At 51.1% G+C, this 57,398-nt stretch carries 62 protein-coding genes (1 of these 62 running past the window's edge); 29 read left to right on the top strand and 33 right to left on the bottom strand.

The annotated features are described in order from the left end of the window. From FC75_RS04945 to FC75_RS04870, 15 genes are all read left to right on the top strand, one after another. Positions 1-528: the 3' end of a DUF6079 family protein gene (locus tag FC75_RS04945; RefSeq protein ID WP_056989286.1), read on the top strand. 3,162 nt of this gene lie to the left of the window's left edge; only the last 528 of its 3,690 coding nucleotides appear in the window; its start codon lies beyond the left edge, outside the window; its stop codon occupies positions 526-528. A gap of 4 nt (positions 529-532) precedes the next feature. Continuing rightward, complete coding sequence (locus FC75_RS04940) at positions 533-3,079, top strand: DNA methyltransferase (RefSeq protein ID WP_056989285.1); 2,547 nt, start codon at positions 533-535, stop codon at positions 3,077-3,079. A 35-nt stretch (positions 3,080-3,114) separates the two neighbouring features. Then, a complete protein-coding gene (locus FC75_RS04935; protein WP_054664882.1) occupies positions 3,115-5,790 on the top strand; it encodes a DEAD/DEAH box helicase in 2,676 nt (891 codons plus the stop codon). A gap of 2 nt (positions 5,791-5,792) precedes the next feature. Next, positions 5,793-7,268, top strand: a complete 1,476-nt coding sequence (locus tag FC75_RS04930; RefSeq protein WP_056989284.1) for a PglZ domain-containing protein — start codon at positions 5,793-5,795, stop codon at positions 7,266-7,268. Beyond that, positions 7,261-7,974: a hypothetical protein gene (locus FC75_RS04925; RefSeq protein ID WP_054664873.1), complete on the top strand. Its 714-nt coding sequence runs from the start codon at positions 7,261-7,263 to the stop codon at positions 7,972-7,974. Before FC75_RS04930 ends, FC75_RS04925 begins: the two co-directional genes overlap by 8 nt. 474 nt (positions 7,975-8,448) lie before the next feature. Continuing rightward, complete coding sequence (locus FC75_RS04920; RefSeq protein ID WP_056989283.1) at positions 8,449-9,432, top strand: hypothetical protein; 984 nt, start codon at positions 8,449-8,451, stop codon at positions 9,430-9,432. A gap of 243 nt (positions 9,433-9,675) precedes the next feature. Then, positions 9,676-10,284 (top strand): recombinase family protein, encoded by a 609-nt coding sequence (locus FC75_RS04910; RefSeq protein ID WP_054664864.1) that lies wholly within the window; start codon positions 9,676-9,678, stop codon positions 10,282-10,284. 490 nt (positions 10,285-10,774) lie between these two features. Next, positions 10,775-11,242, top strand: coding sequence for a JAB domain-containing protein (locus FC75_RS04905; RefSeq protein ID WP_054664861.1), 468 nt, complete (start codon positions 10,775-10,777; stop codon positions 11,240-11,242). A gap of 11 nt (positions 11,243-11,253) precedes the next feature. Continuing rightward, positions 11,254-11,469, top strand: a complete 216-nt coding sequence (locus FC75_RS04900; RefSeq protein WP_054664858.1) for a hypothetical protein — start codon at positions 11,254-11,256, stop codon at positions 11,467-11,469. A 12-nt stretch (positions 11,470-11,481) separates the two neighbouring features. After that, a complete protein-coding gene (locus FC75_RS04895; protein ID WP_056989282.1) occupies positions 11,482-11,877 on the top strand; it encodes a hypothetical protein in 396 nt (131 codons plus the stop codon). A gap of 6 nt (positions 11,878-11,883) precedes the next feature. Continuing rightward, the gene (locus FC75_RS04890) at positions 11,884-12,750 is read left to right on the top strand and encodes a hypothetical protein (RefSeq protein WP_056989281.1); all 867 of its coding nucleotides are present in this window, start codon (positions 11,884-11,886) and stop codon (positions 12,748-12,750) included. Between the two features lie 991 nt (positions 12,751-13,741). Then, positions 13,742-13,993: a hypothetical protein gene (locus tag FC75_RS04885; RefSeq protein WP_054663372.1), complete on the top strand. Its 252-nt coding sequence runs from the start codon at positions 13,742-13,744 to the stop codon at positions 13,991-13,993. A gap of 12 nt (positions 13,994-14,005) precedes the next feature. Further along, positions 14,006-14,356 (top strand): hypothetical protein, encoded by a 351-nt coding sequence (locus FC75_RS04880; RefSeq protein WP_054663369.1) that lies wholly within the window; start codon positions 14,006-14,008, stop codon positions 14,354-14,356. Between the two features lie 128 nt (positions 14,357-14,484). Beyond that, the gene (mazE, locus tag FC75_RS04875; RefSeq protein ID WP_054663376.1) at positions 14,485-14,709 is read left to right on the top strand and encodes a type II toxin-antitoxin system PemI/MazE family antitoxin; all 225 of its coding nucleotides are present in this window, start codon (positions 14,485-14,487) and stop codon (positions 14,707-14,709) included. Next, positions 14,696-15,082, top strand: coding sequence for a type II toxin-antitoxin system PemK/MazF family toxin (locus FC75_RS04870; protein ID WP_054663366.1), 387 nt, complete (start codon positions 14,696-14,698; stop codon positions 15,080-15,082). Before mazE ends, FC75_RS04870 begins: the two co-directional genes overlap by 14 nt. A gap of 184 nt (positions 15,083-15,266) precedes the next feature. On the opposite strand, the gene FC75_RS04865 is transcribed toward FC75_RS04870, so the two are convergent. The 25 genes from FC75_RS04865 to FC75_RS12410 all read right to left on the bottom strand — a co-directional run bounded on the left by FC75_RS04865 (position 15,267) and on the right by FC75_RS12410 (position 38,481). Beyond that, entirely contained in the window at positions 15,267-16,133 is an 867-nt protein-coding gene (locus FC75_RS04865) for a DNA/RNA non-specific endonuclease (RefSeq protein ID WP_056989280.1), read from the bottom strand. Between the two features lie 13 nt (positions 16,134-16,146). Continuing rightward, positions 16,147-18,594, bottom strand: a complete 2,448-nt coding sequence (locus tag FC75_RS04860; RefSeq protein WP_156403578.1) for a DUF3991 and TOPRIM domain-containing protein — start codon at positions 18,592-18,594, stop codon at positions 16,147-16,149. Positions 18,595-18,645: 51 nt separating this feature from the next. Continuing rightward, on the bottom strand, positions 18,646-19,902 hold the full coding sequence (gene mobP2, locus FC75_RS04855) for a MobP2 family relaxase (protein WP_156314339.1): 1,257 nt from the start codon (positions 19,900-19,902) through the stop codon (positions 18,646-18,648). Next, positions 19,895-20,338, bottom strand: a complete 444-nt coding sequence (locus FC75_RS04850; RefSeq protein WP_054663359.1) for a hypothetical protein — start codon at positions 20,336-20,338, stop codon at positions 19,895-19,897. Before FC75_RS04850 ends, mobP2 begins: the two co-directional genes overlap by 8 nt. Further along, complete coding sequence (locus FC75_RS04845) at positions 20,335-20,589, bottom strand: hypothetical protein (RefSeq protein WP_054663354.1); 255 nt, start codon at positions 20,587-20,589, stop codon at positions 20,335-20,337. The genes FC75_RS04850 and FC75_RS04845 overlap by 4 nt, the downstream gene beginning before the upstream one ends. A gap of 311 nt (positions 20,590-20,900) precedes the next feature. Continuing rightward, a complete protein-coding gene (locus tag FC75_RS04840) occupies positions 20,901-21,716 on the bottom strand; it encodes an ABC transporter ATP-binding protein (RefSeq protein ID WP_125706254.1) in 816 nt (271 codons plus the stop codon). 15 nt (positions 21,717-21,731) lie between these two features. Further along, the gene (locus FC75_RS04835; protein ID WP_054663346.1) at positions 21,732-22,352 is read right to left on the bottom strand and encodes a hypothetical protein; all 621 of its coding nucleotides are present in this window, start codon (positions 22,350-22,352) and stop codon (positions 21,732-21,734) included. Positions 22,353-22,366: 14 nt separating this feature from the next. Further along, complete coding sequence (locus FC75_RS12985; RefSeq protein WP_054663343.1) at positions 22,367-23,437, bottom strand: C40 family peptidase; 1,071 nt, start codon at positions 23,435-23,437, stop codon at positions 22,367-22,369. Positions 23,438-23,439: 2 nt separating this feature from the next. Continuing rightward, positions 23,440-25,347, bottom strand: coding sequence for a VirB4 family type IV secretion system protein (locus FC75_RS04825; protein ID WP_054663340.1), 1,908 nt, complete (start codon positions 25,345-25,347; stop codon positions 23,440-23,442). After that, positions 25,334-25,924 carry a hypothetical protein gene (locus FC75_RS04820; RefSeq protein ID WP_054663338.1) on the bottom strand — a complete coding sequence of 197 codons (591 nt, stop codon included), beginning with the start codon at positions 25,922-25,924 and terminating at the stop codon, positions 25,334-25,336. Before FC75_RS04820 ends, FC75_RS04825 begins: the two co-directional genes overlap by 14 nt. Next, on the bottom strand, positions 25,914-26,243 hold the full coding sequence (locus FC75_RS04815) for a hypothetical protein (protein ID WP_125706245.1): 330 nt from the start codon (positions 26,241-26,243) through the stop codon (positions 25,914-25,916). The genes FC75_RS04820 and FC75_RS04815 overlap by 11 nt, the downstream gene beginning before the upstream one ends. 6 nt (positions 26,244-26,249) lie before the next feature. Beyond that, positions 26,250-28,142, bottom strand: a complete 1,893-nt coding sequence (locus FC75_RS04810) for a pLS20_p028 family conjugation system transmembrane protein (protein ID WP_056989278.1) — start codon at positions 28,140-28,142, stop codon at positions 26,250-26,252. After that, complete coding sequence (locus FC75_RS04805; protein ID WP_235808702.1) at positions 28,135-30,393, bottom strand: VirD4-like conjugal transfer protein, CD1115 family; 2,259 nt, start codon at positions 30,391-30,393, stop codon at positions 28,135-28,137. Before FC75_RS04805 ends, FC75_RS04810 begins: the two co-directional genes overlap by 8 nt. Before the next feature lie 279 nt (positions 30,394-30,672). Then, the gene (locus FC75_RS04800; RefSeq protein WP_056989276.1) at positions 30,673-31,257 is read right to left on the bottom strand and encodes a hypothetical protein; all 585 of its coding nucleotides are present in this window, start codon (positions 31,255-31,257) and stop codon (positions 30,673-30,675) included. 11 nt (positions 31,258-31,268) lie between these two features. Then, positions 31,269-32,357: an ArdC-like ssDNA-binding domain-containing protein gene (locus FC75_RS04795; RefSeq protein ID WP_054663324.1), complete on the bottom strand. Its 1,089-nt coding sequence runs from the start codon at positions 32,355-32,357 to the stop codon at positions 31,269-31,271. Next, entirely contained in the window at positions 32,357-32,614 is a 258-nt protein-coding gene (locus tag FC75_RS04790) for a hypothetical protein (RefSeq protein WP_054663320.1), read from the bottom strand. Before FC75_RS04790 ends, FC75_RS04795 begins: the two co-directional genes overlap by 1 nt. Before the next feature lie 11 nt (positions 32,615-32,625). Beyond that, the gene (locus FC75_RS04785; protein WP_054663317.1) at positions 32,626-33,123 is read right to left on the bottom strand and encodes a single-stranded DNA-binding protein; all 498 of its coding nucleotides are present in this window, start codon (positions 33,121-33,123) and stop codon (positions 32,626-32,628) included. 2 nt (positions 33,124-33,125) lie between these two features. Next, a complete protein-coding gene (locus FC75_RS12635; protein WP_056989275.1) occupies positions 33,126-34,628 on the bottom strand; it encodes an immunoglobulin-like domain-containing protein in 1,503 nt (500 codons plus the stop codon). A gap of 5 nt (positions 34,629-34,633) precedes the next feature. Then, the gene (locus FC75_RS04775) at positions 34,634-35,938 is read right to left on the bottom strand and encodes a hypothetical protein (protein ID WP_056989274.1); all 1,305 of its coding nucleotides are present in this window, start codon (positions 35,936-35,938) and stop codon (positions 34,634-34,636) included. 24 nt (positions 35,939-35,962) lie between these two features. After that, the gene (locus FC75_RS04770) at positions 35,963-36,181 is read right to left on the bottom strand and encodes a hypothetical protein (protein ID WP_056989273.1); all 219 of its coding nucleotides are present in this window, start codon (positions 36,179-36,181) and stop codon (positions 35,963-35,965) included. Beyond that, a complete protein-coding gene (locus tag FC75_RS04765) occupies positions 36,174-36,377 on the bottom strand; it encodes a hypothetical protein (RefSeq protein WP_054663302.1) in 204 nt (67 codons plus the stop codon). The genes FC75_RS04770 and FC75_RS04765 overlap by 8 nt, the downstream gene beginning before the upstream one ends. A 14-nt stretch (positions 36,378-36,391) precedes the next feature. Further along, positions 36,392-36,622, bottom strand: coding sequence for a hypothetical protein (locus FC75_RS04760; protein ID WP_054663298.1), 231 nt, complete (start codon positions 36,620-36,622; stop codon positions 36,392-36,394). Continuing rightward, positions 36,622-36,945 carry a hypothetical protein gene (locus tag FC75_RS04755; RefSeq protein ID WP_054663295.1) on the bottom strand — a complete coding sequence of 108 codons (324 nt, stop codon included), beginning with the start codon at positions 36,943-36,945 and terminating at the stop codon, positions 36,622-36,624. The genes FC75_RS04760 and FC75_RS04755 overlap by 1 nt, the downstream gene beginning before the upstream one ends. Before the next feature lie 250 nt (positions 36,946-37,195). Then, entirely contained in the window at positions 37,196-37,423 is a 228-nt protein-coding gene (locus FC75_RS04750) for a type II toxin-antitoxin system RelB/DinJ family antitoxin (RefSeq protein WP_054663292.1), read from the bottom strand. Between the two features lie 258 nt (positions 37,424-37,681). Beyond that, a protein-coding gene (locus FC75_RS12410) for an IS5 family transposase (protein WP_088899809.1) occupies positions 37,682-38,481 on the bottom strand; the annotation gives its coding sequence in 2 pieces (ribosomal slippage) (positions 37,682-38,211 and positions 38,211-38,481; 801 coding nt in all). A gap of 273 nt (positions 38,482-38,754) precedes the next feature. Between FC75_RS12410 and FC75_RS04740 the strand changes: the two genes are divergently transcribed. Next, positions 38,755-39,024: a type II toxin-antitoxin system RelB/DinJ family antitoxin gene (locus FC75_RS04740; RefSeq protein ID WP_056989272.1), complete on the top strand. Its 270-nt coding sequence runs from the start codon at positions 38,755-38,757 to the stop codon at positions 39,022-39,024. Beyond that, positions 39,017-39,316, top strand: a complete 300-nt coding sequence (locus FC75_RS04735; protein ID WP_056989271.1) for a type II toxin-antitoxin system YafQ family toxin — start codon at positions 39,017-39,019, stop codon at positions 39,314-39,316. The genes FC75_RS04740 and FC75_RS04735 overlap by 8 nt, the downstream gene beginning before the upstream one ends. A 141-nt stretch (positions 39,317-39,457) precedes the next feature. Here the strand turns inward: FC75_RS04735 and FC75_RS04730 are convergent, their stop codons facing one another. The 8 genes from FC75_RS04730 to FC75_RS04700 form a co-directional block, all read right to left on the bottom strand. Next, positions 39,458-40,222 (bottom strand): sortase domain-containing protein, encoded by a 765-nt coding sequence (locus tag FC75_RS04730; protein ID WP_054663286.1) that lies wholly within the window; start codon positions 40,220-40,222, stop codon positions 39,458-39,460. Positions 40,223-40,225: 3 nt separating this feature from the next. Further along, entirely contained in the window at positions 40,226-43,198 is a 2,973-nt protein-coding gene (locus FC75_RS04725) for a VaFE repeat-containing surface-anchored protein (protein ID WP_235808703.1), read from the bottom strand. A 277-nt stretch (positions 43,199-43,475) separates the two neighbouring features. After that, positions 43,476-44,480, bottom strand: coding sequence for a hypothetical protein (locus tag FC75_RS04720; RefSeq protein ID WP_054663275.1), 1,005 nt, complete (start codon positions 44,478-44,480; stop codon positions 43,476-43,478). A gap of 63 nt (positions 44,481-44,543) precedes the next feature. Beyond that, positions 44,544-44,666 carry a hypothetical protein gene (locus FC75_RS13120; RefSeq protein ID WP_255533295.1) on the bottom strand — a complete coding sequence of 41 codons (123 nt, stop codon included), beginning with the start codon at positions 44,664-44,666 and terminating at the stop codon, positions 44,544-44,546. Positions 44,667-44,732: 66 nt separating this feature from the next. Further along, positions 44,733-44,939 carry a hypothetical protein gene (locus FC75_RS04715; RefSeq protein ID WP_054663272.1) on the bottom strand — a complete coding sequence of 69 codons (207 nt, stop codon included), beginning with the start codon at positions 44,937-44,939 and terminating at the stop codon, positions 44,733-44,735. A 123-nt stretch (positions 44,940-45,062) separates the two neighbouring features. Then, positions 45,063-45,320, bottom strand: coding sequence for a hypothetical protein (locus FC75_RS04710; RefSeq protein ID WP_054663269.1), 258 nt, complete (start codon positions 45,318-45,320; stop codon positions 45,063-45,065). A 558-nt stretch (positions 45,321-45,878) separates the two neighbouring features. Continuing rightward, the gene (locus tag FC75_RS04705) at positions 45,879-46,121 is read right to left on the bottom strand and encodes a hypothetical protein (RefSeq protein ID WP_056989269.1); all 243 of its coding nucleotides are present in this window, start codon (positions 46,119-46,121) and stop codon (positions 45,879-45,881) included. 504 nt (positions 46,122-46,625) lie between these two features. Further along, positions 46,626-47,870, bottom strand: a complete 1,245-nt coding sequence (locus FC75_RS04700) for a replication initiator protein A (RefSeq protein ID WP_054665579.1) — start codon at positions 47,868-47,870, stop codon at positions 46,626-46,628. A gap of 609 nt (positions 47,871-48,479) precedes the next feature. On the opposite strand from FC75_RS04700, the gene FC75_RS04695 reads away from it, so the two are divergent. The 12 genes from FC75_RS04695 to recA all read left to right on the top strand — a co-directional run bounded on the left by FC75_RS04695 (position 48,480) and on the right by recA (position 57,398). Beyond that, positions 48,480-49,256, top strand: coding sequence for a ParA family protein (locus tag FC75_RS04695; RefSeq protein ID WP_056989268.1), 777 nt, complete (start codon positions 48,480-48,482; stop codon positions 49,254-49,256). A 1-nt stretch (position 49,257) separates the two neighbouring features. Next, positions 49,258-49,629, top strand: coding sequence for a hypothetical protein (locus FC75_RS04690; protein ID WP_054665577.1), 372 nt, complete (start codon positions 49,258-49,260; stop codon positions 49,627-49,629). A gap of 825 nt (positions 49,630-50,454) precedes the next feature. Next, a complete protein-coding gene (locus FC75_RS04685; RefSeq protein WP_056989267.1) occupies positions 50,455-51,186 on the top strand; it encodes a hypothetical protein in 732 nt (243 codons plus the stop codon). Between the two features lie 20 nt (positions 51,187-51,206). Next, positions 51,207-51,866 carry a hypothetical protein gene (locus FC75_RS04680; protein WP_054665571.1) on the top strand — a complete coding sequence of 220 codons (660 nt, stop codon included), beginning with the start codon at positions 51,207-51,209 and terminating at the stop codon, positions 51,864-51,866. An 18-nt stretch (positions 51,867-51,884) separates the two neighbouring features. After that, positions 51,885-52,331, top strand: coding sequence for a hypothetical protein (locus tag FC75_RS04675; protein ID WP_054665568.1), 447 nt, complete (start codon positions 51,885-51,887; stop codon positions 52,329-52,331). Positions 52,332-52,687: 356 nt separating this feature from the next. Beyond that, complete coding sequence (locus FC75_RS04670; protein WP_156314453.1) at positions 52,688-53,149, top strand: hypothetical protein; 462 nt, start codon at positions 52,688-52,690, stop codon at positions 53,147-53,149. Next, positions 53,142-53,585 (top strand): hypothetical protein, encoded by a 444-nt coding sequence (locus FC75_RS04665; RefSeq protein WP_054665561.1) that lies wholly within the window; start codon positions 53,142-53,144, stop codon positions 53,583-53,585. Before FC75_RS04670 ends, FC75_RS04665 begins: the two co-directional genes overlap by 8 nt. Continuing rightward, entirely contained in the window at positions 53,586-54,119 is a 534-nt protein-coding gene (locus FC75_RS04660) for a hypothetical protein (protein WP_054665558.1), read from the top strand. 103 nt (positions 54,120-54,222) lie between these two features. Then, positions 54,223-54,603 carry an LSm family protein gene (locus FC75_RS04655; protein ID WP_056989266.1) on the top strand — a complete coding sequence of 127 codons (381 nt, stop codon included), beginning with the start codon at positions 54,223-54,225 and terminating at the stop codon, positions 54,601-54,603. Then, positions 54,600-55,883 (top strand): Y-family DNA polymerase, encoded by a 1,284-nt coding sequence (locus FC75_RS04650; protein WP_054665555.1) that lies wholly within the window; start codon positions 54,600-54,602, stop codon positions 55,881-55,883. Before FC75_RS04655 ends, FC75_RS04650 begins: the two co-directional genes overlap by 4 nt. Then, on the top strand, positions 55,876-56,265 hold the full coding sequence (locus FC75_RS04645) for a hypothetical protein (protein WP_054665552.1): 390 nt from the start codon (positions 55,876-55,878) through the stop codon (positions 56,263-56,265). The genes FC75_RS04650 and FC75_RS04645 overlap by 8 nt, the downstream gene beginning before the upstream one ends. An 11-nt stretch (positions 56,266-56,276) precedes the next feature. Continuing rightward, entirely contained in the window at positions 56,277-57,398 is a 1,122-nt protein-coding gene (recA, locus tag FC75_RS04640) for a recombinase RecA (protein WP_056989265.1), read from the top strand.

Here is a 57,398-nt window from a genome sequence, read left to right as displayed (position 1 = left end):
CTGCCCGGCGCGAAGCTATCTGACCTCGAGACCTCGATGGCGAACATTAAGGTCTGCTATGAGCTGACTCCGAACGAACTGAAAAAGAATCCGATCTGCCCGCATTGCCATTTCGATATGAGCAGCCATGAGAGAAATGTGCATGGACTGCTGGATCAGATCGACGACGGCATTGATGAGCTGACACAGGAATGGACGAAGAAGCTGCTGGAGACCATCACTGATCCGCTTGTGCTCGCACAAAAGCAGTACCTGAATAACGACCAGCAGAAAGTCATCGATGACTTTGTCGCCTCAAAGGAGCGGCCAAAACGCGTAGATGATTTCTTTGTGGAGAGTATCACCGCTCTGCTTAAGGGATTCGAGCCGGTAGTCATCGACGCGGAAACGCTGGTGGAAAAGCTCGAACAGCTGCAGCCGCTCAGCGAGGACAACTTCCGCAAGAAGCTGAATGACATCATCGCTTCTTATACAAAGGGCAAGGATGAAAGCAAGCTGCGTATCGTCGTAAAGCGTAAGGAGAATTAAAAACATGGAGAAGAGAAAACTAACCAAAGAGGACCTCGACAAGGTCCGCGATATAGAAGGCTTCCCAATCGGCTCGGATGAGGACATCATTGCCCTCTCCGATGCGCCGTATTACACAGCCTACCCAAATCCCTTCATAAAGGAGTTCATTGAAGAAAATGGGACTCCGTATGACGAGGAGACGGACGATTATCATTGCGAGCCGTATGCTGCGGATGTAAGTGAAGGGAAGAATGACGCTATTTATAACGCTCATACTTACCATACGAAAGTTCCTTATAAAGCTATTATGCGTTATATACTGCATTACACCAAGCCGAAGGATCTTGTGTTTGATGGCTTTTGCGGAACCGGAATGACGGGTGTTGCTGCAAATATGTGCGCACACCCAGAATCTCAATTTCAAGCAGTTTTGAACGCTGAAGACCCAGATATTGAATGGGGAGCTCGTATCCCTATCCTGCAAGACTTGTCCCCAATAGCAACTTGCATTGCACATAATTATAATGCAGATATTGATATTCAAAAGTTCACGTCTGAGGCCGAAAGAATACTGAGCGAAAGCTATAAGGAGTGTAAATGGATGTATGCTACAGAACCCGATCCGTCTGCAGCTGCATCGACACTTATCAGACAGAAGGGCAAAATCAATTATACGGTTTGGTCTGATGTGTTCGTATGCCCTCATTGCGGCTCGGAAGTGGTGTTCTATGATGCCGCAGCTGATCCTACTACCGGAAAGGTGAGCGATTCATTTGCTTGTCCCAAATGTAATGCTCAATTAAAGAAAAAAGAATGCAATAATTCGTTTGAATCTTTCTATGATTCCGCTTTGAAACAACCACATCAGATTGTTAAACAGAAGCCGGTCCTTATTAACTACCAATATGGTAGTAAGAGATATTTTAAGCGTCCGGATGCTGAGGATATTGCAACGATCAAAAAGATTGAAGAAATGGACATACCCTATTGGTATCCGACTTTACGTATGCGTGAAGGAAGAGAGAGTCGTCGTAACGATAAAATCGGCCTGACGCATGTTCATCATTATTTCTATAAGCGAACTTTGTATGCTTTGTCAAAACTGTATGACCTGATTCAGAAATCTGAATGCAAAGATTTGCTTCAAATTTGGTTCACAAGCCAGATTATTAACATAAGTAAAATGAACCGTTTCCGCCCGCAAGTATCGTTTCCTTACAATCCATTAAGCGGAACACTTTATGTTTCTTCAATGGTAAGTGAAGCAAATCCTTTCAATGCTTATGAAGGGAAAATTCGTAAATTTACAGAAGCACTTTCTAACAATAAAGGAAATACATATTGCATTTCCACTGCTTCAACAACAAAACTCGATGTACAGGAAAACAGTATTGACTATATTTTTACTGATCCACCTTTTGGTGCGAATTTGAATTATGCAGAATTGAGCTTCTTATGGGAATCTTGGCTGAAGGTTGTTACTAACAGCAAATACGAAGCTATTGTAAATCCTACAATGGGAAAAGCCTTGCCTGAATATCAGACGCTAATGACATCTTGTTTTCAGGAGTGTTATCGAATTCTTAAACCAAATCGGTGGATGACCGTTGAATTTCATAATTCTAAAAATGCTGTTTGGAATGCGATACAAGAAGCTTTACAAAGAGCTGGTTTTATTATTGCCGACGTAAGGACACTTGATAAGCAATCTGGAAGCTTCAAACAGGTCAATAATACCTCGGCTGTTAAACAAGATCTTGTCATATCGGCCTATAAACCAAAGAACGACCTTACACGGACCTTGCACGAAAGTGCTGGACAATCTGAAACCGCGTGGGCCTTTGTTCGTCAACACCTTGCGAACCTCCCGGTTATAGTCGATGCGGATCATGACGGCAAGATTGACATCATCTCCGAGCGACAGGCGTACCTGCTTTTTGACAGGATGGTTGCCTATCACATTATGAATGGAATTCCTGTGCCGATTGACGCGACGGATTTCTATAAGGGACTGGATGAGAAGTTCTTGAAGCGTGACGATATGTATTTCCTGCCGGATCAGGTTAACGAATACGACACGGCTCGCATCAAGATGGACGTCGAACCGATCCAGTTCGAGCTGTTTGTCTCGAACGAGAAGTCCGCTATCGCATGGTTGTATCAGCAGCTTGACACGCCACAGACCTACGCGGAGCTTCAACCGAAGTTCATGCAGGAAGTGAAGTCCGTGGACCGTTATGAGAATATGCCGGAGTTGTCTGTCATGCTGGACGAGAACTTCATTCAGGACGATAAAGGCCGCTGGTATATTCCGGACCGCACGAAGGAAGGCGACGTCGCTAAGCTCCGCGAGAAGAACCTCTGGAAGGAATTCGAGAGCTATATGAACAGCAAAGGCAAGCTGAAGCTGTTTCGCTCTGAGGCTATCCGTGTCGGCTTCTCGCGCCTTTGGAAAGACAAGAACTATCAGGCCATCGTTGATATGGCAGAGCGTCTGCCGGAGCAGACCATTCAGGAAGACGATAAGCTACTGATGTACTACGATATCAGCTTGAGCCGCGTGCAGTAAGGCTTTAAACTGCACATTTTTGGAGGTGGCAGCGCATGCTGAAGGCAGGTGAATTCGCCTTTGACAGGAATACAGGAAAAAGCGTACAGGTTCTTGAATGCCTCGAAGTGTGGGGATACGTATCCTATCGCGTCTTCGATCCGTCCGCAGGAAGTGTCTATAAGGTGATGGCGGACAGCTTGAGTGATTCGTCCGGCTCGAATACTTACGATGAGAACTATCTGCGCTATGTTACGCTGCTGTCAAAGATTAAAAACGAAACTGCGGGAGGACTCCTGACTTCTCTTGCCAGTGGTGTCATTCCGCTGCCACATCAGCTGCATGTTTTGAACCGCGTGATGTCTACGAACAATATCCGCTATATTCTGGCGGATGAGGTCGGCCTCGGGAAAACGATCGAGGCTGGCATGGTTATCAAGGAGCTGAAAGCAAGAGGACTGGTCAGGCGGACGCTTGTAGTCTGCCCGACTGGTCTTGTAACGCAGTGGTCTGCGGAAATGCAGGAGAAATTCCACGAGAAGTTTCAGGTGATTCTCCCGTCGGACTACGATACGATTCGCAGGCTAACGGACAGCGATGATGTCTATGGGCAATACGATCAAGTCATCTCGCCGATGGATTCGATCAAGCCGCTCGAAAAACATGCTGGGTGGACGGAGGAACGCGTAGAACAATATAACCAGGAGCGCATTTATTCCATCATTAACAGCGGATGGGATCTAATCATCATTGATGAAGCACACCGCGTTGCTGGTTCTTCCGGTGAAGTGGCAAGATATAAGCTCGGGTATCTACTTTCACAGGCAAGCCCATATCTGCTGCTCCTGACAGCCACGCCGCACAACGGCAAGACCGAACCTTTCCTACGTTTGGTCCGCCTGCTTGACGAGGATGCCTTTCCGAACGCAAAATCCGTAGTCAAGGAACAGGTTGCTTCGTTCCTGATCCGTACAGAAAAGCGCGAGGCTATAGACACTAACGGAAATCTGCTGTTTAAGAACCGTGTCACACATCTGGTCGAGCTGACCTGGGACGAACGGCATACCTATCAAAGACAGCTCTATGAGATGGTCACGTCCTATGTTTCGAAGACCTATAACAAGGCACTCCGGAACCGCAAGAAAAATATGTGCCTGATTTTCCTGCTTATCATTATGCAGCGCATGGTGACAAGCAGCACAGCAGCAATCCGCCAGAGCCTCGAACGGCGGCTTGAAATTTTGAAAACCCAGAATACCAAGATTGGCTCTCTTACCGAAGAAAATCTGGCGGAGCTAGATATTGAAGATGACGTCGAGGATGCACTTCAAGCCATGTCTCTCGATATGGAAGAAGAAATCAGCGAGCTGGAGAATATTATCGCGGTTGCCAAGCAGGCGGAGTTCCAGCACCCGGATGTAAAAATCGAAACGCTGGAGAATACGATAGACGCTCTCCTAAACGCAGATAGAAACCAGAAAATTATCATCTTTACGGAATTTGTGGCTACGCAGGAATATCTCCAGCGACTGCTAACGACTATGGGATATTCTGTGACAATCCTGAATGGACGGATGAGTATCGAAGAGCGTAACGAGGCACTTCGGGAATTCCACGACAATACGAACGTTTTTATTTCTACCGATGCCGGTGGTGAAGGCCTGAACTTACAGTTCTCGAATATCATCATCAACTACGATCTGCCGTGGAATCCGATGAAAATCGAGCAGCGCTGCGGTCGTGTAGATCGTATCGGGCAAAAGCGAGATGTGCAGATTTTCAATTTCATCGTAACAGATACGATTGAAAACCGTGTACGGGAAGTGCTGGAAGAAAAGCTCTCTGTGATCCTCAAAGAAATGGGCGTCGATAAGTATTCTGATGTCCTTGATAGCGAAGTTGCAGAAGTTGATTTTACCGATGTCTATATGCGTTCGATCAGCAGGCCGCATAGAAAATCCGATGAGAATCTGTATCCGGTAGAGTCTGAGCTACGGCAGGAGCTGAAAAACGCACAGAAATACAAGAGCCTGCTTCATGAAGACAAAGACCTGACGAAGCTCGTCGGGAAGAAATCGAACTTTGATGTGGATACCGCTCTGCACCAGATGCTCACCTGTTATGATGCATGGCAGGGATTGGACCCGCGGCTCATTATGGATATTAGTATCAATGACGATAGCATTACGCGGCATCTCAATGCAGACGTGATTCAGGATCGATTCTCTCCGATATTGTCGGTTTCGATTCAGGATTTTCCGAACGAGGAAGGTTACTTCATGCTTTGGAATCTGTCTGCAACCGATGATGAAATGGGCCAGAGAATACTCCCTGTATTTGTCAATAAAGATTTTGTGCTGCGACCAATGGCTGGGAAGCGGATTATGGATGTGTTCCTTGATGGAACGTCACAACTTTCTGTCCATTCCGTACCGAACTTAACTGGAGACGAGTATCAGCAGCTTGAAAAGCTGAGCAAAGAATTTGCGTACGATTCGTTTCTTGAATTAAAGGATCAGCAGTTAAAAAGAAATAAGGAAAGCTATGACAAGTACATGTATGCTCTGAAACTTCGGACAGAAGCTACGGAGCATGTGGGCATAGATAACATCAGAAAATCCCGGTTGAAGCGACTGGAAAAAGAAAAAGCAGCCGTAGAGGAGCAATATAGAAAAGGACAAGAGGTCTATCCGGAATTTAAGTTGTGCCTACTTGTCAGATTGGAGGCGTGATAATGTTCGGAAAATATATATATGAAAAAACTTATGCTTCCAACACTTCACGCATGCTATTCATTGATGAGGACGGCCTTGACGAACAGACGCACTATACAGATGAGTTTGAGCACAGAGGTTTTCAGATCCTTCACTACAAAGATGATCTGAGCTTCAGGATTGAGTGGGAAGATAAATTCAAAAGTGGTCAGGATAAGTATCTGATTCTCGCAGAGCCAAAGGTCTACATACCATATGATGTTCTGAAGGCTTGTGGTTCTTACAAATTTCATATTTCTTTGATGAATCTCTTCCCGCATCTGCAGATACAGTGCATACGGGAGAAGGCAGACCTGAATTTTGATCTTCTCTGCATGGCGTATAAAAGCCTCTACGACGATTGCCGAACGTACGATAAGACGAAAGACTTCATAGATGATGTCGTCTACGGCAAAGACAATGTTCGCGAATATGTGAACCAGCGCATCAAAGATGTTTCTGTTCTGGCAGAAAAGACGCAGAACTATAAGAATTGGATCAAGGTAGCAGAGGCAAAATCTGAAATTGATGTCTTCTGCGCAGCTTATGAGATCGACGCGGATGCCGAGTTCGTGCAGGAACCGTTCTTGAGATTCATACTTGAGAGCTTCGGCAAGCTTTCAGGAAAGATTACTTCAGATCGGGAAACGCCTGTGCTCGTCAAGGGCGCGATGGATTACATGTATAATCACAGCGATAAATTCGTGATTATCGTCATGGACGGAATGTCGGAATTTGACTGGACAATATTGTCTCGAAGCTTCGGAGACATAAAGTACGAACGATCTGCGGCTTTTGCCATGATTCCGACGATCACATCACTCTCTCGACAGAGCCTTGTTTCCGGCAAATATCCACGGCAGCTTTTTAGCCCGTGGAGTACCAGCAAGGAAGGTAAGGAATTCACCGATTGTGCGATGAGCTTTGGCCTGCGCAAAGAGCAGGTTGAATATCATCGAGGATACGATGCCGACTTTGGACCGACGATTCGTTGTGGTTGCGTCATCATTAATGACATAGATGATATGGTTCATGGTCAGCAGCAGGGACGATCCGGCATGTATCGTGATGTGGAATACCTGTCTAGTATGGGTAAGCTCGCGACGCTTGTGCGAAATCTACTCAGTAAGGGCTTTGATGTCTATATTTCGGCTGATCACGGTAATACTCCATGCATCGGTCAGGGAAAACTGATGAAGCTCGGCGTTGAAACAGAAACAAAGAGCCATCGCATGTTGGTTCTGGAGAAGTTTGCAGACAAAGAGAAAATGAAGAAACAATATGACATGATCGAGTATCCGAAGTACTTTCTTGACAAGCAGTACGATTACTTGATCTGCAACATTGGAAAATCCTTTGACGCGAAAGGTGACAAGGTGATGACACACGGAGGCATAACAGTGGACGAAGTGATCGTGCCATTTATTAAAATAAAGGCGGTGGATAACAATGGGTAAGATGGTCGGACTTTCGAGAAATTTGAAGATGACATGGCTTAACAAGGCCGTCGAGCTATTATCCGAGAATCTGCCAGAACAAGATTATAAGGATAGGCTGAATGAATACCTCAGCTTTGAAATCAAGAGTCCTACAAACCTGCGTAAAACCAGAGAGATTCTGATGAACTTATGGTATTACGAGAATCCGGAGACGGAATCTCTGCGAACACAGGCACGGGTTCTTATCGAAAACGATTCTGATAATTCGCTTGCGGCCCACTGGTGTATCATCCTCGTCACATACCCGATATTTGTAGATGTGTCGAGGATCGTCGGTAAGCTCTCCGAATTTGAAGAGGAGTTTACGATCCAGCAACTAAAGCAGAAGATCTTTGATGAATGGGGTGAACGCGCCACATTGTTCCACTCCATCGACAAGATCATCGCAACAATGAAGGCGATAGGCGCTTTGAAAGCTGAGAAATCGGGTCGCTACACTATCATAAAGCATGAAGTGCGAGACGATAAAGTAAATGCACTTCTGGTAAGTGCCGGTATGACCGTCGAGGATAAAGGAAACTTTACCCTTCAGGACTTACGCGAAATGAGCTACATGTTCCCATTCAAATATCAGATTGAGAGGGAAATGCTTATGATGAATGACACGTTTACCATCACGAACATCGGTGGCGAAATGATGGTGAGCCTGACCGCAAGCTTATGATGACCTGGAAACAATTCTACGATGGTTATCTTTGCTGGTCTGACAGCACCATCTCTTCCAGACTTTCACAGATATACGACCTACAAAATGCGGATACAGCCGAGATTGTAGATTGCTGCCAATGCACTGATGAGGCTCTTGCCTGCCGCCTTCTTCGCAAGGCAGAGAAGGCACAGCTATCCTTCAGTAAGAGGTCGTTAAACGGGCGTATATGAAAAAGTGGCGCAACCCTCTAACATAAGGATTGCGCCACTGCTGTACTCGAATTATTTAGGCCACCAGGGTATACCCTGGTGGGACATTTTCGGAACCCGTCAAATTAACGTTTATCGTGTCCCACCAGGGTGTATTATCAAAGAAAAAGAAATTTCCACGGTTCGGTACATGTGTATGTACTTATCGGAGAACCCCATCTATAATAGAAGTAAATAGTCGGAATCGCTTAATCAGAACACAACGACGGGAGTGAAGGCATTGGCGAAAACAATCAGTAAGCAGCAGAAATGGAACGCAGCTCACCGAGAAGCGACCCGGATTGCTAGCGATCGAAGTGCAACCAAGCGCTTCATCCAACGATACGCCACGGCTGACGATCTCGTTGCAGTTGAGAAAATGGTACAAAGCCAGCGCGCAGCATTGAAGGAACGTGAGGCAGAGGCGATCCGGCCGTTGGATCTGTATGCCGGGGTTATCGGGCACTCATCAGATGATCAGCCTCCGCGAGGCTTTGATGTGATTGAGTCGGCGGACGTTATCACGGCCTCCTTTGAAGGCAAGTTCCTCGTCAAAACACCAGACCGAAGCAAGCTGGATCCGTTTAGCTTTGATTGGCACCAACGCGAAACGCTTGCAAGTGACCACCTGGACGCCTGGTGGCAATGGGAATCAAAGCTGCCGAGGCTGCATACGGAGAGCCGCATATTCCGCGCCTATCCGGTGGAGAAACGCGCTGAAATCGAAGCGGAGCTGGAGAAGCAGTTTGGCTATCAGCCAAGGTTCAAGGTTTGTTACAGTGCTGCGGCACTGACACGACGGGAAAATGAGTTCTTCAGCCCGTTCTCTGAAGAACCTATTATTAGATGGGAAGGCGCTGGCCGGGGGTACTGGCCAACCCAGCAGACCGAAGTGGTGAGCGGTAATCTTTCTCTGGTTGAAGATCAGCCCTGGGAGGAAGGACACCCGCCATTGCTGGAAACAGAAGTGCTGCGTCCAGCCTATGAGGCGCTAAGCAAAGAAGACAAACCTGTGTATGTACCAACAGACCAGGCCCCGGTGCTGAAGCCCAGAAAGTACCAGGCAATCAAGGTCACGCGACGCACGCAAAAGGATGGTACTGAACGAGAATACCGCAAACCCGCTGGCCAATATCGCGGTCTCAACCGCACGGAAGCGTACAAGGCTTATCGTAAAGATCACCCGCACGCGAACCTAGACAACATCGAGCTTGAGGAGATTTAGACAAAGTGGGCCAACTCGGCCCAAAGTTGTGCTGAAAGGTGGGGTAACTTTGGCAATCAAGGCAACGAATACACAGATTAAGGTCACAATGACGCCTGAGCAGCGCTTAGTGCTAGACCAGGTCAAAAGCACAAGTGGCGAACGAACTTCGGAACTTATCAATCGGCTACTCGCGACCGAGCTAGCCTTGCAGCAGGCCGGCCTCAACCACGACTTGCACGCTAAGCAGAGAGGTGGACACTAATGGCCAAAGTTGGTTATGCGCGAGTCAGCACGACAGATCAAAATTTGGCGCGTCAATTTGCCGCCTTTGACCAGGCGGGCGTCACGAAGGTATTTGCCGACAAGCTAAGCGGCAAGAACCTGGAGCGGCCGCAGCTCAGGGCGATGCTTGATTACATCCATGAAGGCGACGAGGTGGCGGTGCTTAGCGTAGATCGCCTGGGTCGCAATAACGCTGAGCTGAGCCAGGTCATCGGGATCATCAACAGCAAAGGCGCTATGCTGAACATCTTGAGTTTGCCTACTTTTAGCGAGATCAAGGAACCTAACTTGCGCCGCCTGATCATCAACATTTTCCTGGAGCTGAACAAATACCAGGCCGAGGAAGAGCGCAGAAAGATTCTGGAGCGGCAACAAGAAGGCATCGCCGAAGCTAAGAAACGCGGCGCGTATAAAGGTGGCCGAATCTTGTACTCCGCCGACGTTCAGAACGCCAAGAATCGTTTGGCCTACGAGCAGCTGGTGAAGCTTGTTGGCGAAGGCGTGCCCACAAAGGAAGTTGCGCGAAGAATCGGCGTCGCGCGCAGTACTGTCTACCGAATCATCAAGAGAGATCACCTCAAGGACTGATTACAGAAACGAGAACCGGTGCCCAGGTTGAGAAGACCAGGATGGTGGTTCTCTTTTTTTGATCCTTCAAGCCAGGCCACAGCCTGCACTCACAAACCGAGTGTAGGCTGTTCAACGTTATGTGGCGGCGCGCCCAGGGGGCCCTTGCGCACGCCACGGTTACTTTAGTCTCCTACTGCTGTTTTGCGGTCTTGCAAGAATCCAGAAGGAGTGATCAGTGCTTGCCCTGCTTCGCAGTGCCTGGCGTACCGCCAGAAGCCCGCCGCGCTTTTCTTCATCTCTCGCGCTACGCCTAACGCCGCTTCGCGGCTACACCGGAACCCTTCCACCGGCAAGGGGCGAAAAACTTTTGCAAACCCGGCAAAACTTTTTGCGCTCAGCCCACCCTTGCCGGTTCCAGGAACCCGGTGTTACGGCTACGACGTCGAGAGATGAAGAAAAGCGCAAATGCGCAGTAGAAGGTCGGGCCGGAAGCCCAGGAGGTAATCTGATGAAGACGACAATCAAAGTAACTCAAAATGCGGTTATGGTAACATCTGTGAAACTGGTGCAAACGAAAATACCGCTGTCATGGGCCGGGGTTCCTATCCTTGGCGAGCTCACGGCAACATACGTGGCCCAACAAATCATCGGCGACGATGCCAGCGAGAGTCTGTTGGCAATGTTCCTAGATACTAAGAACCAAGTCATCGCCGCCCAACGCGTGTTCATTGGCACAGTCAACAAGGCCCTTGCCGCACCACGCGAAATCTTACAATCAGCGCTGTTGTGCAACGCCGTGAGCTTCATCATGGCTCACAACCACCCCAGCGGTGATTGCACCCCATCGGACGCAGACCGCCAGCAGATGCAAGCAATGGAGCTAGCCGGGAACGTTGTGGGTATCAAAATGTTAGATAGTCTGGTCGTATCGCCGGAAGACGCGTACTCAATCAAGAGCAACGCCCACATGGCCTAGGAGGGATAATCATGAAATCATATATCATCTATTGCGGGTATCAAATTCTGGGAGAGCAGGCCGACTGGTCGGAACACGTCAGCGCACGCAATGAGCTAGAGGCTCTTAAAGCGGGCAAGCAGAGCATTCTTGCACAAGCCGTTCGACGGCCAGACGAGTACGGTGTGAACGTTGCACTGGCCGACAACCCAGAGCACGTAATCATCGGCATGGACTACATCGGATAGGAGGCGGACAGTATGAAGACGGTATACGAGGACGTTGTGAAGCAACCAGCAGACAAGCTGGCCCAGACCATGCAGGACATGACGTACTGCTGGAATGAAACCGTGGTACCCAAAAAACACTACAAGAAGCTCCTCACCAAACAGCTAGAGGAGGTTGTCGCGGACAGCGTTAGCGTCAGCATGGTTAATGCCTATTACAAGACGCTGGCGGAGTTCAACAAGGGAAACCGTGAATGGTACGTATCGGCCTTGTTGTGCATTGAGCTGGGCATCAACCCTAGTAAGGCCAGCCAGCAAGAGCTGGAGGCCGTCAATCGGGCCACGCTAGCGGCGCTGGCCGGGCCCGACGGCGGACTTTTGGCCCCCGACCTGAAAGCGGTATTTGACCAAGCAATGTTAGGAGCGTGAGCAAAAATGCCATTGAAATCAAGCATTCTAAGTTACCAAGACCGGGGCCGGTGGGGCAAGAGCAGTTACCGAGGTAACGTATCAGGCCACGTCATCAAAGACTTACTAGAGACGTATCGGCCGAAGAAATTTGTGGAGGTCTTTAGCGGTGGCGGCACGGGCAAGGACGTAGCTACCGACCTTGGCCTCACTGACAGTGTTCACCTAGACCTATTGACCGGCTGGGACGCGCTCAAGGACGACACGCCGGTGCAGTCAGACTTTGTGTTCTCGCACCCGCCGTACTGGGACATCATCGACTACGCGACCCAACGCGGCGCCTACGACCCGGACGACCTATCAAATGCCATGCCCTACGCGGACTTCATCAAGGAGCTAGACATTATCAACGAGAAGATATACGACAGTCTGGTCAAGGGCGGACGACATGCTTTCCTAGTCGGAGACGTTCGCAAGAAAGGCCACTACTACTCGATTATTAAGGACATGACTTGGTACGGCGACCTAGAGTGTCACCTCATCAAGGAGCAGTTCAACACTGTTAGCGGGCGGAAGAGCTACGGCGGGACGTTTGTCCCTATCGCGCACGAGCACTTGTTGGTATTCAAAAAGGGCGAAATCTGGCAGGTCAACATCAAGTACACCAAAGACTTCACCCGAACAATGGCCGACATGCCACACGCAACTTGGCGGGACCTCATCTATTCTATTGTCAGGGGACGCGGCGTTACGAAGCTGGCCGACCTATACGACGCCTTGGCCAAGACTGCCAAGGCGCAAGGAAACCCTAACTGGCAAGCAAAGGCCCGACAGGTGGTGCAGGACGAACGCTATTTTGAACGTGTCACACGCGGCGTGTATCAAGTGGCGTAAGAGGCCCAGCGGGAGCTGGCCCGTTTCCTTCACATTGAGACCATGTTATAATATAGACAAGCGAAAAGGCACCCCACAAGGAGTGCCCTTCCACAGCAGAAGCCGTTTAAAGAACGGTGGTACAAAAGTCACAAACTAAAGCCGCGACCTCTCGCCAAAGTTGAAGCGGCTTTTAGTTTGCTCATTTTTTCCGGCCGAAGCCGGTTGCTTTCATCAGCTTGCGCACTGCATTGACCAATCGCGTTACCGCGAGGACAAGCAGAGCTAGCGCACTGACAAAGGCCGTGATTGTCGCCAAAGCGCCAATCAAAAGCAGACCCGTACCTCCTTCCGTTGGAATTAAAGGTTATGAACCTTACGCCCATAAGCCTCACCTTCTCCCGAATATGAAGATACCACCGCTCATTAACTTTTCTGCTTCCTATATTATATCACAGATGCCGTCAAATGCTTAGAGCCACAAGCGTTTGACGGTATTTGATTGCCATCTCGCCGGGTAGCCGCCGCGCGGCCGAGGGAGCAGTGCGGCGGCCGTCCCGGCTGGGAGGGCGGGGGCCACGCCCCCTCACGCCCTCCGGGCAACACAGATCACGAAGCGAACGATCAAAAGGATGCAGCATAGTAAACGGTACGGCAAAACCCAGCCGCACTCGTTTGTCGCCTCCAGAAGCTCCCTCGGCCGCGCGGCGGCCTGAAACTACCAAGAACGGGTAGTTTCAAAGGCTTGCGCTGCTGTGCAGCGCCTGGCGATCTGCCAGCAAGACCTGGCGCCTTTCATTGGTTCTCACGCTCCGCCTACCGCCGCTGCGCGGCTACACCGGAACCCTTCCGCCAGCAAGGGGCGAAAAACTTTTGCAAGCCCGGCAAAACTTTTTGCGCTCAGCCCACCCTTGCTTGCTCCAGGAACCCGGTGTTACGGCTACGACGTTGAGAGTCAACGAAAGGCGCAAATGCGCAGTAGAAGGTCGGGCAAAAGCCAAGGAGGGCAAACATGAGAACACTAGCAGATTTTTACAGCGTGATGGCCACAGCGGATTATGGTGAGGAAGGCGAGACGTTCGGCGGCGATGGATGCGGGCTATACGTGTTCGGACTGGTGGCCGTCAGCACCGTTGAAAAAGAAGACAGCGTTCAGGTCACGGTCACATCACCTTATTCCTCAAGAATCTATGAGCAATCAACTAAATCTGATTACACCCAAATCCTTGACGCAATCGAAGATGCTCACGTTTCGACATTTTAGGAGGCAACCAAAATGGAAATCGCAACCTTTGCAAAGCTGGTAGAAGCGTATAACGGCGAAGATGAAAGTTTAGGGAATCTGCTTGATGCTGAGTTCTACAACATCGTCGTTGACCAGGGCCTAACCTCAACTGAAGAGGTCATCTTCAATGGTATTGTTCAAGACTTGTCGTTTACTTCAGCCACTGAGTCTACCGACCCCGGCGCTAATCAGGCGACTGCACAGTGGCAAGCAGAGATGGTGGCGGACGAAGGCCGGGAAATCAAACGAATCTTGCGAAAGGCCGCTTCAGAGTGGGACGCACTCAACGAGGTTGAGAGAGACGAGTACCTGCCAGCCAACTTTTTCTGGGAAGCACAATAATAGGATGCCGCCGTTGAGGCGGCTTTTTTCTATGCGCTAATGACGATTGAACGTGTTCCCCGAAGGATATAATGGACAGAAAACCCGCCGAGGTGTATACTACGTGTATACGAGAGGGGCGATTCAGAATGACAGTCAAAGCCAGATCAGTTGGAAACTCTGTGACGCTGACAGTACCAAAGGAACTTCGCGTCGAAGAAGGACAGGAATTTGACGTGCAACGTAAAGCCGACGGAGCCATCGTTTTTACCCCAAAGCACCGCAACCCATTTGAAGGTGAATGGTTCAAAGCAGACCTCAAGCAAAACGACGTACTGGGTGACCAGGAGGTGCTGGATAGTGAGTGGGACTGAGTACATTCCACACAAAGGCGACATCGTGAGTGCCAGTTTTGACCCCAGTGCTGGCAAGGAGATTCAGAAGCGCCGACCAGCCCTAGTCGTCAGCAATGCCCAGTACGCAAAATTAACGGGCCTTGCGGTCGTGTGCCCGATTACTCATGCAGACAGCAACCGATTCAGAGACACCGGACTGCTCATTCCACTTCACCAGAAGAAAACGGAAGGGTACATCAACCCGCTTCAATTTCATACGTTTGATTTCCGTCGTCGGCGATTTGAGCGGATCGAGACCGTTGCAACCGACACGCTGGCGCAAGCGTTACAAACAATCAACGACGTAATCAATGCTACTGAACCCCGGAAGCGTGGCTCAGTCAAAGGCTGACTAATATCAGCCTTTTTTGGTGTCGTCAGAGGCGATTCTGACGCGTTTTTGTGCGAGACGGCGAACAACTATGCGGCAACGGCCTCAAAATAGGGCAAAAAAATAGCCCCGCCGCCCGCGTCGGCGACGGAACTAATGCAATTTTGAAGCATAATCATTCACCATGCGTAAACAGGTGTCGTCATCATTTTAGGCTGAATTGCCCAGTCTTATAGTTGATTTTAACGCCCGCCTGCTGGTTAAAGACCCAGAGGTTCAGGCGCAGACCGTTCGGATTTTTGAGGGACTGCACAATCACGTGTACGCCACGCGGTACCAACTCCGATCCACTATATATGGGTATGGCCTGGTATGCGACCGCTTCGTCCTGGTGCGCTTGCAGGTAATTTCGTGTGAGAGTCTCAGGATAAGCCATGCCGCCAGGGTTACGCATGTCGTTGGTGCCCACATTTTGCGCCCGCGTGCCAAGAATCACGTTGTGGGTTTGCATGTCTCCATTGAGTGACCAGGCGACCAGGTGCGACTTGTTGTACAAGTATCCCCGGTACCCCGTGAGTTGCACAATGCGGTTGTTATTGATGCCGCCATGCCACCCCTTCTCTACTGAGTCTTTCGTTGCCGTGTATTTGGCATGCAAATACTCGCCAGAAACTCGCGTTTCTTCTGGGAAGGCGGGCCGGCTGACAACACTACTGTTGTGAAACATCATCGACTGATAGGTAACGATTGCCGTCACGCCCTGGGTTCTCCCGGCGCGATCAAGAGTCGAGTAATCAGTCGTCGCTGTGATATAGCTAGGCTCCTTCAAGTCACGGCTAACAGTACGCGCGAACACGCCCTCAAACTCCGGTTTGTTGTCCTTCACCACCATGTAGTTCTGCGGATACTTTTTAATGCTGAAGGGTGTCTTGATTAAAGCGTTGTCGGCCTTACTGTTCTCCACCGTTGCTCCTGGGAGGAGGCTTGATATTCCATCCACCGCCTTACAGCCACTGAGTGCGACCAGGGCCGCACCCAAGGTCAAGAGGCGGCCCAAATACTTCGTCTTCATTGTTTCCGGCCCCCTATCGTCCGGCTGCTTGTGCGGCGGCCTGTGCGGGCTGCTGAGCTAATGCCGGAGCTTGCTTTTGCAATGCCTCTGCCTTGACGCCTGGTGCTTGCTGGTACTTTCGCTCGTCTTCTTTATCAACGGCGCTATAACCATAGGTCTTGATCAGGTAGGCCATCTCCTGCGGTGAGTCAGCCTCAAACAGACCCTTATTGAGCTGATTCGCCTGTACCGCTTTTAAGCGATTGTCACCATCTTGGTTCCGTTCTTGAATCACCTTCAGTGCGTTCTCTTCGTCCTTCTTGGCATAAATCCGGTCGATTACGCGGGTGGGAAACCCGCTCTCGTTTTGCACCTGCTTCAGTCGGTCGTTCCAATCTTTGATCTCATACCTTACCGGTTTCACGCCCAGCCTTTCGTACTGCCCAGCATATGACTTTATCTTGGTGATCACTGCATGTTGCATGGTTGGATCGAGGGCCGGATCCAGGCGCTTGACCAGCGCCTGATAATCCAGACCATTTTGGCCGGTCAGGTCGTGCATGAGACCGGCCAGCTGGCCAGTACGCTCTTCATATGCTTCACCGGCCGCCATTCCGTCGCTGTGAGTGAAACCGCCTTTCAGGCCAAACCAGTTGTTGACCTCCTTGTCGTCATGAAAGTTGGTTTCTACTTTATCCAGTGCGGCGAGCGGCTCCCATGGAACACCAGCGGTGGCGGCCTGCTGTTGCAGAACCTTTAGGCGTTCCTGTGGAATTGCCAGGTTATCAACCATGAAGTGCCCGTATGGAAGGGTCTCCCCGGTTTTGACGTTCACAAAAGCGTGTTTGTTGATCATCTCATCAAAGAAGCGGTGCCCGGCTGGGTCATTGTCTACACCAAAGCCGACCCGTTCGGGAACGGCGCCAGTGCGGGAATGAAAGTATGCCATTGCTTTTGTGACGGTCTGCGGCTTTAGTCCATCCATCGCAAAGAACATCGTGTCCTTTGTTTGCGGGTGCAGACTCAAGTACGATAACGCGTCGATTGGCGACTCAAAGACGTACAGTTGTTTCGGCCGACCGATGGAGAAGTTGAAACCGTAGTCCTGCTCTGAGTTCTTAGCAATCTGCTTGAAGGTACCGCGTGGGCCGTTGCGTTTCTTGTCGATCGTCGTTCCCTGAATCGAAGCGCCAACGCGCTCACCATCATGTGCCCAGACAAACACCGCGTTGCCCTTGCTGTCCTGTTGAATGAAGCCGCGCTGGTGAAGCTGATCCACAATCGAGGGATTTAGACCGCGTGCCAGCGTTAGGTAATCGCGAGCCTTGGTGAAATCTTGAGAGTTTTGAATGTCGTACTTAAACGGTTGCCGGTCTTCAGCAGCCACTTTGGTGGTGGAGAGACTGTCGTCGTTTAATGCGGTCACTGCCTTTTGGAAGTTATCGACGCCGACAACCTTCATCATGAAGTCGATGGTTGACCCCCCTACCTGGCGGCTGTTCCAAATGAATTGGTTCTTTCGGGCATTCACTTTCAGTGAATCGTGCTGATCCCAAGACCAATAATCACCTCCGTCATGTACCAAGTTCACGCCATTCTTGGCGGCAACATCAAGGATGGAAACTGCCTTGGCATGCAAGATCATCTTCTCCGTGATGCCCTTGTTAGCGGACTTTGGTTTTGCTTTTTCTACCGTCTGTTCTTCCCAGCTAGCCAGGTAGTGCGTGTCCGGCGAGGAATGCGGCAACTCACTCAGCAACGGGTTGTTTTCCCATTCCTTCAGCGTGTTTTGGCTAAATTCCAGGTGGCTCTGTGGCCCGCCGTCCTTAGCAAAACTGGTCAGTTGTAAATCTACATCTGGGCGGCTACTCTTCGTCAGTGTTGCATACAATCGCTCTTCACCATTAGCGTCTACCTGGGTAATCTTGAGTGCTTGCCCGGCGTGTTCGCGAAGCTGTTTGAACCACCATGCGCTGGCCTGATCAGATTTAATCATGATTTCATCCAGGTTCCCTGTCGCCGCGTGTGGTACCTCCGGTACGATTGATGCCGGGTCTCTTTGTTCTGAATGTTGAGGCTGCGACTGATTGGATGCTGGTGCAAGGGTGACGGCTGGCGTAGCCGCCACCACTTCATAACTGCCATCACGTACGACCTTCCGCTGCGCTGCGGTCAGATCCTGGCCTTCCATGACCAGTGCCTTTCCAGACTCAGCGACCAGGCGTACAACGCCCGTCGCGGCATGAACCTGGCCCCATGGTTCAACGTGCCCGTCGGTTACATCCAGCCCTGGGAAAAGGCCGAGAAGGTCGTTGTGATCGACGCCACGGGTTCCCATTTCATATTGACCACTGATGATACTGCCGTTGCGCAAAACAAAGATGCCTTCACGCGGGTTAGTCGTCAGTTCATCGCCAATATCGGCCAAGTATTTGAGAATTTGATCATCAGTGACCGGTGCAATCGTTGCTTCTGTTGCCATCTGTCATTCCTCCTTTTGAGCACAAAAAAATCGCAACCTGATTGGCTGCGATCATCGTTCAGGGCCATAGCCCTGATTCTGCTGACGCTGGCGGTCAGCTTCTTTTTCATCCTGCATTCGTTCATAGTCGCGCTGTGCTTTCGCACGCGCCTTCATGTCGCCGGAAAGCGCCCGGCGGATAGACGACAAGGCTTGGAAGATGCCCTGGTTAGGCTGGCCTCGCTGGGCCTTGTGGTTGGAGAGCCCGTTCGGATGCTCCTTCCTATAAACCGCGTCGTCTGTCTTTCTCATCTCGCTCAGGATCGAGTTGCCCATCCTGGCGTACAATTCATCATACTTACCGTGTTCGTAGTCTTTGGCCCGACCAGCTTCCTTACCTTCTTGACCAGAACCATACAGTGCCTCGCGAAAATCTGTCTCGGCCTTCAGCGCTTGATCAAACTCTTGCAACTCATTTGCGTGATACCGCTGCATGAATTTGGAGCTAAACGCGTCGAGCAGCGGTCGCGCTTCTTGAAGCGCGTTCATGTTGTACTTCCACTTCCGCTTATCGTCAGGAAGCGCTTTGTAGATCTGTTGGTACAACCGCAGCAAGTCAAAGTTCGGGAGCTTCCCCCAGTCATAGTCATGCTGCGGAAGCTCATTACGTATCAGGATGGAAAGTCGAGCAAGCGACTGATCCCGGTTGATTAACTCATTTGCGATTGAGGACTTAAAGGCGGAAATAGTCGAGCGTTTTATCATACCGTTTGCTGCCTCTTTCACCTGGCCTTCGGAATCATGAATCAGGATACTCTGGCGCGTTGGTTCAGGTTCTACAAACGCAATATGCACGTGAATGTTGTCAGTATTGAGGTGAATTGATGCTGACCACACCGCCGTGTTGGCTAAACCTTCATTGATTAGAAGACCACTCATGCCATTACGAATTGTCTGTTGTATTTTCTCCTGGTCGAGCTGCTTGCTTTGCAGATTATAAAGCCCGTGGTCTGCGAGAAACCGGTTATCGAAACTCACCACGGTTTGCCACATTAGCGAGCCGTTTTTCTGTGCGAGCGCAAACTGTCGTTTCAGCTCGGTGCGTTCCTCCTGCGTTAAAGAATCCTTACCTGCCGTGAACAACCCTTTACTCTTTTCTGGGTTATTCATGTAATAGTTGTAGCCGTCGAAACGGTTAACGTTCCATTCCTTGAAGTGATCACCGCGCATTGCGTCCGGCCTATCCATATAGTTCACGTAACCGCTGAACTTCTTGTCGGGTGCTGGGACAAATTTCATTACGGTCACGATGCCAGGTGACTTACTCATCACCATCACCCCGCGTCGATCTCGTTAGCTTATCCTTGCGTGCGACCTGGTAAGCATGGATTTGATCTGCGACCTGCTTCTGTGTTGCGGTAATAGATTCCGCCATAACATCGGTCACCGGAATTGCGTCTTCCATGCCACTGATAATCAAATACGAGTTGAGTAAATTAGTGAGCACACGCACGTTCTTGTCTACATAGCCCGTCCGAATACGAATCGGATCGAGCTGAGGTTTAACCTCCTTGGCGATTGCTTTTGCAAGGTTCTCTTGGTCAGCGACCTGCCGTTGCAGTTGCCGATATTCTACAAAGAGATGTTGCAGCCCATCACCAAGCGTACGGATGCCATTTTCCTTCATGTAGTCGGCTAGCCACTCCCAAGACAACCCATTCTTGGAGGTGTCCTCAAGCATGATGTGCTTACGAACTTTTGTCATAGTCCCTCCTGTTTGTTGCCAAGAACAGCGACGAAACTGTTAATGGCTTTTGTCGATTCCGCAATCACCGTTTCGGCTTTGCGCAACGTTTCCTCCAGGCTTTCCTTGTCGTGATCGCTGAAATATTGCGACGCCGAGGTGTGGATCAGTTGTCTCAGGAATTGCTCTCTTGAGACTCCTTTTTTTGACGCAGCGTCGTCGATGACCGCTAGATCTGCACTACGAATGTTGCGAATGATTGTAGTTGCCACGTTGCCTCCTCCTTCCATATAAGGGTGCACTGCTTTCTACTGCCGCTTGCGGCGGGGCGGTTCAAAGGTCTGGCTGGGGCGAAAAGCCCAAGCCATTTGAAAGAGCATAATAGAAATCTGCTATCACATTGTGATAGAACCCGCAGTGCGGGTTGATTCTGGGTGATAGCGGAATTAGGCCCTAAAACCCACGTTATAGCCCGCTACGCCCACGGACCCAAAACACCTAAACCCACGATTCAAGGGCCTATGCCCACGCATTTTCAGCAAGGCCCACGATAACCCATGAAAAACCCACGGGGATTTTCATGCTATTCCAACTGCTTCTGGTACTTTTCGCGCGCAATGCGTGCAGATTTAATTGATTTTTGTGCAGATGCCCGTTCGGTTTTCTGCGTCTTTAGCGAGGTTTCGGTGTCCGAAATCTTCTGTTTTGTTGCGGCCTTTTGCGATCCGGTTTGAACGGAAAGCGACGCTTTCTGCTTCTTCAAAGTAGCCTTGAGCGTTGCGATATTGGCGTCAGCGTCCTTCACTTTCTGACGGTAGGTAGTGATGCGCTTGCCGTAGAAATGAACCATGTAGGTGAAGTATTCCTGCTCCAATGCGCGACTCGATGGTGTCGAACTATGATCAGAAAGAGTCACCTTTTGGATACTGATTGGCTGAGAAGATGACATGGAAAGGCCGCCGTTCAGTTGCTTGTTTGTGCCAATGGCAACGTACAGACTCGTCTGCTTATCAGGTACATTCTTCACGACCAAGGCGTAGAAATCTTCGCTTACCTGAACCAGTTTTGCTGGTAGCTTTTCGCCATTACCAGCACTACGAGTGCGCACGTTTGCGGTGATTGGTTGCAGCGGATCAATCTGGTTATCCTTCACATAGAGGTTCAACTGATACGTCGTTTTGTTGGCGTAGCGTGACGCCCCAGCGAAAGTGAATTGGTTGTCGCCTTGGGTAAAAGACTGATCTGGTTTTACGCCACTTGCTGTGCTGCTTTTGGGAAATAAAAAAGCCACTGCAAAGGCAGTGGCGACAACGACGATGATTCCTGCGAGGAGATAGATGAACTTTTTCTCGGCCCGATTCTGTGGCCTCATCGTGATTGTTGAACTAAAAGCACTCAACACTTCTCCTCCCTTCTACTGTTGGTTCATAGACACGCCAGGCTCCATTTCTGCGTAAACATACTCACTCCACTCGGTAATTTTCTCGTCCTTAAAAGTGAGGCGATAGAGGATGTCCTGCTTCTGTGGATTCGTGTTCCCGGCTCCGCTCAAATCGAATACCACCCGGACAGTTGCCTGGCGTTCATTGCCGTTTTCCGGCTGAATCTGCACGTCTCGGTTGTACCAGGTCGTGCTCCAACGGAAGTTGTCAGCGGCCATGCCGCCGGTCGGAACGACCACGAGGTCGTCGGCAATCTTCTTCGTTGAGATGGCCTCAATATCGTCGTGTTGCTTACGTGCATTCTCATAGAATTGTGTGTGCAATGTGACGAAAGCCTTCGCGCGTTTGGTGATTGTGTCGTTGCTTGCCTTCAAAGAGGCAAGCTCTTTTGCGTCCGCTTTTTCAGCTTGCGAGGTGCCGGAATCCTGCGGCGTTGACGTCGTGGTCGTCGTCTTGCCAGCGCCTTTATTCACCACAACATTGGTGCGCGGTTTTAAGGCTTCCTGATGAACCTGGTACCATCCGAACCCGGCTGCGCCGGTGGCTAGTACTGCCCAGGTTGCTAACCCAAATACGATTTTCCCATTTGCCATTTCCTAACTCCTCCTTATTTGACTCTGCCAAAGCCGGCAAAGTGTGCTTGCCAGTATGACGATGTGTAGGTAGCAATATTAACATTACTGCCCGCTGCGTTGATCATTTGCGTACTTGAAAGCACGATACCAACGTGGGTGATACGCGGCCCAGAATACGTGTGCTCAAAGAATATCAGATCACCGGCCTTCACCTCACTCTTGCTTAACCGCTTGGTGGCATCGTACTGATCCTGAGCGGTACGAGGCAAGGAAATTCCGGCCTTCCGTAGCGCCCATTGTACCAGGCCACTACAATCAAATCCGGTCGGGTTTGCGCCGGAGACGTTCGCGCCAAAGACGTAAGGCTTGCCGAGCTGTGCGCTTGCTGCGGCGTAAGCTTGATCAAAGTAGCTCATCTTGTCTCCCATAATCTTGACGTTAGCGTTGCTCGCTCCCTTGCCGGTGAGCAGCGCATCTGCGTCCGCCGGGGTCATGAATTGTTTAATGATAGAGGTCACGGCCGATAACCAGCCGGAGTTCAGATTTCCGGGATCGTTGCCAGCCCCAACTGGTGCATAGGCTTGTTGGAGAGCAGTCAGAGTGCTCAGCCCACGCACAACGACCAGGTTGTGAAGCGTGGCTGCGGTGCCGTCGATACCCGCCTCAATGCTGCTAAAGTGAATCACCTGGTTACCACTCATCTGACCACTGGGATTGTTGTCTACGCGGACAGCACGGCTGGTGCCCCAGCCAGACTCGTTAGCCATGATGGCGGCAAAAAGCGCCGGATTGACGCCTGCATTTTGCGCTGCGGCAATAGTGTACTGTTCCTGGTTAGCCAGCACGCCATGCCCGAACCCTTTATCCCAGGCAGCATGAAATACCGCCGCGTCGAAAGCCATGTTGGTCAGCAAGCCGCCGCTCCCAGCGTCAGCAGCCACATCTTCAGCTTCTCGACCCATATACGCATCGACACTGGCGAGAATGCCAATCATCAGCGACAGCCCCAGGAGAAGAACCGCCGCACCCAGGCCGAGTGGCACCAGCCACTTACGCCAACGCCACCCGGCCCAGACGCGCCGCATAGTCGTGGATTGCTTCATAATCAAGCACCCCCTGCAAATACCCGCAGTTCATCATCTGTGACCTGGAACTGCATGTGCAGCTTGCTTGGCCCGGTCAGCAGATAGCATTCCCCTTTATCAAAATTTGGAATCGTCGCGAAGTCTTGCTCGGTCATAATGCCACCGAACAGACGGCGTAGAATCCCAGGATTCTTTGCAGTCTGAATGGTGGAAACGTCGTGCTTCAAAAGTACCTTGTATTGGCATAGGGAATAGATCTGATTGAGGGAGTTGACCGCCTTGACCATATCCCGATCAGAGACATTGCTGCCGTTTGGAAACATACGCTCAAGACGCTGCGTTGCTAGCACAATCGCGCCGAACATCTTGCGGTCTTCAGACATCAGCTTAACGAAGAAGTCGGCCGCAAATGCCTTATCAGTGTTCAAGATCGTGTGGCATTCATCGACGATAATCAGCCAGTGCTGAACGTCCTCCAGTGTCTTTTCGCGGTGATCGTAGGCCTTCTTCTCGCGGCGGCCCACTGCCATACAGTTGTTGTACGAGTCCATGATGGCGTTGTAGATAGCCAGGTCTTGGATTCCTTCTTCCATCTGGTCAATCGTATCCAGCTGATACGAGACCAGCTGGACATCTTGCAGGGGCGGCAGCGACGAATACCCATCAAAGAGCTGGCCATACATCGTCGCCAGGCGGCGAAGCGTCAATAGAATGGTGTTGTAATACTTAGACATTTGATCGTCTGGCTCATCACGGCGGCGCTCCTCAATGTAGGCGACAATATCGCTCAACGTCGGATAGTCCTCGCTGGCTAAGCTAGTAATCGGCTTAGCCCCTTTATCCAGGTACCCGTTGGACTTGTAGTATTGATCGCACAGTGTACCAAACACGCTTGCTGTTCGCGCGTCCGCATCACTGTCAACCAGTCGGTACTTGATTGAGAGGTTGCCAATATGGGCCCGGTAGGAAGCCGTCACGTCCACGTCAGCGGTCTTTTCATCAACAGCGGTAGGATAAACCTGAAACATGTTGATTCTGCCCTGGCTCCCGTCCAGGTTGATCACAGTACCACGGAAGCGGTGAACCAGGTCAGCAAACTCACCAGAGCGGTCAAAGACACGCACCATATCCCCGCGGATTGCCCGCTCCCAAAGCATCTTTTTGATCGACGTCGATTTGCCTGAGCCCAAGTCGCCACTCAGGAACGTGTTGTAGTACGTCCGCTGCTGGCTGACTCGGAACATATCCCAGTACACGGTGCCGCCAGTAGGCGTATAGCCAAAGTACGACCCATACGGATCGTCCAGGCTAGTTTGGTTGTGGGCAAACCCTAACCCCATTACCTGGCCGCTCAATGGGAGCCCTTCGCGGCGACTGGGGAGCTGACGCTGCGCCGTCATCGGCAGAAACATCGACTGGTACTCGTCCGCATTCTCGTCCAAAAAAACAGCGCCCTGATAGGCGCTGCTGTCGAGTCGCCCGATCACTCGGTTGACCTTGGTATTCAATTCTTCAAGACTGCTAGCGTAGACGTAGACCCTAATATGCACCTGCTTGATCACCTCACCTTGCTTGTTGAGCGCAATGCTCAGGTCACGCAATGGGTCTAGCTCCTGGTCAATCAAGTCGCGTTCCGTTGTCGTATTGGCATGGGAGCGCTGCACCTCAAGCTCAGTTACTGAACCCTCAATGCGCTTCTTGTAGTTGAGGTTTTGATTGGTGAAATAGTCCACCGTGATGGTAACCCCGGCAATGCTGGTAATCTCCTTCAGCCAAAAGTCAGTGAACGTGTCGGGGATTTCATACACGTGTACGCAGGCCAGGTAGACGTTTCCTAGACGCGTGTAGTATTCATTGCGGGTGTCTATGCCCCCTTGCGGCTGAATGCGGTAAACAAACGAGTCATCCAGTCCTTTATTCTTCTTCATGTGCAATCACCCCCGGATTATTCATTAAGTGCAGCATGGTCTGCTTCTCTACCGTGGTTGTCGGTTCAAAACCGTAGATGCTGCTGTACTGCAAGGCTGATTCAATGTGTCGCTCAAGTTCTGGCACGGTATCACCAAATACCCAGATCCAGCTTGAGAGCTTGCGATAGTGACTTTCGAGATACTGCATGTTGAGCAATTCTCTTTGCAGCATCTCCAAGCGGAACGGGTCTCGCGTGGTCTCAATCAGATGCCGAAAGTAATGCTGCTGAGTCTTGTTGGATTCCGGGAAGTTGAGGAAGACCTCTTTCACCGAAGCAGAATATTGGCGCATAAACTCCCAGGATCCGGCCTCAATCTGATCAGCCTCTTCAAGCGTCACGCGATCTAGGTCATATTTCTTAGGCTTGAACACCTCCGCATAATAGTCTGAAATACCGGCGTGTAGGGTGAGATACCCTTTCTCCGTAATACCGGTAACGGGGAATATCGCCGTCACCTTCGTCTTTTTATCTGCAATCGCAGCTGACTGTTTGTCTTGCTTTTGCTTGCGAACAGATACAGCATCAAAGGCCATGTTTCTCCCCCTCTCTAAATAGTAGACGCCACCGCGGGTTATCAATACTGTGGTAGACCCGGCGCGGCTTACGCAATACCTGCCAGATGACCTGGTAGGTTTTCTTCTCTGGAATCCCTGACGGCGAAACTAGGATATACGAGATTCCCGCCCCTAACACCGCCGGAAGTAGCTGAAGCACCGCAGGAAAGAGATGCGAGAAGGCCAGCCATGGAACCCCAGCCGCAGCAAGAATCACGAAGAAGTCGGTAATTGTGAGGTGGCTGCTGTACTGGTTCTTAATGTTGATCTTCTTTGAGAACTGAACTTGATGGTACATACACATTTACTCCCTTTCTTCCATATTTGGCTGGTGCGGTGCGTCATCCAACGCATGACCAACTGGGTGACGTTTGACCTCTTGGTTCGCTTCACGGATCAGCGCGCCTTGGTTTTCGCCTTGGCGATAGACCCGGTGCATGGTTTGCACCGTTGGCGACGTCATCAGCTTTGCTTGAGCACGCTGGCCAAGCGTTTGCTGCGTCGCAGCTTGCGGTTGATCACGCTGCAAGGCCGCCATCGCGCCTCGCGCTTGAGCCCCAGTCACGCCAGGCATCGAAGAAGCGATCACTTTTGGCACCTGGTGTTTAGTGCTACTCTCCGGTAAAGCGGGGGCCTTGCCAGCACCACTCTTTTGCGCTTGTAGGCGTTGCTGCGCAATCCCTGTCGGCAGCCCCGTCTTAGTCGAAATCCTCTTACCGTTGGCCAACGGCGGGTGGAACGGTACTGCTCCTAACTGCTTTCCATTCGGAACAGCTGCGGGTTGAGTGCCAGGTGCTCCCCCGCCTTCTGAAAGATTAGGCGCGCTCTCTGTGTCGCCCGCAGGCATTCCAGGTACTTCACCGGTCACTTCTGGCCCCGACGCTTTGCCGGTACCAGGTGCAGCCGCAAGTGGTGAGGCCGGTAGATTAGGCTTGGATAGCAGCCCCATACCCGCGCCAGCAAGACCGGCACCGGCCACCAAACCGCCCTTGGCGACGTTTCCAGCCGTCTTGGCGACACCTTTAGCAAGATGCCCAGCACCGCGTCCCAACGTACCCAGGCCACGACTCGCGAACATCACGTTGGTCATGGTCTGTGCCATCGACGCAACGCCCGCGTCGATGCCAAAGATTGCCTGAATGATGTTCGGCCCGTCGATAATGAACAGCGCGGCCCCAATCATGGCTAAAATCTTGGTTCCCGGCGTTAGACCCGCTTGATTGATATACCCCAGAAACAGTCCGTAGAACTGAATTAGGACGTCTAGCAGGAACAGTACGACGAAACTGTCACGCAGCTTCGTGATTAACTGCCGATTGCGCTTGCCAGAGTCTATGTCAGTCAGGGCGATTCCTTGAGTGAGTAAGCCAATGAAGCCTATCTCCATCTCAATCTTGACGACTTTGAAAATAGTAATGATGGTCACCAGCAGCACGCAGATAATGCTGAAGAATAAGTACCACGGCGACCAGGAGTAGCGGTAGTAATGATCATCGAGCTTAAACATGCCGGTCATGTTGTGCAGCTCCCAGGTTCCATCTGAGTTCTTCGAGACCTGGTGAGTCAGGATGCTGTTCCCGTCAGAGCTGACCTGAGAACCGCCGTACCAGTGCCCGGTATCAACCTTTTCGTTGATGTTTAGGAGCTTCACATCGCCCATATCACTAATGGCGTTACGCTTCGCAACGCTAGGCAACGTCGCTGTCGTACCGGAATGCTTCCACCCCGCCTTGTCCAGTGAGTACACATCGGTAATGTAGCTTTTGTACAGTGATACCACCACCGGCGAGTCAACGGAGTTTCCAGCAATCCCGCTGTTGACTAGCCCTGTGGCCTGAGTCATAAAAAAGGTCGTTCCAAAGAACAGGAGAACCGCAACCAGAAAATTGTTGCCTTTTTCTTGGTAGTCAACGCGCTTATTGTGAATGAACATGAGGCCTGCCCAGGCGATTGCCACCGCGGCGAGCGCCCAGATTGCTGCATTGTAGGTTTTAAGAAAATTCTTGACCCCGCTGTACTCCCAGAAGTTGAGCAGCTTGTACATTTGGCGAAAACTGCTGCTAACTACATTTGTCAAAGTGGCGAGTCCCAGAATGATCACATTGCCAATGTACCGCAGGCCGTCACTGACCATGTTGGAGACATGCAAATAGTCACTGTATGCCCGTAGAATCTGAATGATTTGTTGATCACCCATGAGCTCCCTCCTTCTTCTCAAACTGCGCCAACTTGAACATCATCCGCAGCGCCTTATACAACTCAGGCTTATCCTCGCGGTGGCCAGCCAGATACGCCTGTGCCTGGCTCATGGTATTGCCACGCCAGAACGCCGCATTCTCATCGCTGTCGAGCCACTGCTCAGTCTGGTCATGAACCATTTTTAATTGGGCCTCTGTCAAGGCCACTTCGATAAATCTGCTATCCTCACTCACGAAGTCGCTAACGTTCTGTGTCAGCGGCTTGTCGTCCTCGTGGAGATCAGCAACAGGATCTTCCTTTTCCTTCTGACGTGTCTCAGCCGCTGCTTTAGCAGCCTCGGTACGACTCTCAGTGACTGTGACGTTCCCACTGCTGTCTTTCTGATAGGACGAATGAACGTTGTCGCTGCTGTGCACCTCAAACTGATCTGGCTCGTTCTTTAAGCGCTCCGCTTGGTCTAAAGTCGTGGTTGCGGTCTCTGCAAATTCATTCTGCGAGATGGTCAACCCATCGAGTTTGGTGCCCGCATGTGATGCCAGCTTGTCACCGTTGAGTTCTTCAAAGGTCTGCGGGTGATCAAAATCCTTCAGGTACTGATACTGAAAGAGCATGTGATCCTGGTCAGCCTGATTGGCGTAGATTGGCTTTGCGCTAATCTGCGTACCATCAAGGGCCCGCCGCTGCTTCCCACGGATCAACACCCACTCCCCTTCTTTGAGCTGGCTCAGCTCCTCAGGGGTCATCAAATCGCGAGCCTGTTCAGACTCGCTGTATGACTTATCCATGCTCATGGGATCGCCAGCCCGATTAGGTACGATAATGGTCTTTTTACCAAGCAACCGCGAGAAGTATTCTGCGTCTTCTTTCCCATCGGCCAGGATGTCGTACTTATTCCCGCACGCCGACAACAGCGCCTCGGCACCGCGATCACCGTACTTATCCTTGAGCTGCGCGATAGATTGGAAGACCAGGTAGTAAATGAGACCACGTTGCAGGCCAACGTTCATATAGCGGCTCAGCCCTTCTATCGTCGGGATATTAGCCACTTCTTCTAGGACAAACTTGACGCGCCGCTTCAAACTAGACGTCTCAGACAGCGTGGCAGCCTTTGACAAGACGTAGGAAATCTGGCTGATCAGCGTTGAAATCAGTGAGTAGTTGGAATCGTCATAGTCAGGATAGACAATGAACAACGCGACCGGCTTGTTGCCGTTGGCAATATCCGCGAGATGAAGATCATTGGTCGCGGTCAACTTGCCGATTGCACTAAACGTATAGTTTTTGAGCTTGGCCATGGTTCCGGTGTAAATCCCGGCCCGTGTGATACCTTGCGAAAAGGTGATCGTCCCGTATTGCAGCTTTGCGGGGTCATTGACTTCCAGCTGGCTGAAGAACATATCCATCTTCGTGTCGCCGTTCTCGTCAGGGTTTGACCCTAACTCGTTTAGCATGACTGACACGGTGTACATCGTGACGCGCTCCGGTGTGTTCTTGATCTTGCAGACTCTGCACACTGCCAGGATCAATGCGTTGGTGAGCGCGATAGATGCCTCCTCCCACATTGGATCCTTAGCATTAGGATTGTGAAACAGGGAATAGCTCAGCGTATTACACAGAAGCTGAGCCTCATCATAATCACCCTTGTCGTAGGCTTCCCAAATCAGCGCCAACGGATTGTAGCCAATGGAGTACTCGGGCGTAACCAGGTTGAACACGCGAACATCATAGCCGTGCTGCTCAAAGGCAGCCTTCGTATTCTTGACCATATCGCCTTTCAGGTCGGTGACAATGACCGAATCTTGCTTTGCTGCGCGCATAATCAAGTCCAGCACCGGGTATGTAAAGGTCTGGGTCTTACCTGACTGGGTACCCGCGACAACGGCCGCGTTAGTCTTGTTCGTGTCAATCAGGTCATATCCGTTCTTCGGGACGGGCCCGATTGTGCGTCGCCCTTGCCTCTTCTCTCGTCTAGCAACAACCGCATCGAACGCTTTCTTCTGGCGAGGGCCACGGGAAGAGGTGACATGCAGGTTGAGTTTTTCGGCAGCCTCCGGCGTCACGTGCACTTGCGGCACGCCGGAGTACCCATCATAGATGGAGCCGTCGAGCGGTACCGCCACACTCTGCTCCACAAGATCAGATAACGGTGTAAAGGCAGCGGTGCCCATTGAGCCAAGGTTAAGATCACGGTAGGCAATACGCATTTGGTAAAGCAGCTTTGGCACCTTCACCAGCCACACAAACAGCACAACAACCGTAACGAGCCAGAATAGACCGCTTGTTGACGGTAGGAACCAATTCAACGGTGCAAACACGGCGCCGATTCCTGACGCGCTTGTGATCGTTTTACCCTGGTTGAAACTTGCCAGAGTGGCTTGAAAACTACTAAATAGGTACTCAAGCAAGTGGCTTGCCAAGCACCCCAGACACCATGAGATTAGAAGCAGAAAAGCCCCTGTACCGGTGATTACATCACGCCGCGACAAAAGGCTTTTCCATTGTTTATAGTCAATATTCATTTCGTCGTTTCACCCCCTTCGATCGACCGCGACGTGCTGCCACCAGAGCTGGATTCTGTCAAATATTGGCTTTCCGCCGATGGCTACTGCGGAGACACAAGTGACCGCAAGAACCAGTGACCAGGCGGCGGGAACAGTAGAAAGCACATAGCCAACCAGCAGTTTGTAAGCCACCACCACCGCTAGCGTAAAGGCCCCAAGCCCTCGCATGGAGAGGCCCAGTGCCGCATTGAGCAACTCAATTAGGGTCATGCCAGCAGCCAACAACCCAAAGATGATTAGTACAGCGACTTGGATCTGCGGAGTGACCAACAGCTTCAGTGCAAGCCAACTTGTTGCGCCTAGAAGCAGGAGATCAACGACTAGGTTGAACCAAGTGGCTAGCTTGCTGTGGGTCATCTCATACCGCAGCTGTCGCTGCTCTTCAGACAAATTGTCCTCAAACAGGATGGTGCCTTGCTTAATCCACACCCCCTGGTTGGTCTGAATCCCAACGACCGGCATTCCAGCGCGCTCCAGATCAAGAATGCTGTCGTTTAAGCGCCGCTGGAACGCCTCATTCGATAGTGCCGCGATTGTTTTGACTGCCTTCATGTCCTCAACTCCTAACTTCGTGCTAATTGCTTCGGCTTAGCAATTTGCTTGCCTGCGTCCTTGGCCTGCTGCGGTGCCAGCCCATCCTGGATAGACTCAATCAAGTCTTTTGAAACGCGCTGCACGTCGCCCATGATGGCGGCTTGCTGCTGCTCCTCGTTCCCTTCTATCGTCTTTAGGTTCTCTGTCCAGGAGGCAATGTAGGGCATCGCTTCTTCACTTGTGTCAATGCCCAGCGACTTGCTCACAACATAGCTGGTCATTTCGGCCTGGAACTCCATAATGTCGCGGTACTTATTTGACTTGGTATCCTTTAACGCCCAGAACTTTGATGCTCCCGCATGATCTGCATTGTGCATCTTTGCGTGAGCCAGCTCGTGGATTAAAGTGGCCGCATATTCGGGATCACCGAGATTGTTCTTCATCACAATCTCTTTGGCTTTGCCATCGACGTTGATTGTTGCCCCTTTGGCAGCCCCTAACTGGTAGGACGGAAACTCCGTCGTCTCGGGACTAGTCACCCGGATTCCTTCCTGCATGGCGACCACTTTGAGTGTTTCGACCGCCTTCTTGGTCCCTTCGGGGTTCGGATTATCAAGATCAAATGGCCGGTTCGGGTACAGGTCAGGGTAATCTTCTGGCTGTGCGTTGGTCTGCAACACATCAAAGACGTTCCCCAGGTTGTAAAACCGGCTCGTTATGGTCTTGAGTGCATCAGGGTCAGTCTTCACCCGCGCCTGTAATTCTTTGCTTAGCTTCGTAAAGCTCAAATACTGCTTGGAACTAGGATCGCGGTAGAGCTTCAAGTCGTGCGGCACCAGAATTTTGAGCGCGTGTTCGCCCTTCTGCACTGAAAAACCTTTATCCTTCCAGAACTTGAAGGAACCGACCAGCCCGGCCTGTTGAAACTGGGATCGAATCAGCGCCACGTTTCGAGGTGAATAGTGATACCCGGTGGCCATGAAATCCAAAAACGCCTTGCGCTCTTCCGGGCTACTTGACTGCAACTTGATCTTCGGCAAGGCGTCTTTTACGACTTTGGCAACTTCTGCTTTGATCTGTTCCGGGGTCTTTGGCGTATATGCCCGTTTAGCGGCCATTACTCGACCACCTCCGTCATAAAGCCTTCTCTCGTCAGGTAGGCGGGGCTTTCTGGTTCTACCGAATCGGATTGCACCTCGCGGCCAACCTCCCGGTAATCAATGCCCTCCTCGGTGCCCGCTTCGGCCATGATCGCCTTTAAGACTTCGGCCCGCTCTGGCGTCACAGTAATCGTCAAAGGCTCACCGGTGGCAACATCCTCACCAACCACCTTCTGCCCATCTACCGAAACCAACATGATTAAATCGTTATTCATAGCAGCCTCCTCTACCAACCCTGGTACGGCGACTGTGCTTGTGGCGTCGGTTGCTGAGTTGGGGCCGCTGACGGTTCTGGTTGCGGCGCTACGGGCTTAGGCTGCGGCTGTGGTGCTGGCTGGGCCGGAGCCTCAGGTGCGCGTTCAAATTCCGGCTGGATGGCCTGCTGCAGCGGCTTAGCGACCTCGCCTGGCTGGTAGACCCGGTAGAAGTCATAGCCCCTTAGGCGGTAGGAAACCGCCTGGCTGCCATCATCGCGCTTGAACTCACTGCTTTGGAAATAGCCATTAACCACAATCACGGCACCTGGCTCTACTTCGTCAAGGAAGCGGGTGGCCGCCTCACCAGAAAGGGTGAATGGAACTTTGTTCGTCTCGCTACGCCCAGTGTCAAAACTGCGTTCATTGGAGAGGTACCCGTTCACGTAGGTACGGCCGTTGCTATCATTACTTCGCGTCTCCGGCATTACACGACCCATAACGGTCATGTCATTCATCATCTTAGTCATTGCTATTCCTCCTCGGTTACATCCGCGCTGTCATCAGCTGCCACAGTAACCGTGACTTCTTTAGTTGTGGTCTGTCCAAACTTGTCAGTCGCTGTGTAGGTCAACTTGTAGTCACCTGCCACAGCCGTATCAACGGAACCATCAACGGTAACCCTTGCCTCACCGTAAGGGCTGGTTGTGGTTACGTTAACCAGGGCATCAAACTGATCACCGACCTTGAGCGTCGTTTGCACCTTAGCAACATCCAAGCTCGGCTTGTCGGCCGTGACGTTAATCGTCACAGTCTTGGTCGTCGTCTGCCCGAACTTATCGGTCGCCGTGTAGGTCAGCTTATTTTCGCCAGGCTTGCTGGTATCGACGCTTCCGTCTACCTTGAGGTCAGATTCGCCATACTTGCTGGTTGCTTTGACACCCTGAAGGGCATCGAAGTTAGTGTTGATTGCGATGCTCGTGTTCTGGTCGGTAGTGTCAATGACTGGCTTGTCAGCGTAAACCGTGACTGTGCGTTGCTTGGTGACCGTCTGCCCGTCACTATCGGTAACAAAATAGGTCAGTTCATACTGACCAGGAGTCGTTGTATCAACCTTACCTTCAGCAGTAACCTTGCCCGTCACATCGCCGTCTTGGAAGTCGGCAGCGTGAACGTCTTTCAAGGCGTCGAAGGTTGTACCCACCTCAACCGGATTGTCATTCAGAAACACGATAGAAGGCTTGTCGTTGATTACTGTAATCTCACGCGTCACTGATACGGTGTGCCCCTCGCTATCCGTTACTGAGTAGGTAACGGTATAGGTGCCTGGCGTGTTCTTATCAAGCGTGGTTGTATAGCCAATCGCGTTTGTCAGATCGCCATCTTCTGGGTCACTTGCCGTCACGCCGAGCCGGAAATTGACTGATTCCTGACCCTTGTGCACCGTCATCGTCGCCGGTGCGCTGATGGATGGTGCCTGGTCAGGTGTGGTTACACCAGAATCTGAGCCTCCACCATCAGTGCCCCCGCCGGTCTGTCCGCCATCACCAGGAAGTGTCCCAGGCTGATTGCCAGACGTGCCGCTGTCTCCACCAGGAAGCACCTCCGGTGTTGCTGGCTCAATCGGTTCTGGTGTTGGCTTGGTGGCATCCGTTGCCAGTGCCACAAGGCCCTTGGTCTGATCAGAGTTGAGGTTGTCTGCTAGCTTCTGCACGCCATTGTCGAGCAGGACTCCGGCCACGCCATTGCCCTCATCGTTCTCCAAGAGTGTCGGGAACGCGTCCTGGATAACAGACTTGGCGCTATCGTCCTTGTTGCTTTGCGAGTCGCTGCCAGCGGCCTCCTTGATCACTGACTTCACGGTATCCTGCTTCTTCTTTGTTGCAGGCTTCGCTGTCTTTTCGGTCTGCTGCGCTGGCCCCGCCACCGCCTGATAGATACCGTAGCCACCACCACCAAGCACGGCGGCTGAAATTAAAACAGCCGCAAGAATCTTGCGGCTGCCCTTCTTCTCTTGTTCTGGTTCCTGTGCCATTCTTGTCACTCTCCTAAAGTTTCGAGTTGATGTTGAAATGAAGCAGCGCTAGCTTTTGCCTGCGCTCTTTCAGCAGCACTCTTGGTTTTATCATTTGCAATAGATTGATAGTGCTCAACCGCCTTTTGGTAGGTTTCCCCGGTTTGGATGGCCTGGTCTATGGTCTTGTTCTTCAACTCAGCATTGATTTGCTTCGCTTGATCGAACTTTCCAGTCTGGATGTAGCCTATCGCAATCAGACTTTGCAAGTCCTGGTCATTCAGATCCTGGTTAAGAATCTCCGCCTGCTCATACTGTTTGGTCTTTATATAGGCCACGGCCAACTTAGACTTACGAACCCTGGTCATCGCTGCTTCCTGGCTAGCAGTGATCACTACCAGGTACTTTTGCTGTGCGTAGGCTAGGTCAAACTTACCGTTTGCGCTGGGGTACTTCGCCTGAAACTTCGCTAATTGTGCCGTCGTCCCATCAGTGACCACCACGGCTTCAATATTGCTGCGCTTTTCCGGGTACACCTGAGCTGCTTGGATATACTTCTCGCCACGCACCAGCGATTGGTAACTGGGTTGTGGCGCCGCCTTGGATGAGAAAAAGAACCGGTACGACCCAAACACACACAGCAGCGCCAATAGCGCAGCCGCCAGTCCAATCAACAGCCGTTTGTGTTTACGAATGATGTCTCCTTGCGCGAGGCGGCGCCTGGCGCGCCGTTCCCGTTCTACCTTCGGTTCAGGTTGCCCGGGTTCACGGCGAGGCGGTTCTTCTACTGGCTCTGGTTCGGCATTGGAATCATCCTCCAACGTAGCGTCAGGTTCAGCCTCCGGCGATGGGTGGGCTGCTTCACGCTGCTCTGGTGCGCCTTCAGAACGACCCGTCTCTGATTGAGGGGATTTTTTGTCGGCTGATTCAGGCTTTTCCTCTGACGCTGCACCAGGATCCCAATCGGATTCTGGATTAGGCCCCGGCGTTGTCTCCGCGACCAAAGCTGCCTGAAGCATCGCTATGAATCGCTGGGCATCGTCCGAAGAGACATTATCTAGCACTTCTTTAAAGGTATGCTGAACCAGTGCCAACAGGTTGCTCATATACGGCGCATCCGTTCCAAGCTCTAGTGCATCACGGAAAAGCAGGTCACCGTTTGGCTGGTCATGAATGCTAATCACGACAACCAGCTTTTTGTGGCTATCCAGACAAGCGCGATTTGTCTCTCGGATGGTCTTCTCCGCCTCATGCAGTGAGTAACGGCGGGTCTTGGAGAGCTTGGAAAAGAAAGGCCAGGCAAAGCGGCTGCGCTTCAGCAACACATACATCGCTACTCACCTCCTTCAGCGTGATTAAATGGTTTTCAGCCAAGTCACGATGGCGGTAGCCGACAAGGCAATGAATAACCCAATTGCGGTGTTAGTCATACCATCTCTGGCCTCTTCAATTTTTTGGCGATTCTTCGTCATGTGAGCGAGCCCGTATAATCCTAATTTCACGGCTGCGTATGCACCTGAGACTGTCCCGATTGCCGTCACAAAGAATTGTAATGCCTGCAAGATTTTATCCATTTTCACGATCCTCCTGAGTTAGTTCCCGCGTAGGCTGGCTCTTCTGCGCCGTCATCGACTTAATCAATAGCGATGTGTTCTCCGTAATGATTTCCTGATACTTGTCGTTGAGCCAGTCTTCCATCTTGATTCCCTTGGCTGCCAAAATAGCGGTAGCAAGGCGTTTGTTTTGGTTCTGTTCAGCACGATTTGCCATGTTCTCAATCCTTTCTAGTTCACAATCAGTAGTTCAACCTTGCGGAGGCTAACAGGACGCGTTTCTTGCACCTCGCCCAGATCCAGCAGTTCGGGATCCGCCCACCAACCGGTCTTCAGCACAGCGTGATAACCCGCTTCGATATGCTGTCCGAAGCCAGAGTTATAAATTGTGACTCTGATCCAATTAGCCCCACAATCAACAACGGATGCCGTGCTTGGATCTAATTTCAAGACTTTAGCCATTACACAAACTCCCTTCGATAATGCGTGTCTCGGTAGCCTTCAATCAGCCAGTCCCCATCTGGCGCTTTACTGATGCGGTGTACCTCAAGCGCTGCTAGGTAGCCGAGCTTTTGGTAGAATCCAGCCGGTCGTGCAATTTGCGGGGCTACGTGCCCAATCGCGAGCAGAATACCCGGTACCATCAACTTCTTGGCTTCCGGGTTTGCGCTGAAGAAGCTCTTTTTCACACGTACAAACAGAATCTCGTTCCCCTCTTTGTCCTTGCCGCTGGTGCCAATCTCACGCGCCAAAAAGCGTTCATCAACATACACTCCTTTCTCCATGTGCGTTCCTCCTTTCTATCAAATGACTGCGGCCCATCGGGCCGACGCTGCCCCAGGGAGTTGAACCCTGGATTAGACCACCGACGACAGCAAAAAGCCCCTTCGGGCAGAAGGGGCCGGGTAGAGAACTAAAATTTTGGGGGATTAGGCAAAGTCAGCGTCAGGCCAGACTTTGCCTAAGCTGTACTAAGGAGTCGAAGCTTAGTTTTCCGAGTACAGCAAAGGCCCTCGATTGAGGGCCTTGGTAGTCTTACTTCTTCTGTTTCTTCTTCCTGCCTTTGTTGTCTAAACCAATCTTAGCCAGGTAGCCGGTATCTGGCGTGAAGGGAAATTTCTTATCCCTTGCAACTTGACGCAGAAAGATTGTGATAGCAGCGCTCACTGAGAAGCCCATTTCTGATAAGGCTTCTTCTGCGGCTGCTTTGGTAGCGACATCAACACGCGCAAAGACTCTGGCAGTCTCATCTTGCAGCTTCACGTTCTCACCCTACTTTCGTTTTCCATATACAGCATTTTATACTATCGGTGTTGCTTTATCAGCCGATTAGCAACTTATACTGCCCCAGGGAGTTGAACCCTGACCTTACTCTAGGAATGGGTAAGCCGGTGGCAGCAACGCACTCCTACTTTGTTCTCTGGGGGAGAGGTAGGAGTACAAAAGGGAATAGAATGAAAAATCGTTGGTGCATGGTAGGCAACGGGGCTGCTGCCTACCAAGGTCATCCTAAGAACGTGTTTAGAATCTTTTCAAGAGTATTCGCAGGAAGGCTAAGCTAATCATCATCTTACTGGTGTTCAGCTTTCGCTCACAATTGCGCCAGAGGCGCCGATATTTTCCTAGCCAGCTAAAACTGCGTTCGATAACCCAGCGTTGCGGGGTCACTTGACCGTGCCTAAGGTCACTCTGTTTAGCAATAATGACTTCAGCGTTAATCATTGCCTGAACTGATTGAGCAAAGTTGTTACCAGTATAACCACCATCGGCCATTACTCGTTGAACCAGGTCAAACTGTGATTTGTTTAACGCCAGTAGCGCATTGGCGCCATCACGCTCAGAAACATTGGCGGTTGTCACATGGACTGCCATCGGCAGCCCATTGATATCTACAGCAAGATGGCGCTTAATCCCACTCACCTTTTTACCACCATCGTAGCCGCTACTTTCAGCAGGATCGGTATTCTTGACACTTTGAGCATCTAGAATGATGAACGATGTATAAACTGAACGCTTCTGAGCCAACCGATGTTGGCTGACAATTTTTTTAAAACCTTATCCAGAGGAGTGATACCAGCAGGAGATGGCGTTTTAGTCCAAAGTAACCAGTAATAATAGACGGTTTCCCATTTAGGAAAATCGCTGGGTAAATCGCGCCAAACGCACCCATTTTTCAAGGTATAAAGCAGGGCGCAAAAGATATCATATAAATCAACCTTTCTTGGCTTAGTCCGCTTACGTATGCCTTCTAGATCTGTCCGGATTAGTTCAAATTGTTCACGAGAGATGTCGCTACTATAATGGTGTGCAAAGCTTTTCATGGATTAAAAACTCCTGTTTTTGATCTAATTTAACTAAAATCAAATCGAATGTCAAAGTATCCAAACACGTTCTAAGGAGTCGAACCTTAGCTCGCCGCGATGACGTCGATAGTCCCACAGATGACAGCAGAATCAACAAGATTCCGTAGTTCAGATTACCAGTTACCGTACAATTTGCTAGTTGATAGTCAACCCTTGATCAGTTCTTGTGTTCCGAACGGTTCCCCTTGTGCGCCAATGGTGTTACAATGGTCTCAACAAGGAGGGGATTTGATGGACACCAAAAAACCAGAGGCACGGCTCAATATTCGGCTAGACCCACAGTTGAAGGCGAAGGCGACCGCGGTAGCAGAAGACATGGGAATTGACCTCAGTACGGTAGTTAGACTGACGCTAACCCAGATGGTTAAAGACCGGCAACTTCCGTTCATGCCAACGGCGCTGCCAGCAGACACACTCGAAGCACTAGACGATGCCGACCACCCGGAGCGGCTTAACCAATATGCTAGCGCCGAAGACATGTGGAGGAAGCTCGGTGTTTAGCCTAAAGACAACTAACGCATTCGACCGCGATGTTAAGCGACTCGGCAAGAAACATTATCCAATGAAAGAACTCAAGCAGGTGGTTGCCCTCATTTTAGAGGGTGTCAACAAGGAATCGTTGGCGACCCGATATGCCGACCATGCGTTATCAGGAAATCTGCAAGGAAACCGCGAACTACACGTGGTCAAAGGCGCCCGTGGGAATTGGCTATTGATGTACAGGCTCGATCAGGATAACCTGACCGCGACTATGCTGCGAACAGGCTCCCATGACGAACTATACGGTAAGTGAAAAGCCCTGAAAGGGGCTCTTTTTTGTGATTTTTCCATCAGTGACTACCTCCTCAAAAATCTTGGTGCAAGACCGCCCCAGAGAGTCGAACCCTGGCAGCGTCAGCAGGCGCTAACGCTATCCCGGTGGCGGTAGTGGTAATTAATCACTTGTCAACGTGCCCACGCGATACGCGGTTGGATCAGATGCCGTTAGAGACGTATCAAGGTGCTTTTGGAGGCCAAGTTTAGTTGGTGTTACCTTGATTAAGTGACCTTGGACAACGTATCGAAATGGCGGGTGTTTGTGCCCGGTGCGAGGACAAGTGAAAAGGTGAATCTGCTTTGCCGAGCCTGCTTGTGGATCACTCAGAATCGACGCGTCATCTCCATTGACGGTATAAGCAACATCGGCTTGATACGTATAGGTGCCTAACTTTGTGTACACCTGAATCAGTCCGCCTGCCCCTTTCCCGCCCTGATAGTCCGATGGCCGGTAAGCAGCCCCAGCCCGACGCTCATAGCCCCGGCTGGTGGTCAGCTGGAAGAGATTTGCGAACAACACACCGTGAAGATAACTAGAGTGCCCGGCTAGGACATAGTTGTTATCGCCTGGCGCGGTGTCCGCCTTTACCCCTGAAAGCTCCGCATATGCGCCATACGCAAGCCCTGCGGTCGTTTTGTAGACTGCCAGGTCAATCCCAACGGATGGAATTGAAAGCGCTGTGTCGGCCCGTATGTGCGTTCTCTGGGGCGTTGTCTTAATTTCTACCGACTGGCCCTTCTTTAGTGCCTTGATGAGCTGTTTGCCCTCAGTGCTTGCACGGCGTCCCTTGTTGACTTCGTGCAGCGGCTGCCACGCAATGAGGCCGATACCGACCACCAAAAACAGCAGTAGAAAGCCAACCAGCCAGCGCCGCTTGTGCATTGACTAGGCCCGCTTACGCAGCAGGTAGAAGGCAATACCCGCAGCACTGATCAGAGCAACCACAACCAAGGCCAGCAGTGCACCGTTCAGGGAGTCGTCAGTCTGGGTCAGCTTAGGTGCTGGTGCGATGTGAACCGTTTGGCCCGCGTCGTTGATGTCAGCGTGGCTAGCAATCAGCTTGCCATCGTGGTAAAGGTCTTCAAAAGCAACCACGTCATGGCCGCCCAGGGAGCTGCCATCGAACGTAAAGGTCATAGTCACCTTCATGTCCTTAGCGGTTGCCTTGAAGGTCTTTTCAGCAGTGACTTTCTTGCCGTTGATCAGAACCGGCTTGCCAGTGGCCTTGTCCATCAGGTAGCCCTTAACGGTGTAGGTCTTACCAACCACGAGGTCATTAAACTCAACAACGTCGTTAATGGTCATGTTCTGGCTAGCAGTCACCGTCTTCTTGCCGTTAGAGGTCGCCGTCGTGTGCAGCTCAATCTTCGGGAAGTGAACGGTTTGGTCTTTGTCGTTGATGTCTTCGTGCGAAGCAATCAACTTGTTGTTGTGGTAGAGGTACTCAAAGGCCACAACGTCCTTGCCAGCCAAGGCGCGGCCGTCAACGACAAATTCAACGTCAATCGTGCCGTCAGCCTTTTCGGCTTTGAAGGTCACGGTCTTGGAAACTTTTGAACCATCGGCGTTCTTAACGAAAGAGCCGTCGGTATAGTGCAGGTAGCCAGTCACGGTGTAGGTCTTGCCAACGATCAGATCGTGGTAAGCCACAGCATCCTTAACGGTTACCTTTTCTTCTGGGACAACTTCCTTGGAGCCTTCAGAGTCAGTTGCAGTCGTGTGCAGCTCAATCTTAGGGAAGGTCACGGTCTGATCCTTGTCGTTCACGTCTTCGTGGAAGGCAATCAGATTGTTGTTGTGGTAGAGGTTTTCAAACACAACCACGTCCTTGCCCGCCAGCAGGCGGCCATCAACCGTGAAGGTCACGTCGATGGTGCCTTCGGTCTTCTCGGCGGTGAAGGAAACCGTCTTGGAAATCTTTTCGCCCTTTGCATCAAGGACAAAGGAGCCGTCGGTGTAGTGCAGGTAGCCGGTCACGGAGTAGTGCTTGCCGACAACCAGGTCGCTGTACGCAACAGCATCCTTGATGGTGACGTCTTCTTCAGGCATTACTTGCTTGTCGCCTTCATCAGAGGTCGCCGTCGTGTGAACCACAGGGGTTACCACTTTGACGGTTTGGCCTTCGTCGTTGATGTCAGCGTGGCTAACAACCAGGTAGTTGTCACGGTAGAGGTTTTCAAAGACAACAAATTCTTTGCCCATTGCCTTAGAAGCATCGACTGTGTAGGTCATGGTAACCGAACCGTCAGCCTTGTCGGCAACGAACGTCTTCTCAGCGGTAATTGGGTTACCCTTGGCGTCCAAGACAACCTTGCCGGTCGCCTTGTCCATCAGTTGGCCCTTGATGTTGTAGGTCTTACCAACAATCAGATCGTGGTAAGTCACAACGTCGTTGATCACCAGGTCGCCATCTGACAGAACGTCATGAGAGCCATCTACGTCAGTGGCGGTGGTGCCAATCTTTGGCGTGGAGAAGGTGATGGTTTGTGGTACGTCGTTGATGTCGTTGTGAACAGCCACTTCGCGGCCGTTGCGGGAGAGTGATTCAAACGCAACGGCGGTCTTACCCGCCAGCAGCGCTGCATCAAACGTGAACGGCATATCAACGTAGCCAGTCGCGGTCTTGGCAACAAAGGTCATGGTCTTGGTGACAACCTTGCCGTTGTCGTCAAGGAGCGCGTCGCCAGTCGCCTTATCCATCAGCTTGCCAACAACCGTGTACTCCTTGCCAGGTACGGCATTGGCGTAGAATACGCGATCAGTGATCGTCACCTGCTTGTGCGGTTCTTGGATGTGCGTACCATCCTCGGAGGTCACGGTCGTGTGAAACTCTTCAGGGACACGTTCGTTGGTGGCGGTCAGGTTAATAGTCTTGCCAGCATCAGTAGCGGCAATGCTGAACTTCTTGACGGTAGAATCGAGCTTGAACCCATCAACAGTTTTTGTTTCTTGGTAAGTCCAGTTGCCAGTCATTTCAGAGATGTTCTTGTTGAGGTCGATCTGGCCCTTGGCATCCGTGGTGAAGTCGCCGTAGTCCTTGCCATCCTTGGTGAAGTGGAAGGTTACGCCTGCCAGCGGATCATTATTGCCAAAGTCAGTCGAAATGTCGTACTTCTGCAAAACGACGTTGACGTTCTTTTCAACCTTAACGTTGATAACTGTCCGGTTGCTGACCGGGTCAATCAATGGTCGAATAACGTCCTGGCGTGTTGCGTGGGACGCAATCAGTGGAGTGCCTTGATAGTTAGCGTCAATCTGCGGAACAAACTGAATGTTGCCCGACTCGTTTGAGGAAGCGCTCGCAGTAATGGTCATAGAATTACCGTTCTTGGTAACGGTAGTGCCAGTCGTATTTTTGTACGTAGTGGCACCGTAGTTAGCAAAACGGCCAGTGGAATCGGTGACGGTGACCGATTGGCCGGCCTTAACAGTTACCGTGGTGTTGTTGAACGACGTTACGCCGGTGAATGGAGAAATCTGCCCATTCACTTTTGCCTTGAAAGCATTGTAGGTCGCTTTTGACACGGGCCCGGCTTGAACACTCTGGAGCTTGTAGCCAAGTTCCTCCCAGATCATCCATTGCGTCATGATGTAGTTATTGACGCTCTTTTGTTTCTGGTAGCCATAGTACGCGATTGCAGAAATCATTTGCTTGGCAGCCGAAGAGTCCTGATAGGTTTTGTAACCTGTACCCGTGTACCCTTCTCCATCGGCTACAACGCCTTGCCCCGGATCGATACAAAATACCACCGGCCCGCTCGCCGAGTTTAGATGGAGCGTGGGTGTCCCACCCTCCTTAAATGTGCCACCGCCTGGCTTCACCCACGTTGATTTAGTCCCATGGCCCCCGTGCTCCATCGTTACCGACGCGGCACTTACTGTACTCGCCTGAACAGCATTCAACGCGAACAATAGACCAAGCATTAAGCCTAGAGCTGCAATGAGACCGCGCCACAAATGGCTCTTAGTCTGTTTGTTCATGTTTGGAATCTCCTCTCAAAATAGATTTAGTAGCAACAAATCGTATATCTGCCGGTGCGCGGATACTGGTCATAGATCTCATCTCCTTAATTTTGAGCACAAAAAAAGCGGCCCATTTTGTATGAGTCGCTGTGCATTACACTATCGAATTAACTTAGTCTGACCATTCCCAAGAGTAGAAGGTTGTTCCGTCTTGATATGAGACGCTGAAAGCATGTGCTTGCCGCCCTTGTCCAGCGTCAGCGGCGTCATCCAATGCCTTATTCATAGCCGCCATGGCCGCGCTCATTGAAGATAAGAGGCCACCGTTGCCGATGTATTCTCCTGGCTCTAGGACGTGCGGCTTCTTGACTGGCTCAGTTGGCTTGGTGCTTGAGCTAGAGGACGATGGCTTGCTAGGCGTTGTGGTGTGGCTCGTGCCAGTAGAAGAACCAGTAGACGGCTTGGTTGTCGTCGTAGTGGAGTGAGAAGGCGTCGTTGTGGTCGGGCGGCTAGTGGTTGTGCTGTGGCTTGCGCTAGCTGCTGGTGTGGAAGGCTTGGTCGTAGTAGCTTGCGTTGACTTAGTAGTCGTCTTTGCTGCCTGGCTGGCTTTTGCACTGGAAGAAGCTGCCGGTGCAGATGCACTGCTGCTCTTAGCAGCGGCGCTAGTCTCCTGTGTCACCGTTGCCGAGACCTTATCGGTGCCAGCGGTCAGACTTTCCTTAGCAACCAGCTTTCCGTTCTCAATGGTTGGAATCTTTGGTGACCAAAAAGCCTTGAAGGCGGCAACCGGGATTGCATCGACCGCTGTCTTAGCGGCGTCTATCTTCGCCTGGTCTGGGTCACCGGTGGTGCTGGACTTCACCTTGGCAATGGCCGCCACTTCGTTATGAATCAGAGTGGCGTCATCTTGCTTCTGACTGACAAACTTCGCGTACTTCGACTTCAGACCGGTTAGAGTCTGTTGGAGCGCATCGTCTGAGTAAGTAAGATCCTTAATCACGCGCTTGTCCTTGAGCACAGCCTTGATCTCCGTGTTGACGGCGACCATCTGCTTAATCGCCGCAATGCGAGACTTGCTGACACGCAGCGTCTTCTTTTGCGCCTTGGTCAGATCGCCACGCAGCTTGTAGACCTTCTTGTACTGCTTGCCCGCAGCAGTAATCTTGGCTTTGGTCACCTTTTTGCTTGGCAGCTCATACTTCTTGCTGCTGAAGAGGCCTTGAACGTCCTTTGCTAGAGTCTAAACTGCAACAGTTGTGGTGTCCTTGGTGCTCGTCTTAGCTGCGGGTTTTGATCCGCAGCCCGCAAGCGTCAGTGCTGTCAGTAGAATCAGGCTACCCGCCGTGATTGTTGTCTTTTTCATTTTTCTCTCTCCCCCGTATCCTCGTGATTTATCCAACAGCCTATCCAATCAGCCAGGCGCTCTTCTCTATTGCGTCTTTTTGAGCTTCAGCTTTGCATCCAGATACCGTTGCTCCTCTCTAGGAAGCACCGGCCTGACTGCATCTGTTTCACCAGGTTTCAAAGCCGTTGTGTAATAACCATGGTCAATCATCTTGTAGCGAACGCCCTTGGCCAGCGTCTTGATTGGCCGCCCAAGGCCGTCAAATATTTGCTTTTCTTGTTCTTTGAGCATATTCCTCGTCCTCCTTAGCGGCTTACAAGGCAACACACTGTCCTGACTTTGGAGGATCGTCTTGTCGAGAGACGAAAGGGTTCCAGAACACTGTGCTGTCGTGTAAGCCGCCAAAGTAGTAACTTACACATGTACCGCTTCTGGATTCCTATCCAGAATCCAGAATGTATCAACGCGGTTGTCATGCTTCTTGTAGACTCTTGTCACCCCTGTGGCCAAGCGGGTTATGTTGCTCAAAATGCCAACTTCGGCGGCGGTGATTGGCTTCCCAATAGCATGCCGATACTGGGCGTAATCCTGATAGGTTGCGCTGCCTGAGTGCTGCTTTAGAAAGTCGGTGAGTTGGCTCGCCACTAATTGTACACGTTCTGTCTGTCGCATTGGCCTACCTCCTGTGATACATGATTTTGCGTGTGAAATATGCCTACGCTTAACACGTAGGGTTTAACGGTTTTTGCTACTTCTGTTTAATTTTTAGAGTACATATTATTTGGTTTTTGACTTCAGCATTTCATCCGGCTTTAGGCCCTGAGTCGGACTGACCTTAGCAGCTATGCTGCACGACAAGGGGCTTTTGGCGTGCGCCCCTACGACCTTTCCCGCCTTTTCATGTCCTCGCAATGGCATTCGCCGTCTAGCGATTAAGTGCAACGCTGATAATGCCAGCGCCCATCAAGTACCTTGCCGCCTAAGCGACTAGTGAGGTGGCTCGTTTTGAATCTGGGTCACGTCTTCTTGTAGTCTGCGTGGATCTCACGCGAATCTGTCCCCGGCTGAGTGTCCCGCAGTAAGAGTGACCAGAAGCGGGCAGGGATAAAGGTATTCAGTTGTCAAAGGACCAGCGCGCCTGCGGATAGCGGACGGTGCCACTAGTTCAACGCGTCATAGAGGTGGTGTGCTTGTTAAGCGCACGCATATTTCGCACACGATGTTGCTAGATTAGATTGCGCCTGGCGGTATCGTCGTCAGTTTGTCGCGCGGATGTTTCCGGTGCGCGATGGCACGATGCTGCGAGTTATACACGGTGCGGATACTGGGATAGACACGTTCCAGGAGCACGTGCTGGCCCTGGAAACGATCGTATAAGCGACCGTCACCCAGATTGATGAAATAGCGGTGATCCCAGGTGCGGATAGCAGCTGCGCTATGCACCAGTTCGTCAATGGCGACGTATCTTCCCATCTTCCCCACTCCTACTCTTGCTTCATGCAAAAATTGCAACCGAGTAAATTGCGATAGGTACGAAAAAAGGGAGGTTACAGACTTCCCTGTAACCTCCCTCGATGCATCCTTCACTCGCTGTTTCCCATGCGTGACGCGGGGTTTCCGCGTGTCTGCGTGTTAAACTTGAAATGCTGTGGATGCACAGTAGGGGGTAGTCACTCAGGAAGTTGCTTTTCCATCGTGTGACTCCGAATTTGCGCTTAAACCGGGTTGATAGCCCGGTCAGCACTTTCGGTTAGCCCACTTTTTTTGTGCCAGTGCGACACTCGCAATTTAAGCCTTCAGAATATCAGACCACTCGCAAAAGTCAACTGTAAATATTTTTCAATATTTTGTAAGCGCTATCCCAAAGGCAATTATGTTGCTTAAACCCTTGTAAAATCCCAACAATGCCAGGCTAAACTTCGTAAATCGAACACGCGTTCGGTTTACAATCTTATAATACCTCACAGTTTTACCAAGTCAAGCATTGGCCTTCTTGTGTTCACGTTGGCGCCGCCGGGCCCGGTTTGCTTCTCGCGCTTCCATCCGGGCCTGCTTACCCGTCCGCACGTCAGCAAAGCGATCTTGCAGGTCACGCAACGCCGCACGGTCTTCGTCGTCCTTAGCTTGAAGGTTGAGTTGGCGCACAGACTCGTTCTCAAAGATCTGCTTCATAGCGCCGTAGAGGTAATTGTCTACGTTGCGGATAGAGCGCTCGCTACGACCGTCAAGCTGGTCTTTCCAGCGCATAACAACACGTAGCAGCGCCTTGTTGAGTTCGTCTTGCAGGTCTTCAGTAACCAGGTACGTGTCGTATTCAAGCTCAGTGTCGCGTTTGGCGTTGAGGATAACCCCCACGCGCTCGCGGGCCTCCTTCACCGAGTGACTCCATTTGCCAATCAACTGAAGACTGCTGCGGCTCAAAATGTCACCAGACACTGATGGATCAATGCTGTCGGCGAAGTTATCGAGCAGCATTCTTTCAAGCACATCGTCTTGTTCAGGCGAAAGCTCGGACTTGAGCGGTTGGTTTTGCTCTGCTCCCTTTTCTGGTGTCGAAGACGCCGTGTTTGAAGAATCGGCACTCGAAGTCTCTTTAAGGTCTCTAGTAAGGTCTCTAGAAGAGTATAGTTCTAATTCGTGTGCGATTTTCGCATGTCCGCTATTACCAAGGGTTTGCGAGTCGTCAGATTGCGTCATCACCGGACGTGCGATTTTCGCACGTCCTTTATTGGCGGCATTATTCGGACGTGCGATTTTCGCACGTCCGCTATTATCAAGGGTTTGCGAACCTTCACCCTGCTTCACTGGGGTTGAATCGGCGATGTTCCGGTCTTCATGCGCAATCTGATAAACGTCCTCTGCGCTTGTCTCAGGTTTATGAAGGTATAACCGGTTAGGCTGGTTCAGCCCTACATGAACCTGAGATAGAAGCCCGGCCTGGATCAGCTCTTTCTTGATTTTGCTCAATTTGCCATCTTGGCAGCCAAGCATGTCTTTCATCCGCTCGTTGGTATAAGTGAAAAAGATATGGTTATCATCGTCAACCCAATGGTTAAGAACACTGTATGCAAAATGGCTTTTGAGAATGGCGAACGCCACCTTTGCATCGTTAGAAAGCGGTTTGTATAGCGGACTGGTGTAGAAGACTTTCGGAAGCTGGTAGTACGTTTCGCCGAATGCTTCGTTTGCTGAGTAGAATGGAAGCTGCTTGTGGCTCTCCATGATTCATTCCTCCTGTTTTGTGGGACATGCGAAAGAGTCCCCTGCGATTCCGCAGACGACTCTAATCACAAACAGAAGTAGTTCGAGGTAAATATAACCTGCCACATTCTATTGTGCAACTTTGAAGCAACCTCACTACCAAAATTCCAGAGAATGCGGTAGAATATCTTTGCAGAAGATTTTTTGGTTGCTCGGTCTACGGATCGGGCTTTTTTCATACCCAATTTTAACCGTATTCATGGCCTGAGTAAAGAAAAACCACAAGCAAAAAATACAAGCCCTTGATGAAGTGCTTTTACACCGCTGTTAATCGCCGGTACCAAAGTACTCTGGTACTAAGGTACTTCAGTACTAGGGTACCTTGGTACTATTCGTGGCCAAGGTATTGACATTTGAATAGTACCTTGGTACCTTAGTACTAAGGTACTCGGGAGGCGATGTGCCTTAGTGTCAAGTAAATTAGCAATTCTGACGAGCAGAAGATACCCACTTCAGGTTAACACGGTTTAGTACTAAGGTACCTTGGTACTAGGGTACCAAGGTGGAACGATTTGATTAGTACCTTGGTACTTTAGTACCAAGGTTGAAATATTCAGGAGGGTAGACAGAATGAAGACCACAGTTATTGCATTTGCAAATCAAAAAGGCGGCGTCGCGAAGACCACGACCGTTGCTGAACTGGGAGACATACTCTCACAGCACCTAGGAAAGAAGGTGCTAATGGTAGATATGGATCCACAAAGCAGCCTTACTCAGATACGTGGAGACTTGCCTCAGCTCACTCGGTCTGCGGTGCCAAATATGACTCAAGTGATGTTAAGAAAGGCCTCTATAAGAGAAGCAATTGTGCCAATCAAGGAAAACCTGTGGCTGGCACCGACGACCCTAGAATTGTCGGACGCTGAGTTGTCGCTGGTTCAAATGACATTACGGGAGCTGGTGCTTCGTGATGCATTGAAGACGCTCATGGAGGATCCTGATTTCCACTTTGATTACATCCTGATTGACTGCCCTCCGAGTCGTGGTTTACTGACCGTTAATGCACTGAGTGCCGCGGATGAAGTCGTGATCCCAGTTCAGGCTGAATATCAGGCTCTGCTGGGGCGGCAACTGGTGAAAAATACCATTTCGCAAGTGCAGAGCCAGATCAACAAAAATCTCAAAATTTACGGTTATGTCGTCACAATGACGCAGCATACCCTTCAGTCGAATGAGGCTTACCAGGTGTTGGAAGACGATTCCATTCAAATCCTGGCAGACATTCCCCGGTCGGTTAAAGTCGCCGATGCCAGCGTAAACCAAATTTCCACGTACGATATGGATAAAACAAATGCGGCAGGACTCGCTTATTTCAAGTTGGCAAAGAAATTAGTTCAGGAGGTCTAATATGGCTACAAAAAGGAAGAGTCTCAAGGATAATCCAATGGTAGTAGGCAATGGTATTCCCGATACCTTGTTTGGTAAGCCAGCAACAGGTGTGGCCGCACCTGCTCCAGAAAAGGCAGCTGCGGTAGAAGAGAAGGATGAAAAGCAGGTAAAGCTCACCCGCTTCGAGGATATACGAGCCTTTTACGCCAGTACCAAGGGCACCAAGCAGGTCAAGGTATATATGCCCGCTGAAATACAAAGCGCAATCAAAGCAAAGGCAGCGCAACAGGGGCAGTCAATGACTGAATTTGTTCTACACTTAATTCTGGAACATGCGCTGACTGATCGCGAAATCAAGGATGCCTACGACAAAGCGATGAACGCAAAGTAACTTTCGACCAACAGTACCAAAGTACCTTAGTACCTAGGCACTGTGATGATAAATTTGCGCATTCATCAAACGGCATAACGCGGGCAATACCTAGAAGGCTAAAAGTACTAAGGTACTTTGATACCTTAGTACTATCGTACCTTAGTACCATTGAGCCACAACAATTCAATCCCTTGCGCCAGTAGTGTACTTTTGACAGCATATTATACTATCGGTGCGAGAGAAGACGTCAGTTCGAGTGGGACGTGCACATTTACGCCTTTACACAAAGAAATGCACGCCAACCGGATCCAGGTACCAAAGTACCTAGGTACCTTGGTACTATAACGAAAAACTTTCGTGTTCAGCAAACAGCGCAATGTAGGCTATATGTAGCGGGATAAAGGTACCATGGTACTAAGGTACTTTGATACCTTGGTACCATCGTACCTTAGTACCGCGTGGCGAGCGTGGGCCAGTACTTGAGGCCCGTAGAGTGGCATTAACGGCGTATTGTAATAGCGGCGTGAGAGAGCATCCGGTTGAGGGTAGTGTGTACACTTACACCTTTACACAAAGTAGCAATAGAGGCCGTTGCGAAGGAATTGTGGCGTGTACATTTACACTTGTGTAAATGCAACTGCTGCGTGAGCGCACCCGCTCAGTCCAAGACGTAGGGTACCTTGGTACCAGCGTACTAAAGTACTAAAGTCCTGGCATACTTGCTTCGGCTGACGGATCAGCACTTTATGGCGCAGCCGGGGTGCCATGGCTGGGAATTAAAAGATTAGTGTGTACGTGTCAAGCTGGGAAGCGGCTGCTGCTCACCTGGCTAGGGGGAGAAACATGTCAGTAACAAAGAAGGATTTGTATGCAGCCTATGCAAAACACACCAAAGACGGGCTAGATGATCTACATGAGCCCGGCAGCGACCCGGATTGTGCCGTGTGCGATCAGATCAACTTGATCTCCTTGCAGCTTGATGGTCATCCTGACGCCACCAGCGCAGTTCAACTTGACATGGTTGAGACGCCGACGCAAAAGGCTATTCCTACTGTGTGGGAAGTAGAAGAAGATGATGGCTCCGTTAGCATCATCCGTACTGTCACCCATCGACAGGAACAGAGCGTGCTTGCCCGTGGTAGGCAACGACGGAGGATCAGTTCAAGTGAGGCCCGTAGGCTCGGTATCTCAATAGAAGGAACCAAGGTTACGACACTCGACCAGGCAATCAAGCGGATGGGCCGTGCGGGCGGTACTGTCGCAACCTGGGGTGAGGTAGAGCTTGCCAAGGGAACGGCATTGCGTAAACCGAGCCAGGCTGATCAGTATGTTCAGTTTGACGGCGTTAACCTCGCCGCGATCCAGAGGCTCGCTGACCCGGCGAACGCCCACTTCACCAAAAGGCATGACAAGATTCAAGTTGACGCTTATGCTGGCAGCAAGCAGCCAAGCTTCTCCTTGGAGGTTGGCGACATTCTGATTAGGCTCGCCACCGGCCGCCTCCTGGCCTTGTCACAAACGGATTTTGAAGCCCTTTACGATTATGACAGCCAGACTGGCTGGACGCTCGCGTAGCAGCGTCAAAGGAGGAATGGATGGCAAAGAAGATACAGATTAGTCGGCGGGACATGCTGGTACCAGGGCAACCACATAGAAAGGCTCCGGCGCCGGTAGAGCCGAAGCCAAAAAAGCCGAAGATTTCGGAGCGAGAAATAGAGCTGAAGCGGCAGCGAACCGCGTTGAACCGTGTGAAGCGCGAGTTGAGAGGACTAGTCGCCACAGCACCGAAGGACAAGAACCCGCAGCGTTACGCAGTATTGAAGCGGAACGCTACCATCGCAATAGCTTACTTTCTTAACGACGACGGCTCATTGAACCCGCACACCTACAAGTGGCTGGTCCCAGCAACGATTGACCTATCTAGTGCACGCTTCGGCCAGATCATCAAGGTGCCAGGGCGAGAGGGCCAGCCGCAGTCAGCACTTTACGCGTACAGCCACGTTGGACAACAGCGCCGCTATCGTAGCGGAAAGCTGGACCCGTTCGCCGAGATGCTGGCGTTGACAGGTGAGATGGCCACGGATGCGCAGATCAAAGCAATGGAACATCGAGTTACCGAACTGGGTGATAAGTTGGCGGCTCATCGCAACGAGTACGAGGGACACCGGAAGCTCACCCGAGCCGTCGCCCGGAAACGCAACCGGCTGCGAAACAAAGTTGGAAAACTAAGCGATAAGGTCAAAGACCTACAATAGAAAACGGAGGATGGGGACATGGAAGGCACAACGCAACTAACGAACTGGATTAGCTGGGCACTGGATATCGTGCTTGATAATCTACTGCGCATCTTGAACGCTCTTGGGTACCTAATCATCGCCCCATTTCAATATATCTTCTCGCACGTCGTGAAGCCCATGTTCAGCTACATCTTGCACGCTATCTTCGGTAACAGCCTACCAGGCGTTGCCATGTTCTTAGGCGTCCTGGTAGTGATTGTTGTGGCGTTCTGGGCGCTGTACGAGTGGCCAATGGTCGTGGGTGGCTTATTCCTGGCCCCTTTTGTCGGCGGGGTATTCGTGGCGTTGGGAAGCCTCTTTCGATTTGGCGCTAAGTCACTGATTGCTGCGGGTATTATCTGGATTTTCTGGCAAGGAATCAAGGCCGCCAATCGGTTGCTCTGTCGAGCGGACATGTGGGTAGCAGCAAAACGTGGTAGATAGAGGACCCTGTGGGGCCAGGTGCAGAATGAGTCGGCTTATCTGAAGGCAGTGTTGCTTACTCCTCGTATACCGTATACAAAAACTATGTATTGACATCGTTTGTTTCCAATCAACAAGAGCCGTCACCCGCTGGAGGTGGCGGCTCCTTTGCTGTCACATATAATTATGGACTAGTCATTAGGGTTGTCAGCACAGACTAGATAATGAGTCCTCGCAGACGCCACGCCGGAATCATCTTCAATAAGATATATATCGGAATTTAAAGTCTAACTTTCGGTTGACCGGAACTAATTACTCGGATATAATATCTGTGAAATGGGCTCTTAGGAACAGGCGCCAACCAAGGAGGAACTTTTATGTCCAGACAATACACCGCGAGTCTTTATATCTTGGTCCCAACACACAATGTTTATCACCCGCAAGGATCCGTGTACAAAGTTTCAATTGGGAACGAAAGCACCGCACGTGTTAACGGCTCGAGTGGAGTCAAACAGGATACCGGATTCCCTATGACTGGCAATAACGTAATTAAGATTCAACTGTTGGTCCCTAAGCAGGCGGGTCATAACCAGCCACGCAACATTAACGACTACAATATCCGCCCACGGCTCACGCTAAGTTACGCTTACTATCAAAACCCCGATACCGGAGAAACAGTCGATCAGTTTGCCGAAGTCAGTGACGCGGCCGCCTTTCTGCGACATTACTACCAAAGCACGCTTTCGCCTTCCATTCGGGAACAACTGACGGAGGCTGATATTACCCCAAACTATGAAGCCTACCGCGCCAAACAAGGGAATGAGGTTGCCAATGACTAAAGTTTATTTCTGGCGTGCCCCTTCCCGCGAAGTTGGCCGAACCTGGCTTACAGCAAGAATCTTCGGCACAGATGCCGTTGTTGTTCAAAATGCCTGGCCTTTGCGCCCGAAGATTCTTTATCAAGAAGCGCTGCGTCGATGGCCCAACAGACGTGATCGTCTCAAGCGTGACTACAAAACAATCATTGATATTCGACCTGGTGATGTCCTCATCCTTAAGGTAGGATGGCACTTTTACCGTTGCTCGGTTAGACAAGTCGATGGAGCCACGTGGCACTTTGCAGAGCGCCAATCGTATGCCGAGGCTCAGGCCCTCTTGTACGCAAATCTCGCTAATGTTACGCGGCTTCCATACATCCAGCTAATGACACTCCAATTTCGGCTTCTTATGCAGCACAAAACGCCTAGCAACCACACAATGATGGGGGTCAGTTAAATGCCCAAAGTGTATTGGTATAACCATAATCCAGTTGAAAAAACGGGAACGAAGGCACAAGCCGGACGACTATGGCTTAGATTTAGCATCGTTGGTATCGGATGGATTCGTGAAAACGAGCCAACGCAGCCACTTGACCTGTCACAATTTGTTTCGCGTGTAGCTCAGGATTGCAGCTCTGATGCTGAAAGAAACACCTTTAATCGCTTTAAGCCGAGCTTTGAACAAATGATTGCAACATCAGCCGGCGATATTGTCTGCATAGAAGTTAAGGGAGTGGTGTATGCTGGGCAGCTTCGCATTTCCAACGGCACACTTTGGCACTACCAACAACCGTCTCCTTCGGTTGACCAAACCGGTGCACACGTTTATGCGCACGTTGATCAATTTCTACCCATTGGCTCCGTTGACATGTACCAGCCGCTACCGATACGGCGAGCTGTCAATCTAGTCACCCAGCAAGCCGATCGTATTACGGCTGCTCTGTCTCACGCGCAGCAACTTGTAATAGACCAGAATCGTGCAGCTAAATAATCAAACGGTAGGGGCCAGAAGTGGCCCCGTTTTTGTACAGATCGCCCTTGCATTATACGAACGTATGTTCGTATAATGGAGTCAACAACAAGGGGGCAAAATTATGGAACGCAACGTCCCACGGGAGCTTTGGCTGTACCCGGATCGAGGCATGAAGAAGTGGCTTGGCTGGATCCTGAGTGATCACAGTGCCTATATGGAATCACAAGCGATAGATGAAAAGCCAATACCAGAGAAGCCGGAACAGAAGGCCAGTGTGATTGACCAGGTTCTTCAGACCGCCTGGGAGCGGGGGCAAGTCGTGGCAATCCAGCTTAACGCCCTGTACGACGGGCAATACCGGCGAGACCTGGAAGGGCCAATTCTTGGCTACGCTGATGGTCAAATCTACCTTCAGCGCAAAGATGGCCTGGTGCTGCCGGTACAGGTTGAGGACATCCGGCATATCGACGTGCTGGATGCAACCAAGTGGTGGCACCAATGAGCACGCCGTTAGACGACCCGCAGCGTTTGCCAATCCATGACATCATGTGCATTGACTGCAAGTCCTTCTACGCCTCTACTGAAGCCATCAGACGCGGCGAGTTTCCGCTCGCCGCCAAGGTGGCGGTGCTCAGCAATGAAGAGAGTAACGGCGGCCTGGTGCTAGCGGCAAGTCCCAATACGAAGCGTGATTACCACGTTAAGCTAGGCACCCGGCGCTTTGAAATCGACGATCAGATGGATATTGAGCTGGTGGAGCCACGCATGGCAGACTACATCAAGCTCAATTACAAGATCAATCGCGTTTACCGTTCCTTCACTGATGATAACCACTGGTACCCATACTCGGTTGACGAGTCATTCATCGACGTGACCCGCAGCCATAGCCTTTTTGGCAGTAACGAGGAGATCGCGGCTAAGATCCAGGAAGAAGTCTTCCAGAAGTACGGAATCATCACCACGGTTGGCATTGGCCAGAACCCGCTGCAAGCCAAACTAGCCTTAGACAACGACGCCAAGTACCAAGAGCCATGGCGAGCAAGCTGGACATACGAAGACGTGCCCGAAACCATCTGGCAGATCAAGAATCTAACCGACTTCTGGTCGATAGGCGACAAGACCGCCGCTAAGCTGGAGGCCATCGGCATTCATTCCATCTATGACCTGGCTCATGCGGATCGGGGCAAGCTGCATGCCAGGTTTGGCGTCTTAGGTGACGCGCTTTTCTTTCACGCCTGGGGCATCGACTATTCAGACCTAACGAAGCGCTACCTGCCCCGACCGGAAAATAAGGGCTACGGCAACTCTCAGGTGCTCATGCGGGACTACGTTACCAAACGCGATATTGAAGTGGTGTTGAGCGAAATCGCAGATCAAGTTGCTACCAGGCTACGAAAGCACCACGTTCAGGGTGAGGTGGTCAGCGTCGGCATTGGCTACGCGAATGCTGAAGAGCGTGGGTTTGGCGCCCAAATGCACATCGACGCCACCAGCCGCTCAGACGACATCATCAGCGCGGCCCGCCGCTTGTTTGAAAGCAAGTGGAACGGCCAGCCGGTGAGGAACGTCTCAGTCCGTGTCAATCGCGTCAGCAAGGCCGCAGGGTTTCAGCTCAACCTCTTTGACCCACCAGAGAAGCAGACTGCTGACATGGCCCTTGATCAGGTCGTAGACAAAATCCGGAGCAAGTACGGCTACAAGTCACTGGTGCGCGGATACTCGAAGGAAGCAGGCGGCACCGCAATCGACCGGGCCGGGCTGGTAGGAGGCCATCATGGATAACAAAGACGATCAGCGCATGTATCACATCATTCACACCATGCAGGAAAATTACGAGAAATACTTCACCCGCAAATATCGCTACCGGTACTGGCTGGTCGTGGTAGACAATCACTTTGAGGATATTTACTCGATCTTTCTCTACACGCAAAAGCAGCGAACGCAGCTGCTCCGCAGTTACGAGTTAGTCCATTTCAAACGGGATCCCGAAGATTACCGATATGTCATGAACAATCTCCGCGAGTGGAGCAATCTCTCAGTAGAATATCGCGACACAAAGCGCTTGATTCACCCAGGAACAGATATTGTGCAGGACACGACCCATGGCCATAGCGCCCGCAACCAGACGCACGCACCGTGGCGGCCGAGTCAAGGCACTAACTAGGAGGAACCGATATGGCAACAAAAAAAGTAACCATGCGCGAGGCACACGAAGTTTCAGGCGAGAAGGATCGCAAGGTAGCGCTAGACACAGCCCTTAGCAAAATCAAGAAACAGTTTGGCGACGGTGCCGTCATGCGCATGGGCGACAAGTCGCTCACCAACATCGACGTCTCTTCTACCGGCATTTTGTCTCTAGATATTGCCCTTGGTGTCGGTGGGTTTCCAAAGGGCCGAATCATTGAGATCTATGGCCCTGAAAGTTCAGGCAAGACGACCATCGCTCTTCAGGCGGTGGCCAGTGTACAAAAGGCTGGAGGCACTGCTGCGTATATCGACGCTGAAAATGCGATGGATCCGAAATATGCTACGGCGCTTGGCGTCAACATTGACGAGCTATTGCTGTCCCAGCCAGATACCGGCGAGCAAGGGCTGGAGATTGCGGACGCTTTGGTTCAGTCCGGGGCAGTGAGCATCCTGGTGGTCGATTCTGTGGCCGCACTGGTGCCCGCAGCTGAAATCGAAGGTGAGATAGGTGATAGTCACGTTGGCCTTCAGGCCCGTATGATGTCTCAAGCGCTGCGTAAGCTCACGGCTACCGTTTTCAAGACACAAACCATCGTGATCTTCATTAACCAGTTACGGGAAAAGATTGGCGTCATGTTCGGAAACCCTGAGACCACGCCTGGCGGCCGAGCGCTCAAGTTCTATTCAACCATCCGCCTTGAAGTGCGGCGAGCACAGGCAGTCAAGGATGGAACTGAGGTTGTCGGCAATACGACTAAAATCAAGGTAACCAAAAACAAGGTGGCGCCACCGTTTAAGTCAATCGAAACCACGATGAGCTATGGCCATGGGATCAGCCATAACGGGGATATGATTGCGCTTGGCGTGGACGAGAAAGGTCCTGCTTCCGGGATTATCAAAAAGAGCGGCTCCTGGTATTCATACAACGATGAGCGGCTGGGCCAGGGCGCAGTGAATGCAGAAGCATACCTGGATGCTCACCCGGAGATGAGCAAAGAAATCGAAGGGGCCATTCGGGCAAAAGCTTTTCCGGAAACTGTTAACGCAGTAAATCTCCTCAATTTTCAAGTCAAGTGCAACGATGATAACGAATCCTTGATAGTGGTCTAG

The organism is Lacticaseibacillus camelliae DSM 22697 = JCM 13995 (assembly GCF_001436615.1).
Lineage (GTDB): Bacteria > Bacillota > Bacilli > Lactobacillales > Lactobacillaceae > Lacticaseibacillus > Lacticaseibacillus camelliae.
Note: the sequence above shows the minus strand (reverse complement) of the source record. Positions and strands in the feature narration are given on the sequence as shown.

Bases quoted from the DNA above. Each gene is read 5' to 3' on its own strand.
- FC75_RS04885 (WP_054663372.1), top strand. From the start codon at position 13,742: ATGAGAACACTAGCAGATTTTTACAGCGTGATGGCCACAGCGGATTAT.
- FC75_RS04710 (WP_054663269.1), bottom strand. From the start codon at position 45,320: ATGCGACAGACAGAACGTGTACAATTAGTGGCGAGCCAACTCACCGAC.
- FC75_RS04800 (WP_056989276.1), bottom strand. From the start codon at position 31,257: ATGAAGGCAGTCAAAACAATCGCGGCACTATCGAATGAGGCGTTCCAG.
- recA (WP_056989265.1), top strand. From the start codon at position 56,277: ATGGCAACAAAAAAAGTAACCATGCGCGAGGCACACGAAGTTTCAGGC.
- FC75_RS04790 (WP_054663320.1), bottom strand. From the start codon at position 32,614: ATGAATAACGATTTAATCATGTTGGTTTCGGTAGATGGGCAGAAGGTG.
- FC75_RS04645 (WP_054665552.1), top strand. From the start codon at position 55,876: ATGGATAACAAAGACGATCAGCGCATGTATCACATCATTCACACCATG.
- FC75_RS04655 (WP_056989266.1), top strand. From the start codon at position 54,223: ATGGAACGCAACGTCCCACGGGAGCTTTGGCTGTACCCGGATCGAGGC.
- FC75_RS04740 (WP_056989272.1), top strand. From the start codon at position 38,755: ATGGACACCAAAAAACCAGAGGCACGGCTCAATATTCGGCTAGACCCA.
- FC75_RS04905 (WP_054664861.1), top strand. From the start codon at position 10,775: ATGAAGACGACAATCAAAGTAACTCAAAATGCGGTTATGGTAACATCT.
- FC75_RS04785 (WP_054663317.1), bottom strand. From the start codon at position 33,123: ATGACTAAGATGATGAATGACATGACCGTTATGGGTCGTGTAATGCCG.
- FC75_RS04670 (WP_156314453.1), top strand. From the start codon at position 52,688: ATGTCCAGACAATACACCGCGAGTCTTTATATCTTGGTCCCAACACAC.
- FC75_RS04865 (WP_056989280.1), bottom strand. From the start codon at position 16,133: ATGAAGACGAAGTATTTGGGCCGCCTCTTGACCTTGGGTGCGGCCCTG.
- FC75_RS04930 (WP_056989284.1), top strand. From the start codon at position 5,793: ATGTTCGGAAAATATATATATGAAAAAACTTATGCTTCCAACACTTCA.
- FC75_RS04850 (WP_054663359.1), bottom strand. From the start codon at position 20,338: ATGACAAAAGTTCGTAAGCACATCATGCTTGAGGACACCTCCAAGAAT.
- FC75_RS04820 (WP_054663338.1), bottom strand. From the start codon at position 25,924: ATGGCCTTTGATGCTGTATCTGTTCGCAAGCAAAAGCAAGACAAACAG.
- FC75_RS04725 (WP_235808703.1), bottom strand. From the start codon at position 43,198: ATGGAGCACGGGGGCCATGGGACTAAATCAACGTGGGTGAAGCCAGGC.
- FC75_RS04675 (WP_054665568.1), top strand. From the start codon at position 51,885: ATGGAAGGCACAACGCAACTAACGAACTGGATTAGCTGGGCACTGGAT.
- FC75_RS04770 (WP_056989273.1), bottom strand. From the start codon at position 36,181: ATGGATAAAATCTTGCAGGCATTACAATTCTTTGTGACGGCAATCGGG.
- FC75_RS04775 (WP_056989274.1), bottom strand. From the start codon at position 35,938: ATGTATGTGTTGCTGAAGCGCAGCCGCTTTGCCTGGCCTTTCTTTTCC.
- FC75_RS04880 (WP_054663369.1), top strand. From the start codon at position 14,006: ATGGAAATCGCAACCTTTGCAAAGCTGGTAGAAGCGTATAACGGCGAA.
- FC75_RS04730 (WP_054663286.1), bottom strand. From the start codon at position 40,222: ATGCACAAGCGGCGCTGGCTGGTTGGCTTTCTACTGCTGTTTTTGGTG.
- FC75_RS04715 (WP_054663272.1), bottom strand. From the start codon at position 44,939: ATGCTCAAAGAACAAGAAAAGCAAATATTTGACGGCCTTGGGCGGCCA.
- FC75_RS04690 (WP_054665577.1), top strand. From the start codon at position 49,258: ATGGCTACAAAAAGGAAGAGTCTCAAGGATAATCCAATGGTAGTAGGC.
- mazE (WP_054663376.1), top strand. From the start codon at position 14,485: ATGACAGTCAAAGCCAGATCAGTTGGAAACTCTGTGACGCTGACAGTA.
- FC75_RS04680 (WP_054665571.1), top strand. From the start codon at position 51,207: ATGGCAAAGAAGATACAGATTAGTCGGCGGGACATGCTGGTACCAGGG.
- FC75_RS04940 (WP_056989285.1), top strand. From the start codon at position 533: ATGGAGAAGAGAAAACTAACCAAAGAGGACCTCGACAAGGTCCGCGAT.
- FC75_RS04890 (WP_056989281.1), top strand. From the start codon at position 11,884: ATGCCATTGAAATCAAGCATTCTAAGTTACCAAGACCGGGGCCGGTGG.
- FC75_RS04935 (WP_054664882.1), top strand. From the start codon at position 3,115: ATGCTGAAGGCAGGTGAATTCGCCTTTGACAGGAATACAGGAAAAAGC.
- mobP2 (WP_156314339.1), bottom strand. From the start codon at position 19,902: ATGAGTAAGTCACCTGGCATCGTGACCGTAATGAAATTTGTCCCAGCA.
- FC75_RS13120 (WP_255533295.1), bottom strand. From the start codon at position 44,666: ATGAAAAAGACAACAATCACGGCGGGTAGCCTGATTCTACTGACAGCA.
- FC75_RS04760 (WP_054663298.1), bottom strand. From the start codon at position 36,622: ATGGCTAAAGTCTTGAAATTAGATCCAAGCACGGCATCCGTTGTTGAT.
- FC75_RS04695 (WP_056989268.1), top strand. From the start codon at position 48,480: ATGAAGACCACAGTTATTGCATTTGCAAATCAAAAAGGCGGCGTCGCG.
- FC75_RS04925 (WP_054664873.1), top strand. From the start codon at position 7,261: ATGGGTAAGATGGTCGGACTTTCGAGAAATTTGAAGATGACATGGCTT.
- FC75_RS12635 (WP_056989275.1), bottom strand. From the start codon at position 34,628: ATGGCACAGGAACCAGAACAAGAGAAGAAGGGCAGCCGCAAGATTCTT.
- FC75_RS04685 (WP_056989267.1), top strand. From the start codon at position 50,455: ATGTCAGTAACAAAGAAGGATTTGTATGCAGCCTATGCAAAACACACC.
- FC75_RS04835 (WP_054663346.1), bottom strand. From the start codon at position 22,352: ATGGCAAATGGGAAAATCGTATTTGGGTTAGCAACCTGGGCAGTACTA.
- FC75_RS04825 (WP_054663340.1), bottom strand. From the start codon at position 25,347: ATGAAGAAGAATAAAGGACTGGATGACTCGTTTGTTTACCGCATTCAG.
- FC75_RS04705 (WP_056989269.1), bottom strand. From the start codon at position 46,121: ATGGGAAGATACGTCGCCATTGACGAACTGGTGCATAGCGCAGCTGCT.
- FC75_RS04765 (WP_054663302.1), bottom strand. From the start codon at position 36,377: ATGGCAAATCGTGCTGAACAGAACCAAAACAAACGCCTTGCTACCGCT.
- FC75_RS12985 (WP_054663343.1), bottom strand. From the start codon at position 23,437: ATGAAGCAATCCACGACTATGCGGCGCGTCTGGGCCGGGTGGCGTTGG.
- FC75_RS04810 (WP_056989278.1), bottom strand. From the start codon at position 28,142: ATGGGTGATCAACAAATCATTCAGATTCTACGGGCATACAGTGACTAT.
- FC75_RS04895 (WP_056989282.1), top strand. From the start codon at position 11,482: ATGAAGACGGTATACGAGGACGTTGTGAAGCAACCAGCAGACAAGCTG.
- FC75_RS04860 (WP_156403578.1), bottom strand. From the start codon at position 18,594: ATGGCAACAGAAGCAACGATTGCACCGGTCACTGATGATCAAATTCTC.
- FC75_RS04900 (WP_054664858.1), top strand. From the start codon at position 11,254: ATGAAATCATATATCATCTATTGCGGGTATCAAATTCTGGGAGAGCAG.
- FC75_RS04815 (WP_125706245.1), bottom strand. From the start codon at position 26,243: ATGTACCATCAAGTTCAGTTCTCAAAGAAGATCAACATTAAGAACCAG.
- FC75_RS04700 (WP_054665579.1), bottom strand. From the start codon at position 47,870: ATGGAGAGCCACAAGCAGCTTCCATTCTACTCAGCAAACGAAGCATTC.
- FC75_RS04755 (WP_054663295.1), bottom strand. From the start codon at position 36,945: ATGGAGAAAGGAGTGTATGTTGATGAACGCTTTTTGGCGCGTGAGATT.
- FC75_RS04660 (WP_054665558.1), top strand. From the start codon at position 53,586: ATGCCCAAAGTGTATTGGTATAACCATAATCCAGTTGAAAAAACGGGA.
- FC75_RS04650 (WP_054665555.1), top strand. From the start codon at position 54,600: ATGAGCACGCCGTTAGACGACCCGCAGCGTTTGCCAATCCATGACATC.
- FC75_RS04795 (WP_054663324.1), bottom strand. From the start codon at position 32,357: ATGGCCGCTAAACGGGCATATACGCCAAAGACCCCGGAACAGATCAAA.
- FC75_RS04910 (WP_054664864.1), top strand. From the start codon at position 9,676: ATGGCCAAAGTTGGTTATGCGCGAGTCAGCACGACAGATCAAAATTTG.
- FC75_RS04665 (WP_054665561.1), top strand. From the start codon at position 53,142: ATGACTAAAGTTTATTTCTGGCGTGCCCCTTCCCGCGAAGTTGGCCGA.